At 64.5% G+C, this 51123-nt stretch carries 38 protein-coding genes (1 of these 38 cut by a window edge); 23 read left to right on the top strand and 15 right to left on the bottom strand.

Translation table 11 applies throughout. The features are described from left to right. Positions 1 to 276, bottom strand: partial view of a TetR/AcrR family transcriptional regulator gene (locus ACLBXN_RS02320; protein ID WP_447610992.1) — the start only. Its footprint begins 357 nt before the window's first position; the window shows 276 of its 633 coding nt (coding positions 1-276); the start codon lies at positions 274 to 276; its stop codon lies beyond the left edge, outside the window. 106 nt (positions 277 to 382) lie between these two features. On the opposite strand from ACLBXN_RS02320, the gene ACLBXN_RS02325 reads away from it, so the two are divergent. The 4 genes from ACLBXN_RS02325 to ACLBXN_RS02340 all read left to right on the top strand — a co-directional run bounded on the left by ACLBXN_RS02325 (position 383) and on the right by ACLBXN_RS02340 (position 7431). After that, complete coding sequence (locus tag ACLBXN_RS02325) at positions 383 to 1879, top strand: efflux transporter outer membrane subunit (RefSeq protein ID WP_447610993.1); 1497 nt, start codon at positions 383 to 385, stop codon at positions 1877 to 1879. 126 nt (positions 1880 to 2005) lie between these two features. Next, entirely contained in the window at positions 2006 to 3178 is a 1173-nt protein-coding gene (locus ACLBXN_RS02330; protein ID WP_447610994.1) for an HlyD family efflux transporter periplasmic adaptor subunit, read from the top strand. Between the two features lie 7 nt (positions 3179 to 3185). Further along, positions 3186 to 4766 (top strand): DHA2 family efflux MFS transporter permease subunit, encoded by a 1581-nt coding sequence (locus ACLBXN_RS02335; RefSeq protein WP_054073547.1) that lies wholly within the window; start codon positions 3186 to 3188, stop codon positions 4764 to 4766. Between the two features lie 181 nt (positions 4767 to 4947). Further along, on the top strand, positions 4948 to 7431 hold the full coding sequence (locus ACLBXN_RS02340; protein WP_447610995.1) for a UvrD-helicase domain-containing protein: 2484 nt from the start codon (positions 4948 to 4950) through the stop codon (positions 7429 to 7431). A gap of 83 nt (positions 7432 to 7514) precedes the next feature. Here the strand turns inward: ACLBXN_RS02340 and ACLBXN_RS02345 are convergent, their stop codons facing one another. From ACLBXN_RS02345 to ACLBXN_RS02360, 4 genes are all read right to left on the bottom strand, one after another. Further along, on the bottom strand, positions 7515 to 9521 hold the full coding sequence (locus ACLBXN_RS02345; protein ID WP_003058179.1) for a PhoX family protein: 2007 nt from the start codon (positions 9519 to 9521) through the stop codon (positions 7515 to 7517). 247 nt (positions 9522 to 9768) lie between these two features. Further along, positions 9769 to 10587, bottom strand: coding sequence for a BPSS1780 family membrane protein (locus tag ACLBXN_RS02350; RefSeq protein ID WP_167005897.1), 819 nt, complete (start codon positions 10585 to 10587; stop codon positions 9769 to 9771). 121 nt (positions 10588 to 10708) lie between these two features. Then, positions 10709 to 11665 (bottom strand): homoserine kinase, encoded by a 957-nt coding sequence (locus tag ACLBXN_RS02355; RefSeq protein WP_447610996.1) that lies wholly within the window; start codon positions 11663 to 11665, stop codon positions 10709 to 10711. Between the two features lie 118 nt (positions 11666 to 11783). After that, positions 11784 to 12146: a hypothetical protein gene (locus ACLBXN_RS02360; RefSeq protein ID WP_043006431.1), complete on the bottom strand. Its 363-nt coding sequence runs from the start codon at positions 12144 to 12146 to the stop codon at positions 11784 to 11786. A gap of 98 nt (positions 12147 to 12244) precedes the next feature. Here ACLBXN_RS02360 and polA point away from each other — a divergent pair, with 98 nt between their 5' ends. From polA to ACLBXN_RS02385, 5 genes are all read left to right on the top strand, one after another. Continuing rightward, entirely contained in the window at positions 12245 to 15058 is a 2814-nt protein-coding gene (gene polA / locus ACLBXN_RS02365; protein WP_447610997.1) for a DNA polymerase I, read from the top strand. A gap of 183 nt (positions 15059 to 15241) precedes the next feature. Next, on the top strand, positions 15242 to 15904 hold the full coding sequence (locus ACLBXN_RS02370) for an AzlC family ABC transporter permease (RefSeq protein ID WP_167005884.1): 663 nt from the start codon (positions 15242 to 15244) through the stop codon (positions 15902 to 15904). After that, positions 15901 to 16212, top strand: coding sequence for an AzlD domain-containing protein (locus ACLBXN_RS02375; RefSeq protein WP_003076747.1), 312 nt, complete (start codon positions 15901 to 15903; stop codon positions 16210 to 16212). The genes ACLBXN_RS02370 and ACLBXN_RS02375 overlap by 4 nt, the downstream gene beginning before the upstream one ends. A gap of 92 nt (positions 16213 to 16304) precedes the next feature. Next, positions 16305 to 17210: a dienelactone hydrolase family protein gene (locus ACLBXN_RS02380; protein ID WP_407715222.1), complete on the top strand. Its 906-nt coding sequence runs from the start codon at positions 16305 to 16307 to the stop codon at positions 17208 to 17210. A 200-nt stretch (positions 17211 to 17410) separates the two neighbouring features. Beyond that, positions 17411 to 18370: a ZIP family metal transporter gene (locus ACLBXN_RS02385; RefSeq protein ID WP_447610998.1), complete on the top strand. Its 960-nt coding sequence runs from the start codon at positions 17411 to 17413 to the stop codon at positions 18368 to 18370. Between the two features lie 48 nt (positions 18371 to 18418). Here the strand turns inward: ACLBXN_RS02385 and ACLBXN_RS02390 are convergent, their stop codons facing one another. From ACLBXN_RS02390 to ACLBXN_RS02400, 3 genes are all read right to left on the bottom strand, one after another. Next, the gene (locus tag ACLBXN_RS02390) at positions 18419 to 19156 is read right to left on the bottom strand and encodes a LytTR family DNA-binding domain-containing protein (RefSeq protein ID WP_343676192.1); all 738 of its coding nucleotides are present in this window, start codon (positions 19154 to 19156) and stop codon (positions 18419 to 18421) included. After that, a complete protein-coding gene (locus ACLBXN_RS02395) occupies positions 19137 to 20207 on the bottom strand; it encodes a sensor histidine kinase (protein WP_211457611.1) in 1071 nt (356 codons plus the stop codon). Before ACLBXN_RS02395 ends, ACLBXN_RS02390 begins: the two co-directional genes overlap by 20 nt. Positions 20208 to 20399: 192 nt before the next feature. Continuing rightward, entirely contained in the window at positions 20400 to 21365 is a 966-nt protein-coding gene (locus ACLBXN_RS02400) for a DMT family transporter (protein ID WP_447610999.1), read from the bottom strand. Between the two features lie 340 nt (positions 21366 to 21705). Here ACLBXN_RS02400 and argH point away from each other — a divergent pair, with 340 nt between their 5' ends. From argH to pbpC, 11 genes are all read left to right on the top strand, one after another. After that, the gene (gene argH / locus ACLBXN_RS02405) at positions 21706 to 23154 is read left to right on the top strand and encodes an argininosuccinate lyase (RefSeq protein WP_087084859.1); all 1449 of its coding nucleotides are present in this window, start codon (positions 21706 to 21708) and stop codon (positions 23152 to 23154) included. A gap of 97 nt (positions 23155 to 23251) precedes the next feature. Further along, positions 23252 to 24232, top strand: a complete 981-nt coding sequence (locus ACLBXN_RS02410; protein WP_003058151.1) for a Bug family tripartite tricarboxylate transporter substrate binding protein — start codon at positions 23252 to 23254, stop codon at positions 24230 to 24232. A 155-nt stretch (positions 24233 to 24387) separates the two neighbouring features. Then, positions 24388 to 30399: an alpha-2-macroglobulin family protein gene (locus ACLBXN_RS02415; protein WP_447611000.1), complete on the top strand. Its 6012-nt coding sequence runs from the start codon at positions 24388 to 24390 to the stop codon at positions 30397 to 30399. Between the two features lie 225 nt (positions 30400 to 30624). Next, positions 30625 to 31746, top strand: a complete 1122-nt coding sequence (locus ACLBXN_RS02420) for an ABC transporter ATP-binding protein (RefSeq protein ID WP_447611001.1) — start codon at positions 30625 to 30627, stop codon at positions 31744 to 31746. Positions 31747 to 31792: 46 nt separating this feature from the next. Beyond that, positions 31793 to 33082, top strand: coding sequence for an ABC transporter substrate-binding protein (locus ACLBXN_RS02425; protein ID WP_447611002.1), 1290 nt, complete (start codon positions 31793 to 31795; stop codon positions 33080 to 33082). Between the two features lie 35 nt (positions 33083 to 33117). Next, positions 33118 to 34038, top strand: a complete 921-nt coding sequence (locus tag ACLBXN_RS02430) for a carbohydrate ABC transporter permease (protein ID WP_447611003.1) — start codon at positions 33118 to 33120, stop codon at positions 34036 to 34038. Next, positions 34035 to 34901, top strand: a complete 867-nt coding sequence (locus ACLBXN_RS02435; RefSeq protein WP_447611004.1) for a carbohydrate ABC transporter permease — start codon at positions 34035 to 34037, stop codon at positions 34899 to 34901. Before ACLBXN_RS02430 ends, ACLBXN_RS02435 begins: the two co-directional genes overlap by 4 nt. Positions 34902 to 34935: 34 nt before the next feature. Then, entirely contained in the window at positions 34936 to 35322 is a 387-nt protein-coding gene (locus ACLBXN_RS02440) for a VOC family protein (protein ID WP_447611005.1), read from the top strand. An 81-nt stretch (positions 35323 to 35403) separates the two neighbouring features. Then, positions 35404 to 36279, top strand: a complete 876-nt coding sequence (locus ACLBXN_RS02445; protein WP_447611007.1) for an endonuclease/exonuclease/phosphatase family protein — start codon at positions 35404 to 35406, stop codon at positions 36277 to 36279. 87 nt (positions 36280 to 36366) lie between these two features. Next, on the top strand, positions 36367 to 36924 hold the full coding sequence (locus tag ACLBXN_RS02450; RefSeq protein ID WP_447611008.1) for an HdeD family acid-resistance protein: 558 nt from the start codon (positions 36367 to 36369) through the stop codon (positions 36922 to 36924). A 156-nt stretch (positions 36925 to 37080) separates the two neighbouring features. Further along, positions 37081 to 39498, top strand: coding sequence for a penicillin-binding protein 1C (gene pbpC / locus ACLBXN_RS02455; RefSeq protein WP_447611009.1), 2418 nt, complete (start codon positions 37081 to 37083; stop codon positions 39496 to 39498). Positions 39499 to 39525: 27 nt separating this feature from the next. Here the strand turns inward: pbpC and ACLBXN_RS02460 are convergent, their stop codons facing one another. After that, a complete protein-coding gene (locus ACLBXN_RS02460) occupies positions 39526 to 40419 on the bottom strand; it encodes a LysR family transcriptional regulator (RefSeq protein ID WP_202787567.1) in 894 nt (297 codons plus the stop codon). Positions 40420 to 40499: 80 nt separating this feature from the next. Between ACLBXN_RS02460 and ACLBXN_RS02465 the strand changes: the two genes are divergently transcribed. Together ACLBXN_RS02465 and ACLBXN_RS02470 are read left to right on the top strand one after the other, a co-directional pair. Then, entirely contained in the window at positions 40500 to 41084 is a 585-nt protein-coding gene (locus ACLBXN_RS02465; RefSeq protein WP_447611010.1) for a nitroreductase family protein, read from the top strand. Then, positions 41081 to 41962, top strand: coding sequence for an EamA family transporter (locus tag ACLBXN_RS02470; RefSeq protein WP_447611011.1), 882 nt, complete (start codon positions 41081 to 41083; stop codon positions 41960 to 41962). The genes ACLBXN_RS02465 and ACLBXN_RS02470 overlap by 4 nt, the downstream gene beginning before the upstream one ends. 40 nt (positions 41963 to 42002) lie before the next feature. On the opposite strand, the gene lldD is transcribed toward ACLBXN_RS02470, so the two are convergent. From lldD to ACLBXN_RS02490, 4 genes are all read right to left on the bottom strand, one after another. Further along, positions 42003 to 43139 (bottom strand): FMN-dependent L-lactate dehydrogenase LldD, encoded by a 1137-nt coding sequence (gene lldD / locus ACLBXN_RS02475; RefSeq protein WP_447611012.1) that lies wholly within the window; start codon positions 43137 to 43139, stop codon positions 42003 to 42005. Then, a complete protein-coding gene (gene lldR, locus ACLBXN_RS02480; RefSeq protein ID WP_003058121.1) occupies positions 43136 to 43906 on the bottom strand; it encodes a transcriptional regulator LldR in 771 nt (256 codons plus the stop codon). The genes lldD and lldR overlap by 4 nt, the downstream gene beginning before the upstream one ends. A gap of 17 nt (positions 43907 to 43923) precedes the next feature. Further along, positions 43924 to 45588, bottom strand: a complete 1665-nt coding sequence (lldP, locus tag ACLBXN_RS02485; RefSeq protein ID WP_202787571.1) for an L-lactate permease — start codon at positions 45586 to 45588, stop codon at positions 43924 to 43926. 462 nt (positions 45589 to 46050) lie between these two features. Beyond that, the gene (locus ACLBXN_RS02490) at positions 46051 to 47709 is read right to left on the bottom strand and encodes an L-lactate permease (RefSeq protein ID WP_043006410.1); all 1659 of its coding nucleotides are present in this window, start codon (positions 47707 to 47709) and stop codon (positions 46051 to 46053) included. A gap of 198 nt (positions 47710 to 47907) precedes the next feature. Here ACLBXN_RS02490 and ACLBXN_RS02495 point away from each other — a divergent pair, with 198 nt between their 5' ends. After that, complete coding sequence (locus ACLBXN_RS02495) at positions 47908 to 49086, top strand: alpha-hydroxy acid oxidase (RefSeq protein WP_447611013.1); 1179 nt, start codon at positions 47908 to 47910, stop codon at positions 49084 to 49086. A gap of 55 nt (positions 49087 to 49141) precedes the next feature. Here the strand turns inward: ACLBXN_RS02495 and ACLBXN_RS02500 are convergent, their stop codons facing one another. Together ACLBXN_RS02500 and ACLBXN_RS02505 are read right to left on the bottom strand one after the other, a co-directional pair. Continuing rightward, positions 49142 to 49843, bottom strand: coding sequence for a tetratricopeptide repeat protein (locus tag ACLBXN_RS02500; protein WP_447611015.1), 702 nt, complete (start codon positions 49841 to 49843; stop codon positions 49142 to 49144). A 100-nt stretch (positions 49844 to 49943) separates the two neighbouring features. Continuing rightward, positions 49944 to 50810: a tetratricopeptide repeat protein gene (locus tag ACLBXN_RS02505; protein WP_447611016.1), complete on the bottom strand. Its 867-nt coding sequence runs from the start codon at positions 50808 to 50810 to the stop codon at positions 49944 to 49946. Between the last annotated feature and the right edge of the window lie 313 nt (positions 50811 to 51123).

Below are 51123 nucleotides of genomic sequence, written 5' to 3' on the forward strand. Positions count from 1 at the left end.
GAAACGCTGGCCAAAGTTGCGCAGCGTCTGCGCCGCATCGTCATTGCTGGCCTGCAGCGCCAGCATGGTGTTCTGGAAGTCGGCCTCGGAGGCCTGGAACATCACCTCCAGAAACAGCGCTTCCTTGGACGGAAAGTAGTTGTAGAGCGTGGCCTTGGAGCCGCCCAGCCGCGTGCAGATCTCGGACATGGAAGTGCGCTCGAAGCCCAGTTCGCCAAAGGTGGCCGCTGCAACGTCAATGATGGCTTGTCGCTTTTCTTCCGTTTTGGTGCGCATGGGGCGAAATGTCCTGGGGCGGTTGTGATGTCTTTCAGTGTAGCGCTTGCGATCTCGAATCCTGAAAATATATACTGTACCGTACAGTTCATTATTAAAGTATTTCATGACTCAATGCATAGCCGCCGCGCCGCTGAGGACTCGGCGTGGGCGCCATGGCTGGTGGGTTCTGGGGTTGCCTGCGCTACTGGCAGCCTGCGCCCAGGTTCCGGAATGGGAGGGCAAGGCCGTATTGGCGCAGCCCGTGCCCGAGACTCTGCAGGCTGCAAACCATGCCCCGCCCATGGACTGGCCCACCCGGCAATGGTGGCAGCGCTATGGTGATGCACAGCTCGATCAGCTGATCGCCGAGGCTCTGGAGGGCGCTCCCGATATGGCTGCCGCCGCAGCCCGCGTGCAGCAGGCCAGGGCCATGCTGGGTGTGAGCGAAGCAGCTTCGGCGCCGCAGCTTTCTGCCCGCGCCTCGGTCAGCGAGGACAAGCTCAGCTACAACCATCTGACGCCAGAGGCCTTCGCGCCGCGCGGCATGAATGACTATGGCCGCGCCACGCTGGACCTGAGCTGGTCGCTGGATTTGTGGGGCAGGCAGCGCGCCGCAGTGGCCGCCGCTGCCGGCGAGCTGGCAGCGCGCGAGGCCGATGCAGCCCAGGCGCGTCTCTTGCTGTCCAGCAATGTGGCCCTGGCCTACGCACAGTTGCTGCGCCTGGCCGCCAATGTGCAGACGCTTGAGCAATCGGTGCAGGTGCGCCGGACCACGGCCGAGTTGTTTGAGCAGCGCTATGCCAACGGGCTTGAAAACCAGGGCAGCGTGTACAGCGCCAGGGCGCGTCTGGCCGCTGCGCAGGCCGAACTGGCACAGATGCAGGAACAGGTCGCCTTGCAGCGCAACAGCATTGCTGCGCTGATGGGAGCCGCTCCCGATCGTGGTGCGGCCATCGTGCTCGATGCCGGGCGCCTGCAATCACCGTGGAAGCAGCAATGGGCCTTGCCGCAGCAGTTGCCGGCGCATCTGCTGGGACGTCGCCCCGATGTGGTGGCCGCCCGTCTGCAGGCACAGGCGCTGGAGTCGCGCGTGGCGTCGCAGCAGGCCGAGTTCTATCCCGATGTGAATCTCAGCGCCTTTGTCGGCGTGCAGTCGCTGGGCCTGGACATGCTGACCCGAAGCGGCTCCGGCATTGCCAGCGTGGGCCCGGCCGTCAGCCTGCCGATCTTCAATGGCGGACGCTTGCGCTCGCAACTGGGGGCAGCGCGTGCCCGTTATGACGAGGCCGTGGCCCAATACCGCAGCACGCTGAATCGGGCCTTGCAGGAGGTGGCGGACAACGCCGTCAGCCAGCGGGCGCTGCAGCAGCAGCTGACGGCCATGCAGCAGGCCGTGACGGCCGCGACCGAGGCGCATCGTGTGGCGCGCAACCGCTATGAGGGCGGGCTGGCACGCTATCTCGATGTGCTGTCGGCGGAAGACCAGCTGCTTGCCAGCGTGCGCCAGCTGGTCGACGTGCAGTCGCGTGCCCTGACGCTCGATATCGGTCTGCACCGCGCACTGGGCGGCGGCTGGAGCGAGTCCGCCGGCGCCCCCGATGCGACCGTGCCAGAGGCCTGAGCCACTTTCCAGAACTGAATCACGACTTGCGCAAAAACAGGTTCGGGCAAGACGACTGCCTCAGCAGGCAGGCCGTGATTGCAGTCTTGTTTGCGTGACTCCCATGAATATTTCCGAGGTTTTTGTATGACTGAAAACGCTTCTTCCGTGAGCGCGAACCCTGCCGTGCGCGAACAGCGCCGCAACCGGCTGCTGGCCGGGCTGGCAGGCGTGGTGCTGCTTGCCGGTGCGGCCGCCGGCGCTTACTGGTGGCTGCATGCCTCCCACTTCGTCTCCACCGACAACGCCTATGCGGCGGCCGAGGTGGCACAGGTCACGCCGTCCATAGGCGGCACGGTGCTGGAGGTGCTGGTCAGGGACACCCAGGCCGTGAAGCAATGCGATGTGCTGGTGCGCATCGATCCCACGGACGCCAGGCTGGCACTGGCCCAGGCCGAGGCCGAGCTGGCCCGCGCCATGCGCCGCGTCAAGGGCTATGTGGCCAATGATGGCGGCCTCAAGGCTCAGGTGACGGCCCGCGAGGCCGATGAAAAGCGCGCGGCCGCGCAGCTGCTGGCGGCCGAGGCCGATATGGAGCGTGCCACCATCGATTTGCAGCGCCGCCAGGCCCTGGCCAAGAGCGGTTCGGTCTCGGGCGAGGAGCTGACGCAGGCGCAGAACGCTTTTGCCGCAGCCAAGGCACAGCTCGCATCGGCCGTGGCCGCGCAGGCACAGGCCAGGGCCAACCGCGAAGCCGCCATTGGTGCCAAGCAGGTCAACGCCACCTTGATCGAGGGTGCAGATGCAGAGACCAATCCCGAGGTGCAGCTGGCGCAGGCGCGTCGCGATCAGGCTCAGGTCGATCTGGATCGCAGCACGGTGCGCGCTCCCGTCGATGGCGTGGTGGCCAAGCGCAGCGTGCAGATCGGTCAGCGCGTGCAGGCCGGTGCGCCCTTGATGACGGTGGTGCCGGTGCAGCGGATCTATGTGGATGCCAACTTCAAGGAGGGCCAGCTGGGCAAGGTGCGTGTGGGCCAGCGCGTGCAGCTGCAGTCCGATCTGTACGGCAGCGATGTGAAGTACAGCGGCACTGTGGTGGGCTTCAGCGGCGGCTCCGGCTCGGCGTTTGCGGCCATTCCCGCGCAGAACGCCACGGGCAACTGGATCAAGGTGGTGCAGCGCCTGCCCGTGCGCATTCAGCTGGATGCCGCCGAGTTGGTCAGGAACCCGCTGCGCGTGGGCCTGTCCATGCAGGTGACGGTGGACACCCGCAGCGGCCCTGCCGACGCAGCCGGCGTGGCGACCACAGCCGCGCAGTGAGTGCCTCATGAGCGATCACAACGCAAGTGCGGCCGCAGCGGCCGATGCGCCTGCCGTGCCCATGGCCGCCGGCATGGTGCCGCTGACGGGAGGCACGCTGTGGCTGGCGGCCCTGGTGCTGGCTGCGGCCAATTTCATGGCCGTGCTGGACATGACGGTGGCCAATGTCTCCGTGCCCAGCATAGCCGGCAATCTGGGCGCGACCACCAGCCAGGGCACCTGGGTCATCACCAGCTACGCGGTGGCCGAGGCCATCACCGTGCCGCTGACCGGCTGGCTGGCAGCGCGCTTTGGCGCGGTGCGCGTGTTTGCCACGGCCATGGGCTTGTTCGGCCTGGCATCGCTGCTGTGCGGCCTGGCCAATTCGCTGGGCATGCTGGTGTTTGCGCGTATCTTGCAGGGTCTGGCCGGTGGCCCGCTGATGCCGCTGTCCCAGTCGCTGCTGTTGCGCATCTTCCCGCCGCGCATGGCGCCTGCGGCCATCGGCCTGTGGTCCATGACCACGCTGATCGCGCCCGTGCTGGGCCCCATCGTGGGCGGCTGGATCTGCGACGAGTACACCTGGCACTGGATCTTTCTGATCAACATCCCGGTGGCCCTGGTCTGCGCGTTTGCGGTCTGGCATCTGGTCAGGCGCTACGAGCAGCCGCTGCTCAAGAACCCGATAGACACCGTGGGCCTGATTCTGCTCATCGTCTGGGTGGGCTCGCTGCAGCTGATGCTGGACGAAGGCAAGAACCTGGACTGGTTTGCCTCGCCCATGATCGTGGCGCTGGCTGCGGTGGCCGTGGTGGGCTTTGCGGCCTTCATGATCTGGGAGCTGCATGCCGAGCACCCGATCGTGGATTTGCGCGTTTTCAGACACCGCGGCTTTTCCATGGCCGTGCTGACCATCAGTCTGGCATTTGCGGCCTTCTTTGCCGTCAATGTACTCACGCCGCTGTGGCTGCAGAGCTTCATGGGCTACACGGCCACGCTGGCGGGTCTGGTCACGGCCTGGACGGGGCTGTTCGCGCTGTTCGTGGCGCCGGCCGCTGCGGGGCTGGCGGCCCGGGTGGATCCGCGTCGGCTGATCTTTGGCGGCGTGTTCTGGATGGGGGTGATCACCTGCTGGCGTGCGTTTGCGACCACGGACATGGGCTATTGGGACATCGCCCTGCCGCTGATGTTCATGGGGCTGGGTCTGCCGTTCTTCTTCATACCGACCACCGGGCTGGCGCTGGCCAGCGTGGAGCCGCAGGAGATGGACAACGCCGCCGGCCTGATGAACTTTCTGCGCACCCTGTCGGGCGCGGCCGCGGTCTCCGTGGTCAACACGGCCTGGGAGAACGGCACGACGCGCAAGCATGCGGATCTGGTGGGTTTGAGCGATGCCAGCGGCGAGGTGCTGCACGGGCTGCAGCAGTCGGGCATGAGTGCCGATGCGGCGCTGTCGGCGCTCGATCAGCTCATCACCAGCCAGAGCGTGATGCTGGCCACCAACCAGATCATGTTCATCATCGCGGGCGGCTTTGTGCTCGCGGCCTGCGCGATCTGGCTGGCACCGAGGCCGAGCCGCACGGTCGAGCCCGGCGCGGGCGGGCACTGAGTGTGAGTGCCGTGGTTTGAATGAATTGATAGCTGCTTGCGCTTGATATTTATGCGTTTCAGATATGAAAGTATCTGAGAACCATATTTATCAAGCGCAAGCAGCTTTTCTTTCAGGAGCATGAAGCCACGAAAGCAGCAGCAAGTCGAAGGGAGTCGCCAGCATTTCTACAATGGGGGCTATGTTCCCGATCGACCTGCTTGACTCCGCGCCAGACGGTGCAAATTCCGGCGCCAATCCCGCCTCTCACTCGCCCCTGCTGACCGGCCTCAACGATGAGCAGCTGGCCGCGGTGACCCTGCCCGCGGGCCATGCGCTGATTCTGGCGGGTGCCGGCTCGGGCAAGACGCGTGTGCTGACCACGCGCATCGCCTGGCTGTTGCAGACCGGGCAGGCCACGCCCGGCTCCATCATGGCCGTGACCTTCACCAACAAGGCCGCCAAGGAGATGCTCACGCGTCTGTCGGCCATGCTGCCCTACAACGTGCGCGGCATGTGGATCGGCACGTTCCACGGCTTGTGCAACCGACTGCTGCGCGCCCACTATCAGGCGGCCAAGCTGCCGCAGGCGTTCCAGATTCTGGATACGCAGGACCAGCTCTCGGCCATCAAGCGCCTGTGCAAACAGTTCAATGTGGATGACGAGCGCTTTCCGCCCAAGCAGCTGATGTACTTCATTGCGGGCTGCAAGGAAGAGGGCATGCGCCCTGGCGATGTGGTGGCGACCGACCCCGACACTCGCAAGAAAGTGGAGCTGTACCAGCTCTACGAAGAGCAGTGCCAGCGCGAAGGCGTGGTCGATTTTGGCGAGCTGATGCTGCGCAGCTACGAGCTGCTGCGTGACGATGCCCATCTGCGCCACCACTATCAGCGCCGCTTTCAGCACATCCTGGTGGACGAGTTCCAGGACACCAACAAGCTGCAGTACCAGTGGCTCAAGCAGCTGGCGGGCGACGATGTGGGCGGGCGCTACGAGTCGGCCGCCAGCGTGATTGCCGTGGGTGACGACGACCAGAGCATCTATGCCTTTCGCGGAGCGCGCGTGGGCAATATGGCCGACTTCATCCGCGAGTTCGACGTCAAAAACCAGATCAAGCTGGAGCAGAACTACCGCAGCTACAGCAACATCCTCGACTGCGCCAACGCCCTCATCAGCCACAACAGCAACCGACTTGGCAAGAACCTGCGCACCAGCCAGGGTCCGGGCGAGCCGGTGCGTATCTACGAAGCGCCCAGCGATCTGGCCGAGGCTGCGTGGATGGTCGACGAGATCAAGCAGCTGGTCAGAAACGACGGCTTCACGCGTCAGGAAATTGCCGTGCTCTACCGCAGCAATGCGCAAAGCCGGGTGATCGAGTCGGCGCTGTTTAATTCCAAAATTCCCTACCGTGTGTACGGCGGCCTGCGCTTTTTCGAGCGCGCCGAAATCAAGCACGCCCTGGCCTATCTGCGCCTGCTGGAGAATCCGCACGACGACACCAGTTTCCTGCGCGTGGTGAACTTCCCCGCACGCGGTATCGGCGCGCGCACGATCGAAGTCCTGCAGGACACGGCGCGCAGCAGCGGCACTTCGCTGAGCGACGCCGTCACCGCCGTGGGCGGCGCGGCAGGCACCAAGCTGCAGGGCTTTGTGGCACAGATCGATGTGCTGCGTGAGCAGACGCAAGGGCGCACGCTGCGTGAAATCATCGAGACCGTGGAAGAGCAAAGCGGCCTGATCGAGCATTACCGCAACGAGAAGGAAGGCGCGGACCGCATCGAGAACTTGCAGGAACTGGTCACGGCTGCCGAGAGCTTTGTGACCCAGGAAGGCTTTGGCCGCGATGCCGTGGCCATGCCGCTGGACGAGCAGCAGAATGCGCCACAGCTGAGCCAGTCGCCCGTCAGCCAGGGGCTGGACCCGAATCAGCCGCTGCTGGACGAGGCGCTCAGGGCGCCGGCCGGTACGGCGGCCTCCATGGTCAATGCCGATACCGGCGAGACACTGTCGCCGCTGCAGGCCTTTCTGGTGCATGCGGCGCTGGAGGCGGGCGACAACCAGGCCCAGGCCGGCCAGGATGCCGTGCAGCTGATGACCGTGCATGCCTCCAAGGGCCTGGAGTTCGATGCCGTGTTCATCGGCGGTGTGGAGGAAGGCCTGTTCCCGCACGAGAACGCCATGATGGATCGTGGCGGTCTGGAGGAGGAACGGCGCCTGGCCTATGTGGCCATCACGCGTGCGCGCAAGCGCCTGTATCTGAGCCATTCGCAGACGCGCATGCTGCATGGCCAGACGCGCTACAACGTCAAGAGTCGCTTCTTTGACGAGCTGCCTGAGGAAGCGCTCAAGTGGATCACGCCCAGGCAGAGCGGCTTTGGCAGCTTCGCCCCTTCATCGGGCGCTGGCGGCGCCTGGGGATCCAGGGGCGCAGGACAGTTCGGCTCCGGCTCGGGCTGGGGCGGCAAGCAGACCGAAGTCTTTGCCAGCCCGCCCGTGCCGCAGCAAAAGGCCGAGCCCGCGCACGGCATCAAGGCCGGTATCGCGGTGTTCCACAACAAGTTCGGCGAAGGCAAGGTGCTGGCGGTGGAAGGCTCGGGGGACGATGCACGTGCCCAGGTCAGCTTCGGCCGCCATGGCACCAAGTGGCTGGCGCTGGCGATTGCCAAGCTGACGATCGTGGACTGAGTTGCCCGAGGTCCCTGGCCCATGAAAAAAAGCCGCGGCCTTTTGCAAGGCGCGGCTTTTTTTTCGAGGCCCGGGTGCGGCGCTTACTTGGCGCTGAGCTTCATCTGGGCGGGCGAGGCCGTGATGTAGCCCACGGCGGAGCCGAACTTGTCCTTGTAGTTGGCCTTGATCAGCGGATCCAGCTGGGTCTTGACGTTGGCGTGGATGCCGCCCCAGTCACCGGCGTGCTGGAAGTTGCTCATGATGTAGGTCCAGCCGTTGATTTCGTCCACGGCATGCAGGCCCGTGGATTCGCCGCCGGCGGGCACGGACAGCACGCGCGACAGCTGCTTGGTGTCCACGTTGTAGGCCCACATGAAGTTGTTGACGTGCTGGCTGCTGTCCTCGCCGATGAACAGGGTGCGCATTTTTTCCGAGAACTTGAGGTTGTCGGGGTTGGCGATCTTGTTGGGGTTGGCGGTGTTGCCCAGGGCGTCGCCCTTGAGGGTCTTGCCGTCGGTGTCCAGCAGATCCTCGCCAGCCAGCAGGGCAGCTGTGTCCACGGGCATCCATTCGCTGTTGATGGCGGTGCCGGTCGTGTCCTTCTGACCGCCCTTGAGGTTCAGCGCCATCACGACGCCGGCCACCAGCTGTTTGGGCACCGAGACGCCGTTGCCTGCCACGTTGGCGGCATTGCCGGCCACCATGGAGGACTGCACGTTCTGCAGTGCGGAGTAGGCGATCTTGTCCTTGGCGTTGACGGTCGTGCCTTCCATCTTGGTGAAGCCCAGGCTGGCACCCTTGAAGGCGGCATAGCGATGGGTTTCGAGGAAGGCAGCGGCCTTGTCCATGCCGGCGTTGATCTTGATCCACTCGGTCTTGCCGTTGGCCACGATCTTGGTGTAGCTGGAGTCGCTGGGGTCGGTCTTGGACACGGTCATGATGTCCGTGGGCTTGAGCGTGTTGGCCAGGTTTTCGATTTCGGCGCTGGTGGCCGAGCCCAGCTTGATCCAGGTCAGCGGCGCGGCGCTCTTGGCGGCGGGGTCGATGGAGAAGCCCGCGCCGACCTTGGCGGCGTACAGCGTGCCCGAGGACAGGTCTTTTTCCTTGTCGGCGACGAAGACGAAGTAGCCGCTGTTGGTGGCGTCGTCACCCATGAGCGCGGTGCGCTGGTCGGGCATGACCTGCACCAGCTCGTGCGAGATGCGGCCCATGCAGAAGTGCTTCTTGATGGTGGCCGTGCCGTCGACATTGACGATCACTTCGGGCATGTGGCCGTAGTGGTAGGGGTTGGCCTTGCTGGAGTCGCCGTAGAGGTTCTGGCTATAGGCCTGGAACATGGTGTTGCTGGCGATGCTGAAGGCATCGGGCTCGTACTCTTCCGAGGACAGATGGGTGCCCCAGGGCGACAGGCTGGCGCCGCAGGTGATCCACAGGCCGTGGACCTTGGAGGTGTCCACATTGTGGTACTTGACCAGGCTCAGCTTGCCTGTGGTCTGGTCCTGGTCCAGCGTCAGCACGGCGATGGGCGAGGGCAGCTTGCCGTACATGTCGGTCGTGCCGTCCTGAGCCCAGGTGGTGTATTCGAACTGCACCACGGCAAACACGGGCTGGCCCTTGACGCCGTCGACCTTGGCATTGGGCACGGTCAGCAGCGAGGTGCCGTCGGGCGAGTCGGAGAAGAAGTGGCGCTCCTTGCCGGAGACGGTCTTGTCGATGATCTTGTTGTTGTAGATGTCGTAGTAGCCGCCCGCCAGCAGCTGGCCGCCCTTGCCGTCGGAGACCATGTCGCCGGTCACGAAGAAGGGCTGGTAGCCCAGGTCGTAGACCTGCTCGCTCTTGTCGTCGAATGCGACCTTGAGCTGGGAGGCCACATACATGGTGGCCATATTGGCGGGCGTGGTCAGCGAAGGCGCAGCCATGGCAGTGAAGCTGGCCGAGACATAGTTCTTGGTGACGGGAGGCGTCGTAGGCGTTGTCGGGGTGTCGTCATCGCCACCACCACATGCGGCCAGCAGGCTGGATGCGGACACGACCGAACCCAGGGGGAGCAGGGGAGCGCCGGAAAAGAGTTGCAGGGCCTTACGACGGCTGAGCAGATTTTGTGCCATGAGAGTTTCGCAGTGTGGGGTGAAGCGCAGACTTGGGGCCGCGCTGAATTGGATGAATGCCAGGACATGAGATGCATGTCCTGTTCAGTCCTGCGAATCCTAGGAAACGAATATGACAGCGGCGTGGCTGCTTGATGACACCGGCATGAATGATGGTTTGCGCTGCTGTCGGGCGCGGACCGGCGTGCGGCCCATAAAAAAAGCCCCGACCTGGGAGGGCGGGGCTGCTGCGGTCTGCCGCTGGCGCTTACAAATCCGGTGCGGGCGGTGCGTTGTCGATCAGCGTCTGCTCGGCGTCGGGAGGGCTGAAGCTGTCACGGAAGGTAAACACGATGGAGGTAAAAAAGATGGCAGCCAGCATCAAGGCCGTTGCCACCATCAGACCCCCGGCAATGCTGCCGATGAGCATGGCCAGAATGCCGGTGACGATGGCCAGTGCCATGCCGGAGACGATGAACACGCCGATCCAGCAGACACCGAACACCAGATAGGCACCGATATTGCGAATGCAGCCGACAAAGCTGAAGAACAGCGATTTGACGGGGCTGATGCCATGCCAGTGAATGAGCGCCGGTGCATGCCAGAAGGCCAGCGACAGCGGCAGGTAGAGAAACATGCTCAGCCACATGGCGGACTGGAACTCGGGCTCCTCGGCGAGTTCGCGGGTCATGGGGGTCTGGCCCAGGTAGACACTGGCGAACGTGCCGCCATCGACCAGGCTGGAGGCACCGATGATGAGCAGAAAGCCGGCGGCATAGAGGCCGCCCAGGATCAGCATGGAGTGCAGGTGCTGGCTGCCTGAGCGAAAAGACACCAGCAGCAGCGCCGGTGTGGGCTTGCGGCCGTGGGCGGCTTCGGAGGCCGCGACCATCATGCTCAGCGAAATGCAGGGCAGCAGTGCCAGCGCGATGACGGGGCCGATCAGCGGCAGGGCCGAGATCAGCGACATGCTGGCCATGCCCAGAAAGAACAGGGCGGCCAGGGCCAGGGGCTGGCTTCTGAAAGTGCGCAGGCCCTGCAGCACCCATTGCAGACCGGTGCCGGGTGGAACGATTTGAAGTTTCATGGAAGAGGCTGAAATACTTTTGCGAGAGCGTGCAAAAGTCGCTCTTGCACTGTACCCGAGACGGCTGGGCGGGGCCATCAAAAGCCCCGGGGCACCCAACTTCTTGGCGCCGGGCTGGCGCTCAGTCCAGCGTCAACGGATGGGCGATGCGCTGGCTCAGCACGCGCTCGAAGTGGGTGGGGTCGTGGGGCTGCAGCAGAGCGGCCTCACGCGGCAGATGGAAGTCCCAGAGGCGGGAGATCCAGAAACGCAGGGCGCCGGCACGCAGCTGGGCGTTGAGCAGTTCGCGCTCGGCTGCGGCCAGAGGGCGCACGGCCTGGTAGGCCGCAAGCATGGCCTTGGCGCGCTCGGCATCATGGGCACCTGTTGCGTGATCGATACACCAATCGTTGAGGCAGACCGCCAGATCGAAGAGCCAGGTGTCCACGCCCGCGAAATAGAAGTCGAAGAAACCGGTGAGCCGGTCGCCGTCGAACATCACGTTGTCGCGGAACAGATCGGCATGGACGGGGCCGCGTGGCAGGGCCGCATAGCTGGCCGAGGCGGCGACATGGTTCTGGTAGGCCAGCTCGCTGCGCAACATGGCGGCGGTTTCCTCGTCCAGATGCGGCAGGACCACGGGCACGGTTTCATTCCACCAGGGCAGGCCGCGCAGATTGGGCTGCTGGCGGTCGTAGTCCTGACCGGCCAGATGCATGCGCGCCAGCATGTCGCCCACGGCCGCGCAGTGCACGGCAGCCGGGGCCAGCTGGCTCTTGCCGGCCAGGCGGTTGACGATGGACGCAGGCTTGCCGCAGACCTTGAGCAGAATGTCGCCGCTGCGAGTCTCGCTTTGCGGGTCCGGCACGGGAATGCCGGCCCGTGCCAGATGCTTCATCAGGTACAGATAGAACGGCAGCTGTTCGGCGCTCAGGCGCTCGAACAGTGTAAGCACCCACTCACCCTGGTCGGTCGTCAGAAAGTAGTTGGTGTTTTCGATGCCGCCTTGAATGCCGCGCAATTCCTTGAACGAGCCTAGGGACATGCGGCGCAGCAGGTCGCGCGCATCTTTATCGGAAACTTCGGTGAAAACAGCCATGGTGAATACGCCGGTCTGGGGCGACCGACCGAACTAGCAGGGAGAAGGTGTCTATATGCAACAGGGCAGTGCTTTGAAGCACTGCCCTGTCATGAATGGGGGAAAAGCGCGCCGCGCTTCAGAACTTGAGGAAATTCCAGACGCGGGTGCCTGTGGTGTCGCCGCTGTTGCTGTCGCGGTTGCGGGCTGCGCGGGCGCCGTCGTTGGACTGCACCTCGTACTCGGGCATGGAGCCTACCTTGGGTTGCACGGTGATGCTCTGGGTCTGGCCGCCCACGCGGGTTTCATCGACACGGCTGCCGGCGTCCTCCACGCGGATATGTTCGATCCGCTGGTTGTGCTTGCCGGTCGCCGCCGCATTGTCCTGCTGGCCCTGGGGCGCAGGAGCGACTGCGGCATCGGCCGGCGCAGGGGTGGGGGACTGGGCCAGAACGGATCCGGCGGCCAGGCTCAGGATGATGAAAAGTGGTGCAGCGCGCATAGTGTGGATTGTAGGGCGACTTCGAATTGTCCCACCAGGCGCTATCCGTCTCGGGTCTGCGGACCGGCGGAGCCGGGCTCGCGTGCACAATCCGGGGTATGAGCAATTCCAAGACCCTGGTGCTGGTGGACGGCTCCAGCTACCTCTACCGCGCCTACCATGCCATGCCCGATCTGAGGGCGATTCCCGGCGACCCGGCCAGCCCGGCCACGGGTGCCATCCGCGGCATGGTGAACATGATGCAGGCGCTGAGGAAGGACGTGCAGGCCGATTACGCCGTCTGCGTGTTCGATGCCTCGGGGCCGACCTTCCGCGACGAGATGTACACCGAGTACAAGGCCACGCGCTCGCCCATGCCCGACGATCTGCGCAGCCAGATCGAGCCCATCCACGAGGTGGTGGCCATGCTGGGCTGGAAGGTGGTTGCCGTGCCCGGCGTGGAAGCCGACGACGTGATCGCGACGCTGGCGCAGACCGCCGCGGCTCAGGGCATACAGGTCATCGTCTCCAGCGGCGACAAGGACTTGAGCCAGTTGGTCAACGAGCATGTGACCATCATCGACACCATGAACGGCAAGAAGCGCGACGTGGCCGGCGTGACGGCCGAGTTCGGCGTGCCGCCGGCGCTGATGATCGACTACCAGGCCCTGGTGGGCGACACCGTGGACAACGTGCCCGGCGTGACCAAGGTCGGACCCAAGACCGCCGCCAAATGGCTGGAGGAGTTCGGCACGCTGGACAATCTGATTGCCAACGCGGCAGGCATCAAGGGCGTCGCAGGCCAGAACCTGCGCGATGCGATTGCCAGCGGCCAGCTGGCGCTGAGCCGCCAGCTGGTGACCATGAAGACCGACTGCGATCTGTCCGCCTACATCGGCGGTCTGCCCCAGCTCGATGCCGTCACGCTGGCCGAGCCCGATAGCGCCGCACTCGCGCCGTTCTACGAGAAATACGGCTTCAAGGGCCTGGTGCGCACCCTGGGCGCTGCAGCGGCCGACACCAAGGCGGCCAAGCCAGGCAAGGCCGCCAAGGTCGACAGTGCCCAGGGCGGCCTGTTCGATGCCGATGACGCAGCGGCCACCGAGGTGGCCGTTGTGGCCCAGCAGCGCGATGTGCTCTACACCACCATTCTGAGCGAGGCGCAGCTCGATGAATGGCTGGCCAAGATCGAGGCCGCCGAGCTGACGGCGCTGGATACCGAGACCGATTCGCTGGACGAGATGGTGGCCCGCATCGTCGGCATCTCCTTCAGCGTGGCGGTGGGCGAGGCCGCCTATATTCCGCTGCGTCACGAAGGCATGGACGTGCCCGAGCAGCTCGATCTGGACAAGGTGCTGGCCAGGCTCAAGCCCTGGCTCGAGGATGCGTCCAGAAAGAAGCTGGGCCAGCATGTCAAATACGACCAGCATGTGTTTGCCAACCACGGCATCACCGTGCGCGGCTATGCGCACGACACCATGCTGCAGTCCTATGTGCTCGAAGCCGACCGCCCGCACAACCTGACCAGCCTGGCGCTGCGCCATGTGAATCGCAGCGGCATCAGCTACGAAGACCTGTGCGGCAAGGGCAAGAGCCAGATTCCGTTTGCCCAGGTGCCCGTGGACAAGGCCGCAGCGTACAGCTGCGAGGACTCCGACCAGACGCTGGACGTGCACAACACCTTGTGGCCGCGCATCCAGGCACATGCCGGGCTGCTGCATATCTACGAGCTGGAAATGCAGACCAGCGAAGCGCTGTTTCGCATCGAGCGCAATGGCGTGAGCATCGACGCGGGTGAGCTGGCACGTCAGAGCAATGATCTGGGCGCACGCATCTTGAAGCTCGAGGAAGAGGCTTACGAGATTGCGGGCCAGCCCTTCAATCTGTCCTCGCCCAAGCAGTTGGGCGAGATCTTCTTCGACAAGCTGGGCATGCCCGTCGTGAAGAAGACCGCCACCGGCGCGCGCAGCACGGACGAGGAAGTGCTGGAAAAGCTGGCCGAGGACTATCCGCTGCCCGCCAAGCTGCTCGAGCACCGCTCGCTGTCCAAGCTCAAGGGAACCTACACCGACAAGCTGGCGCAGATGGCCTTGCCCAGCGACGGCCGCGTGCACACCCACTACGCCCAGGCTGTGGCAGTGACGGGGCGTCTGTCCAGCAACGACCCCAATCTGCAGAACATTCCCGTGCGCACGCCCGAAGGCCGCCGCGTGCGCGAAGCCTTTGTGGCCCCCGAAGGCAAGCTGATTGCCAGCGCCGACTATTCGCAGATCGAACTGCGCATCATGGCCCATCTGTCGGGCGACGAAGCCTTGCTGAGCGCCTTCAAGAACGGCCTGGACGTGCACCGCGCCACGGCCGCCGAAGTCTTCGGTGTGAGTGTGGACGAGGTCAGCAGCGAGCAGCGCCGCTATGCCAAGGTGATCAACTTCGGCCTGATCTACGGCATGAGCAGCTTCGGCCTGGCCAAGAACCTGGGCATCGAAACCAAGGCTGCGGCCGCCTATATCGACAAATACTTCCAGCGCTATCCCGGCGTGAAGCGCTATATGGACCAGACCGTGGAGCTGGCCCACGCCCAGGGCTATGTGGAGACCGTGTTCGGTCGCCGCCTGGTGCTGCCCGAGATCAATGGCGGCAACGGCCCGCGCAAGAAAGCGGCCGAACGCGCGGCCATCAATGCCCCCATGCAGGGCACGGCGGCCGATCTGATCAAGAAGGCCATGGTGGCCGTGCAGGCCAGGCTGGATGCCGAAAAGCCTGAGGTGCTGGTCATCATGCAGGTGCACGACGAACTGGTGTTCGAGCTGCCCGAAGCCGCCAGGGAATGGGTGCAGGCCGAGATCCCTGCCATCATGGCTGGCGTGGCCGATCTGTCCGTGCCGCTGCTGGCCGAGATCGGCTTTGGCAGCAGCTGGGAAAAGGCGCATTGATACGCTTTCGTCCCGGGGGCGCCCAGGTCTTGTCGGGGTGGCTCCTTAAAAAAGAGAGCTGCTTGCGCTTTCTGAAAAAGCACTTCAGGTTGTTTTCGACCTGAAGTGCTTTGTTTACAAGCGCTGCCAGCTCCTGAATTGTTCTAGGTTGTTGCGGGAAATATCTTGTTCAAAGGCTTTGCAATGACGCCCGCCGTACGCATGGGGTTGTCGATTTCGGTGGCGACGGGGCTGTACGGCATCTCCTTCGGCGCGCTGTCCGTGGCGGCCGGCCTCAACCTCTGGCAGACCATGGCGCTGAGCGCGCTGATGTTCACGGGCGGTTCGCAGTTCGCCTTCATCGGCGTGGTGGCGGGCGGTGGCAGCGGCATGGCGGCCGTGAGCGCGGCCTCGCTGCTGGGCGTGCGCAATGCCATCTACGGCATGCAGATGAGTCGTCTGCTGGGCGTCCAGGGGCTGCAGCGCTGGCTGGCGGCGCATTGGACGATCGACGAATCTGCGGCCACGGCCTCGGGCCAGGAGGAACTGGCCGAGCAGCGGCGCGGTTTCTGGGTCGCCGGGGCGGGCGTGTTCCTGCTCTGGAATCTGTTCACCTTGCTGGGCGCGCTGATGGGCAACGCGCTGGGCGACACGCGCCGCTTCGGTCTCGACGGGGCTGCCGTGGCGGCCTTTCTCGGTCTGCTCTGGCCGCGCCTGAATGCGCGCGAGCCTGTGGCGTTGGCGCTGGGCTGCGGGCTGGTCACGGCCCTGGCCATACCCTGGGTGCCCGCAGGCGTGCCGATTCTGCTGGCCGCAGCCCTGGGCGCTTTCTGGGGCTGGGTGCGCCCTTCGGAGGCCGAGCAATGACGCTGTCCCTGTGGCAATGGATTTTGCTGGCCTGCGCGCTGGCTTTTGTGACCAAGCTGCTGGGCTACAGCCTGCCCGAGCGCTGGATGCGCAGCCCGCGCATGGCCCAGATCGCGGCCTGTCTGACGGTGGCGTTGCTGGCTTCGCTGACGGTGATGAACACCCTGGCCAGCGGTACGCGCATCAGCCTGGATGCGCGCCTGGGCGCCTTGCTGGTGGCGGCGCTGGCCCTATGGCTGCGGGCACCATTCTTGCTGGTGGTGATTCTGGGGGCCGTGGCTGCGGCGCTGCTGCGCTGGCTGGCCTGAGGTGCCTGCAACGCACTGGCCTTAGACTGCATGGCTAGCCAGGCTCGAGATCGTCAACACGTTCTGAAATTCCATCAACCCAAGGAGGATCCATGAAGTACGAAGACATCGCTCAGGATATGCAGGGGCTGCTCGGCGCGCGCGCCGATGCGCAGCCCAGCCGCCGCACGGCCTTGCGCGCAGCCCTTGGGGCCGGCCTGGGCGTGGGCTATGCCTGCGCCGCGGGCCCGGTCATGGCTCAGACGGCCATCAAGACCCCGGTCGACGGCCTGACGGCAGGCGAGGTCAGCATCGATGTCAAAGGCTTCAAGCTGCCGGCCTACCGGGCCATGCCTGCGGGCAAACAGAATCTGCCCGTGGTGCTGGTGATCTCCGAAATCTTCGGCGTGCATGAATACATTGCCGATACCTGCCGCCGCCTCGCTCGTGCCGGCTATCTGGCGATAGCGCCCGACCTGTTCGTGCGCCAGGGCGATCCCATGGCCTATGCCGAGATGGCCAAGCTCATGAGCGAGGTGATCGCCAAGGTGCCCGATGCCCAGGCCATGGGCGATCTGGACGCTGCCGTGCAATGGGCAGGCACTCAGGGCGGCGACGTCAAGAAGCTGGCCATCACCGGCTTTTGCTGGGGCGGGCGCATCACCTGGCTGTATGCAGCACATGCCCCGCTCAAGGCCGGCGTGGCCTGGTACGGGCGTCTGCAGGGCAACAAGAACGATTTGCAGCCCAGCTATCCGCTGGATCTGGTGGGGCAGCTCAAGGCGCCGGTGCTGGGCCTGTACGGCGGCAAGGACACGGGCATTCCGCTGGAGTCGGTCGAAGCCATGAAGGCCGCGCTCAAGACCGGCTCTGCGGCGGCCAGGGCCTCGGAGTTCGTGATCTTCCCCGAGGCGCCCCATGCCTTTCATGCCGACTACCGCCCCAGCTACCGCGAGCAGGCCGCGCAGGACGGCTGGACCCGCATGCTGACCTGGTTCAACCAGCATGGCGTGGCTTGATGTCTCATACGCTGAAATTTTCGGCCCGGGGGGCTTGACAGCTTTGCTAAGGTGAAAGAAGTCCCGGTGTGCCATGCATGTCATGCGCATCCGGGGCTGACGGTATGGGGATAGTCGCAGGCGGGCCGCGTCGGGCGGCGCATTCTGCGAAAATCCTCAAGATTCGCCTGTAAAAGGTTGCGGTTAAGCCATATAAAGCTATGACATTGGTAGCAATTATTCTGGCCACCCTGGCTGCTGGTATCGGCAGTGTCTGGGTGGCCGCGTTGTTGATGAGTCTGGGAGGGGGACGCACGCCAGGGCTGATGCCCCAGCGTCTGCTGAGCCTGGCTGCGGGAGCCTTGCTCGCCACAGCCTTCATGCATTTGCTGCCCGAAGCGTTCGAGAGCCACGGCAAGTCCCATGATCTGTTCGTGGTGCTGCTGATCGGGCTGGTGTTTTTCTTTCTGCTGTCCAAGGCCGAACTCTGGCACCACGGCCATGAGCATTCGCATGGCGACTCCCACCAGCCTGTTGCCGTGCACCATGCTCACAGTCATGGCCACGACCATCAGCATGGTCACGCCCACCATGACCATGGCGAGCACGCGCATGGTCACAGCCATGGCAAGGGCGGCTGGGCGATTCTGACGGGCGACAGCGTGCATTGCTTTGGCGATGGCGTGCTGATTGCATCGGCCTTCATGGCCGATATCCGCCTGGGCCTGATTGCTGCACTGTCGGTGCTGGCGCACGAGGTGCCTCACCACATGGGCGATATCGTGGTGCTGCGCCAGTCCAGCAGCAATCGCCGCGTGGCGCTGATCAAGGTGTCCATGGCGGGAGCCGTGACCACGCTGGGTGGGGTGGCCGGCTATTTCCTGATCGGTCAGCTGCACGAGCTGCTGCCGTATTTCCTGGTCGTTGCGTCGAGCAGCTTCATCTATGTGGCGCTGGCCGACCTGATTCCCCAGCTGCAAAAGCGCCTGAGCGCCAAGGAAACCGCAGCCCAGGTCTTCTGGCTGCTGCTGGGCATCGTCATCGTGACGGTGATGAGCGGTGCGGCGCACAACCATGGACACGAGCATGAGCACGATCATGGCGCCGAGGTCGGGCATTCGCACGAGCCCGCCCCCGCGCCAGCGGCTGCCCATGAAGCGGCGCACAAGCACGAACATTGATTGCAACTGCAGTCGACAAAAAAACCGGCTTTCAGCCGGTTTTTTCATTCAGGAAATATCTTTCAGTTCGGTCTTGACCGCCGCCAGCTGGCGGCGCGAGACCGGCAGCAGCTCGCTCACGCCCTGCAGGCGCAGGCCCCAGCCTTCGCCTTCCTGCGGGTCGTCATATTTTTCGAGGCCGCGCAAGGCCGCACGCAGCACCAGGGCGTTGCGGTGTATGCGCAGCAGATGCTCGCCATGGCGGGTTTCGAGATCGGCCAGCGCTCCGTCGAGGATGTAGTTGCGCTGCACGGTGCGCACGGTGATGTATTTCTGCTCGGCCTTGAGAAAACGCACTTCGGACAGCGGCAGCCGCAGCGTGCCGCCGCGCTCCTGAATCAGCAGCACGGGGCCGCTGTCCACGACGCTGCGCGTGCTCAGCGCACGTTCTGCCTTCTGCAGCGATTGCTGCAGGCGTTCCAGGCGTACGGGCTTGGTCAGATAGTCCACGGCATCCAGCTCGAAAGCCTGTACCGCATGGCTGGCGTGCGCCGTCACGAACACGATGGCGGGCGGGTTGGCCAATTCCGCCAGGGACGCTGCCAGCTGCAGCCCGTTGTGGCCGGGCATGTGGATGTCCAGCAGCACCAGCTGGACGGGGGCGGGCTGTGCGGCCTGCAGCATCAGCAGGGCCTGGTCGGCATCGGCGGCTTCCTGAATATGGTGGGGGCCATGTGCGCAGTCGCCGAGCAGAGTGCGCAGTCTGGCGCGAGCCAGAGCTTCGTCATCAACGATCAGAATGTGCATGACGGGATTCTCCCGGTTTTGGTGCGCTCTGCTGCAAAGGCACGCTCAGGCGCACCACATACAGCCCGTCGCGCACCTTGGCGCTGAAACTGCCTTGCAGGTCATGCAGCAGCGACAGCCTGGCCCTGACGTTGTCCAGGGCCATGCCATGGCCGGTGCTTTGATGCTCGGCACTGGCCGGCGGCAAGGTGTTGATGATCTGGATCAGCGCTTCGTTGCCGCGCCTTTCGGTGCGTACCTGCAGCTTGCCGCCGCGCGCATTGGGCTCCACCCCATGGCGGATGGCGTTCTCCACCAGCGGCTGCAGCAGCAGCGGCGGCAGCAGCGCTCCATGCACGCTTTCATCGAGCTGCCACTGCATCTGCAGGCGCTCGCCAAAGCGTACCTGCTCTATGGACAGATAGCGCTGGGCCAGCTCTATCTCCTGTGCCAGCGTGGTGGTCAGATGGGGTTCGGCCAACGCATAGCGAAACAGATCGCTGAGATCCTCAAGCAAGGCTTCGGCCTTGGCCGGCTCGGCGCGCACCAGCGCAATCGCGCTGTTGAGGGTGTTGAACAGAAAGTGCGGTCTGATGCGTGACTGCAGCTCGGTGAGACGGGCCTGAGTCTGCGCAGGCGTGTTGCCGCGCGCGCGCAGCACCAGCGCCGTCACGAGCAGCGCGGCCAGCAGGCCTCCCGTGACGGCACTGGCCAGCCAGGGGGCTTTGTCGATGCCGATGAAGAACAGCATGCCGCAGGCATAAAGCCCTGCGAGCGCGCCCAGCAGCACGCCGGCCAGATATTGGCCGCGCGTGTCCAGACGCTGCAACTGGTGCTTGAGGCTGCAGGCGGCGATCAGCCAGACCAGGGTGCCTGGCAGGCAGGCACCGGTGAGCAGAGCAGCGCTGGTAAACCACTCCCAGAGCGAGTCCGCACCATAGATGGCCGCTGTGCCCACCACCACCTGTACAAACAGCACGGCGCGCAGCACCACGCCGGCATTGCAGGCGTCGAACACCAGGACCGGGCGGGCCGAGGCTGGTGTGGCAGCGATGAGCGGTGAGATGGGCACGGGCGGTCTGGAGCAGGACGGTGTTTGGGATGCAGACTGGAGCGAGCTGAAAATGCACCAAGGGCATTCCTGCCGACAGGGCTGCATGCCCGGTCCGAATTGGTGCGAGTCCTGCGATTATTGGCCAGCAGCTGCGCTGCGGCGGCAATTCGCGCGGCATCTGTCGGTTCGATGCATCAGCTTTGTGCTGACTCAAACCGAGGCCGCCGCCCGGCTGGCGGCCTGATAGCGTCTGAGCGACCAGACCAAGCCCGCCAGAATCAGCAGCATGGGGGCCAGTTCCGCGAGCAGGGGCAGGCGCTGTTCATAGAGGAAGTGGTAGGCCAGGGCAAACAGGGTCTCGAACACCAGCAACTGGCCCACGAAGGTGATGGGCAGGCGCTGGCTGGCGGCATTCCACATCCAGTTGCCCAGCCAGGACGAGAGGATGGCCACGGCCAGATTCAACAGCCAGAACAGCTGCCAGCGCTGGGCCGGAATGTCGGGGCTGCCGGCGCCGCTGGCCTCAGGCGATATCAGCCACAGCAGCACCCAGAGCAAGGCGCTGATCAGCCCGACGACCAGACCCCAGAGCGTGGACCACTCCGTGCCGTTGAAGCGGCTTTGTGCCAGGTAACGGGTGTTGTCCAGCGCATAGCGGCTCCAGCAGAGCATCGCCAGCACGGCCATCAGCACGCCCAGCAGATAGCGACCCTGGTTGCCTGCGGGCCCCGTGGTCAGCGCATGGGCGTTGACAAGCACGATGCCGGCCAGAATCAGCACCAAGGGTGCCAGCATGCGGCGCAGTGGAAGTGCACCGCTGGTGTTGCGGCCCAGCAGCGGCACGGTGACGGGAACCAGGCCCACGATCAGCGAGGTCACGGCCATGCCTATCCATTGCACGGCGGTGGCGACCAGGGCGAAATACACCACATTGCCCGTCAGGGCCAGCCAGACCAGATGCCGGATATCGGCCGCTTGCAGCCTGGGCAGCAGCCTGGTGGCCCGGGGCAGAAAAACGCATAAGGCCACCACGCCATAGAGCACGAAGCGGCCAAAGGTGATCTGCAGCGGCGAGAACTCCGGCAGCATGGCCGGCACGAGAAAAATTGCGCCCCAGAGCGCGCAGGCGGCCAGCGCGAAACCGAGGCCGGAAATCAGGGAAGAGCGGGAATGCATGCCGGGCGGCGCATCGGCCGCCTGGGCAGCGGCCGTGAAGGGAAGGTGAGCGAAGACGGCATGATTGTCCGCGAAGGCCAGAAACCGGGTGGCTGCAGCCGGATTTGCCAGTTTGGCAGGGTAAGGCTTGCAGGCCTTATCTATCAATCGCAGGGTGCTATTGAATCGTGAGTGTGTGAGGTGCGAGCAGCGCTTTGTCGCAGTGGCCGGCAATGGCTCTGGGACGCTGTGGCGCCCAAGCCGGGTCAGGCCGATAAAATCCCTGTTTCTGCTTTGCACAGCCGTCACGCCAAACTTCTGCATTGGGCGGCCTGTGGTTTTACGGGATTGTTGCCCTCACATGTCTACATCTGCTCCTTCGCACAACCAGCTCGATTCCAAGGCCGAAGCCTGGTCTGCCCTGTTCTCCGAACCCATGAGCGACCTGGTCAAGCGCTACACCTCCAGCGTGTTCTTTGACAAGCGCATGTGGCAGGCCGACATCCAGGGTTCTCTGGCGCATGCCGAAATGCTGTCGGCCCAGAAGATCATTGCGGCCGAAGATTTCGCCTCCATCCAGAAGGGCATGGCGCAGATCACGGCCGAAATCGAGGCCGGCACCTTCGAGTGGAAGCTGGATCTGGAAGACGTGCACCTGAATATCGAAGCGCGCCTGACCCAGCTGGTCGGCGATGCCGGCAAGCGCCTGCACACCGGCCGCAGCCGCAACGACCAGGTGGCCACCGACGTGCGTCTGTGGCTGCGCAGCGAGATCGACCTGATCGAAGGCCTGCTCAAGGAGCTGCAGCGCTCGCTGGTCGACGTGGCCGCCAAGAACGTGGACGTGATCCTGCCCGGCTTTACCCATCTGCAGGTGGCCCAGCCCGTGAGCTTCGGCCACCATATGCTGGCCTATGTGGAAATGTTCAAGCGCGACGCCGAGCGCATGCTGGACGTGCGCAAGCGCGTCAACGTGCTGCCCCTGGGCTCTGCCGCCCTGGCCGGCACCACCTACCCGCTGGACCGCGAGCGCGTGGCCAAGACCCTGGGCATGGAAGGCGTGAGCCAGAACTCGCTGGACGGCGTGTCCGACCGCGACTTCGCCATCGAGTTCACCGCAGCGGCCTCGCTGTGCATGGTGCACGTGAGCCGTCTGTCGGAAGAGCTGATCATCTGGATGAGCCAGAACTTCGGCTTCATCAAGATCGCCGACCGCTTCACCACCGGCTCGTCCATCATGCCCCAGAAGAAGAACCCCGATGTGCCCGAGCTGGCACGCGGCAAGACCGGCCGCGTGGTCGGGCATCTGATGGGTCTGATCACGCTGATGAAGGGCCAGCCCCTGGCCTACAACAAGGACAACCAGGAAGACAAGGAGCCGCTGTTCGACACGGTGGACACCCTCAAGGACACACTGCGCATCTTCGCCGAGATGATCGGCGGCCAGCTCAACCCCGCCAGCGGCGTCAAGGAAGGCGGCATCACCGTGAATGCCGAGAACATGCGCGCTGCTGCCCTGAAGGGCTATGCCACGGCCACCGACCTGGCCGACTATCTGGTCAAGAAGGGTCTGCCCTTCCGCGACGCCCACGAAACCGTGGCTCACGCCGTGAAGCTGGCCACCATGAAGGGTGTGGACCTGACCGAGCTGCCTCTGGCCGAGCTGCAGGCCTTCAATCCCAACATCGAGGCTGATGTGTTTGAGGCCCTGAGTCTGGAAGGCTCGCTCAACGCCCGCAACACGCTGGGCGGTACGGCCCCGGCTCAGGTGCGTGCGCAACTGGCCAAGCACCAGGCTCGCCTGGCCTGATGGGCCCCGGCACTGTGGCGTAACGTTGACGCCTTGAAAGCGCCCTTTGCCGGGCGCTTTTGTTTTGGTTAGTCTGCAAAAGATAAGGAGAAAACACATGACGCAATCTCGTCGTCAATTGCTGAAAGCCGGTGCGGGAGCGGTTGCAGCATCGGCTCTGGGGCCGCTGGCCTGGGCCTCGTCGGGCCAGCCCATCCGCATTCTGGTCGGCTTTCCGCCCGGTGGTGGCTCGGACGCGATTGCGCGCCTGCTGGCCGACAAGCTCAAGGACGAGCTGGGCGGCGTGACGGTGCTGGTGGAGAACCGCCCTGGAGCCGGCGGCCAGATTGCAGCGCAGCTGCTCAAGGCCTCGCCTGCCGATGGCCATACGCTGTTTCTCACGCATGACCACACCATCTCCATCCTGCCCAAGGTCGTGAAAAAGCCGGGCTTTGATCCGCAGCAGGACTTCATCCCCGTGGCCGGGGTCGCCACTTTCGTGAATGCGCTGGCCGTCTCCAGCAACACGCCGGCCAGGAATCTGGCCGAGTACGCAGCCTGGGCCAGAGGCAGTGCCAAGAACGGCACCATCGGCATTCCGGCGCCGGCATCGACCCCCGAATTTCTGGTCAAGATCCTGGCCGATCACTACCAGCTCGATCTGGTGGCCGCTCCGTATCGCGGCAGCGCCCCGCTGCTGGCCGATATGCTGGGCAATCAGATTCCGGCCGGCATTGCTTCGGTGCCCGACTTCATGGAGAACCAGAAGGCGGGCAAGCTGCGCGTGATCGGCGTGCTTGGCGCCAAGCGCCAGGCCTCCATGCCCGAGGTTCCGACCTTGCTGGAGCAGGGCATCAAGGGCTTTGAAGACATGCCTTACTACGGCATTTTTGCGCCCCGGGGCGTGCCCCAGGCCTTTGTCGAGCGCTTCTCCGCAGCGGTGGGCAATGTGCTCAAGCAGCGTGACGTCTACGCGCAGCTGACGGCACTGGGTCTTACAGTTGGATACATGAATCCCCGCCAGTTGGGGGAGCGCGAGGCCGCTTATTCCAAGGTCTGGGCCGGTATCATTCAGCGCAGCGGTTTCCAGCCGCAGTAGTTTCGCGCGTGCAGCACATGCTCAAGGCCCTGCTTCACCTGTGAGGCAGGGCTTTTTTGCACTCTGCCGCCCCGCACTGCTGCGTCGCTGATTCCAGACTTCAGATTCAAACAGCCAGGGCCGGCTGCATGCCTGCCCCAAAAGGAAGTGACTGTATGACTGTGCCTTATGCAGAGGGAAGGAAGAGGGAGCAGGTCGCGCCGCTATGGCGCGGGCTGCTGAAGGCAGGCCTGTTATGGGGTCTGGCGGCCACGGCGGCGCACGCCGTCGGGGTGCGCCAGTTCAGCCCGCAAGGCGATGTGAGCAAGGTGGGGCAGGTGGTGGTGCAGTTCGATGCGCCTGCCGTGCGCTTTGGCGACCCCAAGGCCGAGGCGCCGGTCAATCTGCAGTGCAGCAATGCCCAGGCCGCCAAGGGCACAGGGCGCTGGAACAGCGAAAAGGAATGGGTCTTCGACTTTGCCCAGAACCTGCCCGCAGGCGTGCGCTGCACGGCCCAGCTCAACCCGCAGTTCAAGAGTGTCTCGGGCGGGGCTTTGACAGGTGCTGCCAGCTATCAGTTCCAGACCGGCGGCCCGCAGGTGGCCCGCATCGCGCCCGACACCTATGAAGAGGTGGACGAGCAGCAGTATTTCGCGCTGCGTCTGACGGGCGCAGCATCCGTCGACAGCCTCAAGCAGCGTGTCTGGTGTACCTCCGAAGGAGTGGGCGAGCGCATTCCCGTGCAGCTGATCGAGGGCAAGGACCGCGAGGCCGTGCTCAAGCAGCGCCACTGGGACAAGGATGCGGCCCAGAATCCGCAGAACTATGCGGTGCTGGCCTGTAACCGCCGCCTGACCTCGGGCAGCAAGATGACCCTGGTCTATGGCAAGGGCGTGGCCATGGCCAACGGCCTGGCCAGCAAGGACGAGCAGCGCTACGAGTATCAGGTGCGCCAGCCGTTCAGCGCCGACTTCAGCTGCGAGCGCGAGAACGCCAATGCCGCCTGTCTGCCGATCCGCCCCATGCGGCTGTCCTTTAGCGCGCCGGTGCCGCGAAAGCTGATCGAGGGCATACGCCTCAAGAGCGGTGCCTCGGCCGTGGCACCGATCATCGAGCAGAACGGCGACAAGCTGGCCGAGGATTCGCTGGTGGATAGCGTGACCTTCCCCGCCACCATGCAGCCGAACTCCAAATATGTGGTGGAGCTGCCGCCGCAGTTCAAGGATGCCGCGGGCCGCACGCTGAGCAATGCCAATATGTTCCCGCTGGCCACGGCCACGGGCAATATGCCGCCGCTGGTGAAGTTTGCTGCCGCGCCCTTCGGCATCGTCGAGCGTTTTGCCGAAGGCCCCAAGGGCCCGGCGCTGCTGCCCGTGACGCTGCGCAATGTGGAGCCGCAGCTTCTGGGCAAGTCGCTGGACGCCAGCGTGGTGCGGACCAAGAAAGGCGGCTCGGATGCCGACATCATCGCCTGGCTCAAAAAGGTCGAGCGCTATGACAGCTATAGCGTGGAGCGCAAGCGCGCTGCGCGTGATGTGAAGGTGCTGCCACCGGTCATCAACGACGACAAGCACTGGGTGCAGACCCGCATGCTGTCGCTGCTGGACGGCCAGAGCCAGACCCAGACGCTGGAGCTGCCCAAGGCTGCCAGGAACGATCCGCGTCCCTTCGAGGTCGTCGGCATCCCGCTGAACCCGGGCTTCCAGGTGGTGGAGATTGCCTCGCCCATGCTGGGCCAGTCGCTGCTCGACGAGGGCTATGGTGCGGGCCGCACCATGTATGTGCGCACCTCGGTGCTGGTGACCAATCTGGCCGTGCACTTCAAGCTGGGCCGCGAAAACTCCGTGGCCTGGGTGACGACGCTGGACAAGGGCAAGGTGGTGCCGGGCGCCACGGTGCAGGTCTCGGACTGCAACGGCCAGGCCATTGCATCGGCCGTGAGCGACGCGCAAGGCATTGTGACCTTCAACGGCCTCAACCCCAATCCGCCCTCCTGCAGCAACGAAGACGGCTACTACCGCAGCAGTTCCTATTTCGTGAGTGCGCGGGCCAAGACCGATGCCGGTGAAGAGCTGGCCTTCGTCTGGAGCAACTGGAACAAGGGCATAGAGTCCTGGCGCTTCAATGTGCCGACCAGCTCCAGCAGCAAGCGCGACGAAGTCGCGCATACGGTATTTGACCGCATGCTGTTCCGTGCCGGCGAAACCGTGTCCATGAAGCACTTTCTGCGTGCCCTGACCGGGCCCGGCAAGAACTCCACGGGCTTTGAACAGACCCAGGACAAGCCCGACCGCCTGACCATCACCCATCTGGGCAGCGGCCAGCGCTTCACCCAGGCCCTGAGCTGGAATGCCAACGGCAGCGCGACCAGCGAGTTTCCCATCTCCAAGGCCGCCAAGCTGGGCGAATATGCGGTGGAGCTGGGCTATACCAATGGCAGCGGCCGCCGCTCCAGCTTCAGCACCGGCATCTTCCGTGTCGAGGAGTTCCGACTGCCCGTGATGGAAGGTCGCGTGGGGCCGGCCGGCAAGGAGCAGCTCTATGCGGTCAGCAGCGTGCCTGCCGAGGTGCAGATCAACTATGTCTCCGGCGGTGCCGCCGCCAACCTGCCGGTCAAGGTTTCGGCGCTGCTGCGTTCCAAGTCGCTCAATTTCGCGGACTGGGATGGATTCAGCTTCAACCCGCCACGCAGCGCCCAGGACATGGGCAGCAGTGACGACGAGGAAAGCACGGCGGCCGACGAGACCAAGGTGGTGGCCGACAAGCTGCCCGTGACGCTGGACAAGAACGGTCTGGGCAAGGTCAGCATCGACAAGCTGCCCAAGTCCGGCGAGCCGCGCGAGCTGCTGATGGAAGCGACCTACGCCGACCCGAACGGCGAGGTGCAGACCCTGCGCAGCACGCGCACCATCTGGCCTGCCGCCGTGGTGGCGGGCGTGCGCTCCGAGAACTGGATCTCGGTGGATCGCAAGCTGCGCTTCCAGGCGCTGACACTGGATACGGCGGGCAAGGCCCAGGCCGGCGTGCCGGTCAAGGTCGAGGCCGTGGCGCGCATCACCACCTCCAGCCGCAAGCGACTGGTGGGCGGCTTCTACAGCTATGACAACCAGACCACGCTCAAGAATCTGGGCACCGTGTGCTCGGGCACCAGCGACAGCCATGGCCTGGTGCAATGCGAGGCCCAGCTGTCCCAGCCCGGCGAGGTGGAGCTGATCGTCAAGGCTGCCGACAAGGATGGCCGCAGCAGCCAGGCCGCGACCTCGGTGTGGGTCACGGGCCAGGGCGAGCTCTGGTTCGGTGGCGAAGACCATGACCGCATGGACGTGCTGTCCGAGCGCAAGAGCTATGAGCCCGGCGAGACCGCGCGCTTCCAGGTGCGCATGCCTTTCCGCCGCGCCACGGCGTTGGTGGCCGTGGAGCGCGAAGGCGTCGTCAGCACCCAGGTGGTAGAACTGACGGGCGAGAACCCCACGGTGGACGTCAAGGTCGAAGACAACTGGGGTCCCAACGCCTACGTCAGCGTGCTGGCGCTGCGCGGCCGCTTGATGGAAGTGCCCTGGTACAGCTTCTTCACCTGGGGCTTCAAGTCGCCGCTGGAATGGTGGCGTGCCTTCTGGAATGACGGCAAGGAATTCATCGCACCGACCTCCATGGTGGATCTCTCCAAGCCTGCCTTCCGTTTCGGCATGTCCGAAATTCGCGTGGGCCTGAAGAGCAATACGCTGGACGTCAAGGTATCCTCGGACAAGTCCAGCTACAAGGTGCGTGGCACGGCCAAGGTCACCATCAAGGCCACGCTGCCCGATGGCAAGCCCGCTGCAGGTGCCCATGTGGCACTGGCGGCCGTGGACCAGGCCTTGCTGGAGCTGATGCCCAACAGCAGCTGGAATCTGCTCGATGCCATGCTGACACGCCGCGAATGGGGCGTGCAGACGGCCACTGCCCAGATGGAGGTGATCGGCCGACGCCACTATGGCAAGAAGGCCGTGCCTGCGGGCGGTGGCGGTGGCCGCAGCCCCACGCGCGAGCTGCTCGACACCTTGCTGCTGTGGAAGCCCGATGTGGTGCTGGACGGCAACGGCATGGCCCTGATCGAGGTGCCGCTCAACGATGCCCTGACCACCTTCCAGGTGGTGGCCGTGGCCGATGCGGGCGTGAGCCTGTTCGGCACCGGCCAGGCGGCGATTCGCACCACGCAGGATCTGCAGATCATCAGCGGCCTGCCGCCGCTGGTGCGCGAGGACGACCAGTTCCGCGCCCAGGTCACGCTGCGCAACACTTCGGCCAAGGCCATGAAGGTGGAGGTCACGCCGCGCGCCACCATGCTGGAGCTCAAGGCCCAGACCGTGGAAATTCCCGCCGGCGAGGCGCGTGAAGTGGCCTGGGACGTGAAGGCTCCGGCCCAGCACTCCGGCACGCGTGCCGAAGTGCTGATCTGGGAGATTTCCGCGCGCGATACCGCTGGCGGTGCCGACGCGGCGCAGGATGCGCTCAAGATCAGCCAGCGTATCGTTCCCGCCGTGCCGCTGTCGGTGCAGCAGGCCACCCTGGTGCAGGTCAACGGCAGCTACAGCGTGCCCGTGAATCCGCCCGCCGACGCGCTACCCGGCCGCGGCGGTCTGCAGATGTCGCTGGTGCCCAAGCTGACCGAAGGTCTGCCCGGCGTGCGCGACTGGTGGGCCCGCTACCCCTACTCCTGCCTGGAGCAGACCACCAGCAAGGCCGTTGGCATGAACAACGCGGAGCTGTGGGGCAGCACCATGGCCCAGCTGCCCAACTATCTGGACGGTGACGGCCTGGCCAACTACTTCCCGCCGCAGGACGGCTCTGCCAGCCGCGGCAGCGACACGCTGACTGCGCATCTGCTCAATATGTCGGCCCTGGCACAGGGCGTTGACAAGCGCTTCGTGATCCCGGCCGCAGAGCGCGCACGCATGGAGGACGGTCTGATCGCGTTCGTGGAAGGCCGCATCCAGCGCAACTTCTGGAGCCCGCGCAAGGATCTGGAAATGCGCAAGCTGGCCGCCATCAGCGCGCTGGCACTGTCGGGCAAGGCCACGCCGCGCATGCTGGACAGCATCAATGCCACACCCAACCAGTGGCCTACGCACACGGTCATCGACTGGGTGATGCTGCTGCAACGCATGAGCGATGCGCCCCAGCGCGACGAGCGCCTGGCCCAGGCCATGCAGATTCTGCGTGCCCGCCTGACCTACAACGGCACGCGTGCCGGCTTCTCGACCGACCAGGACGATGGCTGGTGGTGGCTGATGCAGGGCCCGGACGTGAATCTGGCGCGCCTGATTCTGGCGACCATCAACGATCCGACCTGGACCGAAGACATGCCGCGTCTGGTCAGCGGCTTTATCGCGCGCCAGCAGGCCGGTGCCTGGAGCACGACCACGGCCAACCTCTGGGGTGCTCTGGCGCTGCGCCGCTTCTCGCAGAAGTTCGAGTCCGAGCCCGTGGCCGGCAGCACCGTGGCCAGCATGAACGGCAACGAGGCCAAGGTGAACTGGGCCGAGGTCAGGCGTGCCACGTCCGAGGATGCGCAGGGCACCGCCCACTCCAACAGCGTCTTCGGCGAGCCCGTGCGCGCCGGCGGCCTGATGAACAACACCATGTTCATGCCCTGGGCCAAGGCCGGCAAGGGTCAGCTCAGCGTGACGCAGCAAGGCACGGGCAAGCCCTGGCTGACCGTGCAGTCCGTGGCGGCCGTGGCCCTCAAGGCGCCGTTCAGCGCCGGCTACACCATCAAGAAGACCGTCACGCCCGTGGAGCAGGCCGATAAGGGGCTGTTTGGTGGCGGCCAGTACACGCGCGGCGATGTGCTGCGCGTGACGCTGGAAGTGCAGGCCAAGACCGATATGACCTGGGTGGCGATCACCGATCCCGTACCCACGGGGGCGACCATTCTGGGCGGCGGCCTGGGCCGTGATTCGGAGATCGCGTCCAAGGGCGAGAAGCAGGAGGGTGCCGGCTGGCTGGCCTACGAAGAGCGAAGCTTCGAGTCCTACCGTGCCTACTACCAGTACCTGCCCGCAGGGACGACCAAGGTCGAATACACCGTGCGCCTGAACAATGCCGGTGAGTTTGCACTGCCACCCACGCGTGCCGAAGCGCTGTATGCGCCCGAGATGTTTGGCGAGATTCCCAATGCCAAGCTCAAGGTGGTGATGCCCAAGTAAGCCCTCTGCGGTTTCTCGGCTCTACGCCAAGCCCCGGTCTGCGCCAGCAGCCGGGGCTTTTTCATGCACTGGTGCTATCGATGCAGAAGCTGCTATCGCCTTTGAAAAGGATGATTCAAAGGCATTTCTATCTGAAATCAATGAATGGAAAGCGATAGCAGCTCCTGTTTTTGACAATACCCGGGATGACACGCGGCTGTCATCCAGTCTTTCTAGACTGGCGCGATGTCTTTGATCGAGCTGGAGAACGTCGCCAAATCCTGGGGTGACGCCACGGCCCTGCATGCCGTGAATCTGCGCATTGAACCAGGCTCGTTCTGCGTCCTGCTCGGTCCTTCGGGCTGCGGCAAATCCACCACCTTGCGCATGATTGCCGGGCTGGACATTCCCACCTCGGGGACGGTGCGCATCGATGGTCGCGACGTCACCCATCTGCCGCCTGCGCAGCGCGGCATTGCCATGGTGTTCCAGAACTATGCGCTGTTCCCGCATCTGAGCGTGGCCGACAACATCCAGTTCGGTCTGCAGGTGCGCAAGGTTGGCAAGGCCGAGCGCAGGCAGCGTCTTGAGCAAACGGCCGAGCTGCTGGGGCTGACGCCATTGCTGGACCGTCGGCCAGCCCAGCTCTCGGGCGGCCAGCAGCAGCGCGTGGCACTGGGGCGTGCGCTGGTGGCGCAGGCCAGGGTCTGCCTGATGGACGAGCCGCTGTCCAATCTCGATGCCCAGTTGCGCCAGGAAATGCGCGCCGAGCTGCGCGAGCTGCAGCAGCGTCTGGGGCTGACAGTGGTCTATGTGACCCACGATCAGGCCGAGGCCATGAGCATGGCCGATCAGGTGGTGCTGCTCAACAAGGGCCTGGTGGAGCAGGCCGCCGGGCCGCGTGAAATCTATGCCCGGCCTGCAACCACGTTTGCCGCGCGCTTTATCGGCACACCCGCCATGAACATCGTGGCCCTGCAAGGCAACCGGATTGCCGGCAGCGATGTGGTCGTGGCCCCCGATCTGGTGGCGGGCGGCGCTTATCCGCAGGCACTGGGCGTGCGGCCCGAGGTGATTGCCGTGGCACGCGATGCCGATGGCGCCGTCGAGGGCGATGGCAAGCGCATTCCGGCCACCATGCAGGGCTTTGAATATCTGGGCGCCGATCTGGTGCTGCGCTGCCGGGTGGGCAGCGAGCTGCTGACGGCGCGTGTGCCCGGCCATGCCCATTCCGACCTGCGGCCCGGGCAGGCCGTGTTCCTGTGCTGGCCGCAGCAGGCTGCGCACTGGTTCGATGCGCAGGGCGGGCGCATTCATGTGTGCGGGCAGGCGGTGGAATCCGCCCGCTCCTTGCTGGCCGCAGCCTGAGCCGCCAGCGTTTTCCATTGTCTGCAAATCCCGAGGAGAGATTCCCATGCGTCGTCAAACCTTTGTTCACGGCCTGTTCGCCGCTGCCGCCGGCCTTGGCCTGGCGGGCACTGCTCTTGCGCAGTCCCCGCTGGAAGTGCCTTTCTATTACCCCGTAGCCGTGGGAGGCCCCATCACCAAGGTGATCGATGGCTATGCGGCGGACTTCAACAAGGCGCATCCGCAGTACAAGCTCACGCCCATCTATGCGGGCACGTATCAGGAAACCATCGTCAAGGCGCTGACGGCGCACAAGGCGGGCAAGGCGCCTGCGACCTCGGTGCTGCTGTCGACCGATATGTTCACGCTGATGGACGAGGGCGCCATCGTGCCCATCGACGACTTCGTGAAGACCGATGCAGACAAGGCCTGGCTCAAGGGCTTCTACCCGGCCTTCATGGCCAACAGCCAGACCGGTGGCAAGACCTGGGGCGTGCCCTTTCAGCGCTCCACCGTGGTGATGTACTACAACAAGCAGGCCTTCAAGGAGGCTGGCCTGAACCCCGACAAGGCACCCCAGAACTGGAAGGAGCTCAGGGAGGCCGCCCACAAGCTGACCAGGAAGGACGCCAGCGGCAAGGTCGTGCAATACGGCATCCAGATTCCGTCCACGGGCTTTGGCTACTGGATGCTGCAGACCCTGACCACGCCCAATGATGTGCTGCTGGCCAACGAGTCCGGCACCCGCGTCACGCTCAACAACCCCAAGGTGGTGGAAGCGCTGAACTTCTGGGTGAGTCTGGTCAAGGACGGCGTGCATCCGGCCGGCGTGGTGGAGTGGGGCACGACGCCCAGGGACTTCATGGAAAAGAAGGCCGCCATCATCGTGACGACCACGGGCAATCTCACCAATATTCGCGCCAATGCCAAGTTCGACTTCGGCGTGGGCCAGATCGCCGGCAATGTCCGCAAGGGCTCGCCCACAGGCGGTGGCAATTTCTACATCTTCAAGAACGTGCCCAGGGAGCAGCAGCAGGCTGCATTCGAGTTTGCCAAATGGGTGACCCAGCCCGAGCGTGCCGCGCAGTGGAGCATGGACAGCGGCTATGTGGCGGTCTCGCCCGCGGCTTACGAGACGCCTGCGCTCAAGAAGTACGGCCAGGAATTTCCCCAGGCCCTGGTGGCGCGCGATCAACTGCCCGTGTCGGTGGCCGAGTATTCCACCCATGAGAACCAGCGCGTGACCAAGGTGCTCAACGATGCGATCCAGGCGGCCCTGAACGGCACCAAGACCGCAGCCCAGGCCATGGACGATGCACAGAAGGAATCCGACCGCATTCTGCGTCGCTACCAGTGATGAGCAGTCCGGCGCTTGACACCGGCAGGGGCGCCATGGCGGCGCCCCTGTCATCCAGGGCCGCCCGCAGGCTGGCGCAGGCCGCGGCACGCCGGCAGGCCGTGCATGCCTGGCTGCTGCTCATGCCGGCGCTGGTGCTGCTGCTGGGCTTTACGCACTGGCCGGCCTTGTCCACGCTGATCGACAGCCTGCACGCCACGGCGCGTGGCGGCCAGTCTGGCGCATGGGTGGGACTGGAAAACTATGCGCTCATGGTCGACGACCCCGTGTTCTGGCAGGCTGTGCGCAACAACCTCTGGTTTGCCGCAGCCACCATTCCGCTGTCCATGGGACTGGCCTTGCTGATGGCGCTGTGGGTCAACGAGAAGCTCGCGGGGCGGGCCTGGCTGCGCATGGCGTATTTCACGCCCACGGTGCTGCCCATGATTGCCGTGGCCAATATCTGGCTGTTCTTCTACACGCCGCAGTACGGACTGCTGGAGCAGGTGCGCGGCGCACTGGGCCTGGACGCGCACAACTGGCTGGGAGATCCCTCCACGGCACTGGCCTGCATCACGCTGGTGGCCGTGTGGAAGGAGGCCGGCTTTTTCATGATCTTCTATCTGGCCGCGCTGCAGACGCTCAATCCCAGCCTCAAGGAGGCGGCGGCCATCGAAGGCGCATCGCGCTGGTACTTCCTGCGCCGCGTGCAGTGGCCACTGCTCATGCCGACCACGCTTTTCATTCTGGTCAACGCCGTGATCAATGCCTTCCGGCTGGTGGATCATGTGTTCATTCTCACGCGCGGCGGGCCGGACAATGCCTCCACGCTGCTGCTCTATCACCTCTACGAAGTGGGCTTCAAATTCTGGGATACCGGCTATGCCGCAGCCATCACCGTGGTGCTGGTCGTGGTGCTGGCTGCCGTGGCGCTGTTCCAGTTCTTCGTGCTCGACAAAAAGGTGCACTATCAATGACCGCTGCTGCCTTTCCATCAACGCGCAGCAGCACCGGGACGGACCGGGGCCTGAGCTTTTATGGCACTTCATGGCTGGACACCCTGGCCGCCTGGACGCTGGCCCTGCTGTGGCTGCTGCCGCTTGCCTATGCGGTCTGGACGGCGTTTCACTCGTCCGATGCGTCAACGCGCCTGGATCTGTCCGCACCGTGGACGCTGCAGAACTTCCGCCATGCCTGGGAAGCCGCGCCGTTTGCGCGTTATTTCCTCAACACCATCTTGCTGGTGGCCATGATTCTGGCGGTGCAGCTGCTGCTGTCCACGCTGGCTGCGTTTGCCTTTGCGCGCTTGCGCTTTCGCGGCAGCAATGTGGCGTTTGCGCTGGTGCTGGTGCAGCTGATGATCATGCCGGACATTCTGCTGGTGGCGAACTATCAGACCATGTCCAGGCTGGGCGCGGTCGATACCCTGGTGGGCATGGGGCTGCCGTATTTCGCCTCGGCCTTTGCCATCTTCCTGCTGCGCCAGACCTTTATGGGCATACCCCGCGAACTGGACGAGGCCGCGCGCGTGGAAGGTGCGAGCACGCTGCAGATTCTCTGGCGTGTCTACGTCCCGCTGGCCAGGCCGGTCTACACCGCGTTTGCGCTGGTTTCGGTGAGCTTTCACTGGAACAATTTCCTCTGGCCGCTGATCATCACCAACAGCGTGCAGGCGCGTCCGCTCACCGTGGGCCTGCAGGTTTTCTCCAGCGTGGAGTCGGGCGTGGAATGGTCGACCATCTGCGCTGCCACGCTGATGACTTCAGGGCCGCTGCTGCTTGCCTTCCTGATCTTCCAGCGCCAGTTCGTGCAGAGCTTCATGCGCGCGGGAATCAAGTGAACGGGATACAGTCAGACTCTTTGAGGAGCTGACGATGCCCGGTCCCGCTGCTGCTGGTGTGCTGATCTATGCCAAGGACTTCCAGGCCCTGGCGCGCTTTTACGAACAGGTGCTGGACATGCAGCGGCTGCATGAGGATGAGCACATCATCGTGCTGGAGTCCGCCGCCCTGCAGCTGCTGATTCACGCCCTGCCTGCCGAGATCGCGGCGCGGGTCCAGGTCGGCAAGCCGCCGCAGCGCCGTGCCGATGTGGCGCTCAAGTTCTTCGTCACCGTACCCGCGATCGCCGAGGCCGCAAGCGTCGCGCAGGCGCTGGGCGGCCAGGTGTTCGACGAGCGCTGGCAAGGCCTCGGCTTTGCGGTCTGCAATGCCATGGACAGCGAAGGCAATGTGTTTCAGCTGCGCGAGACCCTGGCCTGATCGGCTGCTCTGAAAATAGCCGCTGCCAGCGCTGCGCAGGCAGGCGCAGCAGTCTTTTTCGATGTGGAAAGAAGCGACAAGATGAATATCCTAAGCTGGAATGTGCAATGGTGCTGTGGCATGGATGGACAGGTCAGTGTGGAGCGCATCGTGCGCCACGCGCTGCAAATGGGCGAGCAGTCCGGCGGACTGGATGTGCTGTGCCTGCAGGAGATCGCCGTCAACTACCCCGATCTGCAGGGCCGGCCCGGCGACCAGCCGGCCGAGTTGAAGGCGCTGTTGCCGGGCTGGCAGATGGTCTTTGGTGCCTCGGTCGACGAGTTCACGCCCCGGGGACATCAGCGCTTTGGCAATCTGGTCGCCACGCGCCTGCCACTGCTGCAACTGCAGCACCATCCGCTGCCCATGCCGGCCGATGCCGATGTGCGCTGCATGCAGCGCATGTGCTCGGTGGTCACGGTCGCTGACGCGGCATTGGGGCCGGTACGCATCATGACCACGCACCTCGAGTATTTTTCGAAGCGTCAGCGCATGGCCCAGGCCGGCGCCCTGCGCGACCTGCAGATGCAGGCCTGTGCACTGGCCGATGCCCCGCCGCAGCCGGCCAGCGACGGCTCGCCCTACCAGACCAAGCCGCATACCCGCCATGCCGTGCTTTGCGGGGACTTCAACTTCGAGCCGCACGAGCCCGAATATGCCGTCCTGTCCGCCCCGTGGGCGGCCGGTGAACAGGGCTGTCTGCAGGCCGGCCAGTGGCGCAATAGCTGGGATCTGCTGCACCCCGGCCAGCCGCAGCCGCCCACCTTCAGGCTGGTGGACCGGACCTGGGGCGCCGAGCCCGGAGCCTGCGATCTGCTGTGGGTGAGCGACAGCCTGTGCCAGCATGTGCAGGCCTGGCGTGTGGACAGCACCACAGAGGCGTCCGATCACCAGCCGGTGATGTTGACGCTGGGTTGAACTTATTGTTAGGGTCGGAGCTGGATTCGAGAGACCTGCTGCTGCGCAAGTCGCAGTGATGTGGAACCCTGAAAGAGAGGAGTCTTCATGCCTGTAGAAATTCCGTCCATGTCCATCATGTTGCACCGTAGCTGGTGGGTGCTGTTGTTGCGCGGTGCCGCCGCCATCATCTTCGGCGTGCTGACCTGGATGCAGCCCGCAGCATCCGCGGCCGCACTGGTGCTGGTGTTCGGTGCCTATGTGTTTGTCGATGGCTTGCTGGGCATCTACACCGCCATCAAGAGCCGCCAGCAGTCGCGTCACTGGTGGCTGATTCTGCTGTGGGGGCTGACGGGGGTGGTGGTGGGGGTGCTCACGGTCATCAACCCGGCGATCACCGCATTGGTGTTGACCATCTATATCGGTGTCTGGGCTCTGATGACCGGTGTGCTGCAGATCGTCGCGGCGCTGCGTTTGCGCAAGGAAATTCAGGGCGAATGGCTGCTGGTGCTCGGCGGGCTGCTGTCGGTGCTCTTCGGCATCTTCGTGCTGATGCAGCCCGGCGCGGGCATGATGGCCATGCTGTGGGTGCTGGCGACCTATGCCGTGATCTTCGGCGTGCTGATGGTGATACTGGCGTTCAAGATCAAGAAGTTCACGGCCTGAGAACTTAAGTTTGTTCCGAGAGGCAGTGACTTCGGAAAAAAGCGGCTCGCAGAAGCCGCTTTTTTGTTGCCGCTTGTCTGAGCAGTCTGTTTGCCGGGCCATCTTTGGGACAATGCCTGCTGACTTCCAACAGCGCACAACGACATGGAACAAGGCATGCAGCGGTATTTCCAGCCCCCGAGAGTGAAACAGTCCTGGCGGGCCGTCGGCATGACGGCCGCCTTGTGGCTGGGTCTTGCCTCCAGCAGCCATGCCGTGCCCAGCTACGACGAGGTGCGCAGCGAGCATCGCTCCTCGGAGACCCTGCTGCTGTCGCGAGAGGGCGAGCTGCTGCAGCGCCTGCGCACCGACAGCACGGTGCGCCGCGGGCCCTGGGTGGCATTGGCCGATGTATCGCCGGCGCTGCGCACGGCCCTGGTGCTCAGCGAGGACAGGCGTTTCTACGAGCACAGCGGCGTGGACTGGGCTGCCGTCACCGCCGCCGCCTGGGGCAATCTCTGGAACACGCGCACGCGCGGCGCGAGCACCATCACCATGCAGCTCGCAGGTCTGCTCGACGGCGACTGGCGTCAGGGACCGGGTGGGCGCAGCGTGGTGCAGAAGGTGGGGCAGGCCGTGGCGGCCCAGGTGCTGGACAGGCGCTGGCGCAAGGACCAGATTCTCGAGGCCTATCTGAACATGGTGCCGTTCCGCGGCGAGATCGTGGGCATCGACGCGCTGTCGCAAAGCCTGTACGGCAAGGCAGCCCATGGGCTGGATGCGCGCGAGGCGGCCATTGCCGCGGCCCTGGTGCGTGCGCCCAATGCGTCGGTGGAGCGCGTCGCACAGCGTGCCTGTGGCGTGCTGCAGGTGATGGTGCCCGACGATGTGGCGGCCAAGGATTGCTCGGCCATGCAGCTCTATACCTCCAGCGTGCTGCAGCGGCGCCAATGGCTGGCCAGCGAGGGTGTGGCTCCGCATTTTGCGCGGCGCTGGCTGGCGCTGCCGCAGAACCGGGGGCACGAGCAGGTGCGCTCGACCTTGAACGCTGCCTTGCAGCGCTTTGCCGTGGCCAGCCTGCAGCAGCATCTGCGTGAGCTGCAGGGCCGCAATGTGGAAGATGGTGCGGCCGTGGTGCTGGACAACCGTAGCGGCGAGATTCTGGCCTGGGTGGGCTCCTCGGGCACGCTGAGCCAGGCATCCGAGGTCGATGGCGTCACCGCTTTGCGCCAGCCCGGCTCCACGCTCAAGCCCTTTCTCTATGCCCAGGCGGTGGCCGAAAAGCGCATCACGGCCGCCTCGCTGATCGAGGATTCGTCGGCCCATATCCCCACGCAGAACGGCCTCTACATTCCGCAGAACTACGACCGGCGCTTCAAGGGCTGGGTGTCGGCGCGCACGGCGCTGGCATCCTCGCTCAATGTGCCGGCAGTGCGCACGCTGGTCATGGTCACGCCCGATGCGTTTTTCGAGCAACTCAAGAAGCTGGGCCTGCCGCTGCGTGAAAGCGGCGGCTACTATGGCTTCAGCCTGGCGCTGGGCAGCAGCGAGGTCGCGCTGCTCAATCTGACCAATGCCTACAGGGCACTGGGAAATGGCGGTCAATACCGCCCCGTGAGCTGGGCCCTGCCCCGGACAGACGGCCGCAGATCCGGCGATGCAGCGCCGGGCAGCGAGGCGCCGCTGCAGGCACTGGATGCGCGCGCCGCCTTCATCGTCGGCGACATTCTTTCCGACAATATGGCGCGGGCCCCGACCTTCGGCACCGACAGCGTGCTGGCCACGCGCTTCTGGACGGCCGTGAAAACCGGCACCAGCAAGGATATGCGCGACAACTGGGCCGTAGGCTGGTCCGAGCGTTACACCGTGGGCGTCTGGGTCGGCAATGCCGGTGGCGAAGCCATGCATTCCGTGAGCGGCACCAGCGGCGCAGCGCCCATCTGGGCCGAGATCATGGGCTTCCTGCATCGCAATGTGTCCAGTCATGCCCCCCGGCCACCCGCTGGCGTGCTGCAGCAACAAGTACAGTTTGGCGCGCTGGCCAGTGGCGGCACGCCCATCGAAAGCGCGCGCGGCGAATGGTTTGTGGAAGGCACGCAGCAGTCGCTGTTTGCCATGGATCACGTGGCGGGCAGTGCAGAGCAAAAAAGCCTGGCCAGGCAAAAAGGCAGCAAGTCCGGCAGCGCTGCGGCTGCGGCCGCTGTGCGTATCTCGCGTCCGGCCAATGGCACGATTCTGGCGCTGGACCCCGATATTCCACCCGACAGCCAGCGCGTGCAACTGGTGGCGCGTCAAGCCGGTATGGCGGCCGAGCAGGACTGGCGTGACGGCAGCTTGCGCTGGCGGCTGGTAACCCGGCAGTACGGCCCGCCTGCGGCTGCCGACAAGAATGCGCAACCCGTGATGCGGGAAGTGCAGCGCGAGCTGGGGCGTGGCAGTCAGCTGGGCTGGCTGCCCTGGCCGGGGCGCCACAAGCTGGAGCTGCTCGATGCCTCCGGCAAGGTGCTGGACAGCATCGCGCTGGAAGTGCGCGGCGCCGGAGCCCTGGTGGCCGGGCCGGAGCAGATCCCGATCCAGGGCCAGCGCCGGCGCTGAATGCCGGCCGGTCAGCCGGCCAGGCGCTCAGTTGCCAGAATCGAACTGCGCTACCAGAAAGTCCAGCAGCGCCCGCAGCTTGGGCGTCATATGCTGGCGCGACGGATAAATGGCATAGAGCGCGGTCTTTACCGTGCTCCAGTCTTCCAGGGCGGCCTGCAACCGGCCCGTGCGCAGGTCTTCCTCGACATAGGGCAGCGGGATCAGGCTGACGCCAAAGCCCGCGCGCAATGCATCGCGCACTGCAAGGCTAGAGGACACCGAGTAGCGCGCATTGACCGCCACGCGCTCCATGCGCCCGCCTTGCTCAAATTCCCAGACATCTGCATGGCCCGAGAGGCTGAAGCGTATGTGCTCGAGGCCGTTGAGGTCGGCAGGCGTGTGCGGGCGACCGCGCTTCTCGAAATAGCCGGGCGCGGCGCACAGCACATGCGACATCGAGGTCAGTGGTCGCGCAATCAGCGAGGAATCCTCGAGCCGGTCACTGCCGCGTATGGCCAGATCGAAACCTTCGCGCACGATATCGACGCGTCTGTCGTCCAGGTGCAGGTCCAGCTGCAGCCCGGGGTGGCGCTCCAGGAAGGCGGGTAGGGCGCAAGAAATCTGCGTCAGCGTGAATGTCATGGGCGCGCTGACCTTGAGCAGGCCGCTGGGCGCAGCCTTGAACGGGCATAGTGCCGAGTCTGCATCGGCCAGCGCATCGAGCGCCCGCGTGACATGCTCGAGATACAGGCGGCCTTCTTCCGTCAGCGCCATGCGCCGCGTGGTGCGCTGAATGAGGCGTGTGCCCACATGGGCCTCCAGCTCGGCGATGTTCTTGCTGATCGCAGCCGGCGACAGGCCCAGGCTGCGGCCCGCCTCGGCAAAGCTGCCGCACTGCGCGATGCGATGAAAGACTTGCAAGGCGGTCAGTCGGTCCATGTGATTCTTCTCTGCTGGTGAATGGTTTATTTTGATAATTGCCAATTATCAATTAGAAGTGAATTATCTACAGTCGTGCCATGACGACACTTCATCCCACGCTCACCCTCATCGAGCAGCGCATCTCGGCCAACCGCTTCGATACCTCCCACCATCTGGCGGATGCCGACATATCAAGGCTGGTGCAGCTGGCTACGCGCGCACCCACGGCCTACAACCTTCAGAACTGGCGCTTCATCGCCGTGCGCACGCCTGGGGCCAAGGTGCAGGAAGCGGCCGTCTGCTTCATCGTCTGCGGCGTGCTGGCCGACCCCGAGGCGCTTGCCGAACGGCTGCAGCCCTCTGTGGACGCTGGCTTCATGCCTGCCGCCATGGCGCGGGGATGGCTGCAGGCCGCGCAGCAGCAGTACGCCAGCGCGCAGGCGGTGCGCGACGAGGCCCTGCGTTCGGCCAGCTTCGGCGCCATGACGCTGATGCACGCGGCGCAGGCGCTGGGTCTGGCGTCCTGTGCGATGACCGGCTTCGACGCCGAAGGCGTGGCGGCCAGCTTCGGTCTGGCGAGCGAGGAGGTGCCGGTCATGCTCGTCACCGTGGGCCGTGCTGCGCCCGGAAACTGGCCGCAGAAGCCACGCCGGCCGCTGGATCAGGTGCTGGAGTTCGCATGAGCGCCGGCCAATCTGCGCTTGCGTTCAGGCGGACCCAGGCACGCGATCTGCTGCTGACGGCGCTGGCACCCGCCATCTGGGGCAGCAGCTACATCGTCACCACGCAGCTGCTGCCGCAGGTGCCCGCGATGACTGTGGCCTTGCTGCGCGCGCTGCCCGCAGGCCTGTTGTTGCTGGCATTTGCACGGCGCCTGCCGCAGGGCGTGTGGTGGCTGCGAGTGTTCATTCTGGGAGCGCTCAATTTCTCGGTGTTCTGGAGCATGCTGTTCGTCTCGGCCTACCGCCTGCCGGGAGGGGCGGCCGCCACCGTCGGGGCCGTGCAGCCGCTGGTGGTGGTGTTTCTTGCGTCCTGGGTGCTGGGCAGCGCGCTGCGGCCGGCCTCGGTGCTGGGAGCCCTGGCCGGTCTGGTGGGGGTGGCCTTGCTGGTGCTCACGCCTGGTGTGAGGCTGGATGCGACGGGGATTGCGGCGGGCTTGGCCGGAGCGGTTTCCATGGCCTGCGGCACGGTGCTCACGCGCAAGTGGCGTCCTCCCGTACCGCTGCTGACCTTCACCGCTTGGCAGCTCACGGCCGGCGGAGTGTTGCTGCTGCCGGTGGCGCTGTGGGCCGGACCGGATTTTCCGGCGCCCACACCGGGCCATCTGATCGGACTGGCCTGGCTGGGTCTGGTGGGCGCGGCGTTGACCTATGTGCTGTGGTTTCGCGGCATTGCCCGGCTGGAGCCGAACATGGTGGCGCCGCTGGGTTTTCTGAGTCCGCTGACGGCGATTTTGCTGGGCTGGGCATTCCTGGACCAGACGCTGACGGCCGTGCAGATGGCTGGCGTGGCCCTGGTCATGGGCGGGATCTGGCTGGGGCAGCGGGGCGCGGCGCGCTGATCCCCGCAAGGCCCGGCCCAGGGCCGAAGCCTGTGCGGGATCAGTCCCGAACCAGCAGATCGCCAGTGATCTCAGAGACGTTCTTGACGCTGGTCAGCGTCATGGCCACGCGCATTTCCTTTTCGAGCAGGTTCAGCAGGTTGGTCACACCGGCTTCGCCTTCTGCAGCCAGCGCATAGACGAAGGCGCGGCCTATCATGGTGCAGTCTGCGCCAAGGGCCAGCAGGCGCACGATGTCCAGGCCGTTGCGCACGCCCGAGTCGGCCAGGATCTTGATCTGGCCCTTGACGGCATCGGCAATGGCAGGCAGGGCGCGTGCCGACGAGAGCACGCCGTCGAGCTGGCGCCCGCCGTGGTTGGAGACGATGATGCCGTCGGCCCCGAAACGCACGGCATCCCTGGCGTCCTCGGGATCGAGAATGCCCTTGATCAGCATGGGACCCTTCCAGAAGTCACGGATCCACTCCAGGTCCGACCACGAGATTGAGGGATCGAAGTTCGCGCCCAGATAGCCCATATAGTCTTCGAGCGAGACGTTCTGACCCTTGTAAGTGGAGATATTGCCCAGCGTGTGCGGGCGGCCCATCAGGCCCACGTCCAGGGCCCAGTGCGGATGGGTCACGGCCTGCAGGTAGCGGCGCATGGCGGCGTTGGGGCCGCTCATGCCCGAGTGCGCATCGCGGTAGCGGGCGCCGGGTACGGGCATGTCCACGGTGAAGACCAGGGTGGAGACGCCAGCAGCCTGGGCACGCTCCAGCGCGTTCTTCATGAAGCCCCGGTCCTTGAGCACATAGAGCTGGAACCACATCGGGCGGGCCAGCCTGGGCGCGACTTCCTCGATGGGACAGACCGAGACGCTGGACATGGTGAAGGGAATCCCCTTCTTGTCGGCAGCCATGGCGGCCTGCACTTCGCCGCGGCGGGCGAACATGCCGGTCAGCCCCACGGGAGCCAGCGCCACGGGAATCGAGAACTTCTCGCCGAACAGCTCGATGCTGGTGTCCAGCTGGCTCATGTCCTTGAGCACGCGCTGGCGCAGGGCCACGTCGGCCAGGTCGTCGACATTGCGGGCCAGCGTCTTCTCGGCATAGGCGCCGCCGTCAAGGTAGTGGAACAGAAAGGGCGGCAGGCGCTTTTGCGCAGCCGCGCGGTAGTCGGTGGTGGAGGAGATGATCATGAAAAAATGGCGGAGGAAGAGGAGAAACGATCCAGCCGCTTGCGTCGGGCCGCCTCGGCATCCGACTCGGACAGCTTTTCGTGAACATAGGCCAGGTGCTGGCCGATAGCGCTTCTGGCCTGCTCTGGCTCGCCGTCGACAATGGCCTGCATGAGATTGCGGTGCTGCGCAGTCAGATGCTCCAGCGTCGAGGGATCATCATGCACGAACATCAGGCGCCGATTCTGGGCCACGGTACCCAGCACCAGCTCGAACAGGCTGCCCATGAGCTGTACCAGCACGGCATTGTGCGAGGCTTCGGCAATCGCCAGATGGAACTGCGCATCGGAGCGGGCCGCACTGGCGGCATCGCGCGCCTGCTGGTGGTGAAGCATGTCGTCGAAGCAGTGGCGGATGCGGTCCCTGTCCTTGTCGGTGGCACGCTGGGCCGCATACCAGGCGGTGCTGAGCTCCAGTGCCTGCCTGGCTTCCAGCACGTCGTAGCGGTATTGGGGGTCGTCGCGCAGCAAGGACTCCAGCGGTGCGACGGCCTGCTCGTGCCACAGGGGCACGCGCGAGCCGACAAAGGTGCCGGCCCCCACGCGGCTTTCGAGCACGCCGCGGCTGGCAAGTTTCTGTATGGCCTCGCGCAGCGCCGTGCGCGAGACCCCCAGCTGCTCGGCCAGCGCCCGCTCGGTCGGCAGCTTGGCGCCGCTCTGGAGCTGGGTGCTCTGGATCAGCTCCAGCAGCTGCTGGGCAACGCGGTCGGACAGGCGGATGGCGGGCATGGGGTCTGGCAGGAGTTTCAGGTGGTGGGAATCATCCACGGAAACACATAAGCCTGCAGCGTGCAGATGATGCCGATCAGCACCAGGAAGGCCAGACTGTGCTTGACGGTGAAGCGGAACAGGTCCGATTCCTTGCCAGCCAGGCCTACGGCCGCGCAGGCAATGGCGATGGACTGGGGCGAGATCATCTTGCCGGTCACGCCGCCGGTGGTGTTGGCCGTCACGGCAAGCACCTCGGGCAGTCCCAGCTGCGCTGCCGTCGTGGCCTGCAGGGCGCCGAACAGCGCATTGGCCGAGGTGTCGGAGCCCGTGAGGAACACGCCGACCCAGCCCAGGAAGGGTGAGAAGAACGCAAAGGCCTTGCCTGTATGGGCCAGCGCCATGGCCAGCGTGGTGGACAGGCCGGAATAGTTGGCGATGAAGGCGAAGGCCAGCACCATGCCGATGGAGTAGATGGGCAGGGCCAGCTCCCTGAAGGTCTCGCCCAGGGTCCGGACTGCCACGGCTGGCTTGAGGCGCAGCAAAAGAATGGCGAGCACGGCGGCGATCAGGATCGCGGTCCCCGTGGCCGACAGCCAGTTGAAGGAGTAGACCGCGCCATAAGGCGTGGGTGTGGCAACGACGGGCGCCATTTTTTGCACCAGATTGTGCAGCATGGGCACGGGAATGCTGAAGACCGTGCCGGACAGCGCGCCACCCGAGGCGAACAGCGCCTTGAAGGGCTTGAGGCTCCAGATGGTCACCATGGCGGTGAGGATGATGAAGGGCGACCAGGCCTTGATCACCATGCCGGTCGTCAGCTTGACGGGGGCCGTCGTCTGGATCTTGGCTGCGCCCGGCTCGGTGTCGAAGCGGAAGATGCGCTTGGGTTGCCAGAACTTGAGAAAGGTGGTCAGTGTCACCAGGGCGAAGATGGCCGAAGTGATGTCCGGCAGTTCGGGGCCGATGTAGTTGGCCGTCAGAAACTGTCCGAGTGCAAAGCTGCCGCCGCCGACCAGCACCGCAGGCCAGGTTTCCTTCACGCCGCGCCAGCCGTCCATGATGGCCATGAGCCAGAACAGCACGATGATGGTCATGAACGGCAGCTGGCGGCCGGCCATCTGGCTGATGGCCATGACATCGACGCCCGAGACCTGACCGGCCACGATGACGGGAATGCCCATGGCGCCGAAGGCCACGGGAGCGGTATTGCCGATCAGGCATAGGCCCGCTGCATACAGAGGCCTGAAGCCCAGGCCCACCAGCAGTGCTGCCGTGATGGCCACGGGGGCGCCGAAACCGGCGGCTCCCTCGAGGAAGGCACCGAAGCAAAAGCCCACCAGGATCAGCTGCAGGCGCTGGTCTTCGGTGACCGACAGAATGGACGAGCGGATGATGTCGAACTGTCCGGTCTTGACCGAGACCTTGTAGAGAAAGACCGCCGCGACAATGATCCAGGCAATCGGCCACAGGCCGTAGAAGAAGCCATAGACGCCTGCGGCCAGCGCATTGGCCACCGGCATGCGATAGAACAGCAGCGCCACGGCCAGAGACAGCGCCACCGTGATGGTGCCTGCCACATAGCCCTTGAGGCGCAGCTTGGTCAGCGCGAGAAAGAAAAAGATGATGGGTATCAGCGCCACCAGCGCCGACACCCACACATTGCCTGCGGGGTCGTAGTTCTGCGACCAGATTTCTTGCATTGCCTTGATCTCCTGGATATGCGCGGGGAGGGCAACCCTCCTGAGCGTCCAGAAGCTTCCCCGTCAATTCTTTGAACAACCGTGTCACCCTGCGCCGGACGCTGACATGCAATCTGGTTCGGCTCCGTCTACTGAATTGGTATTACCAATATGCGACGGTTTCGGGTCGGATGGATTATAGAAATGAGGTTTTATTCATAAATTAGTGGTTTTCCCTTGATTTTCGGAATTAATTGGTAATACCAATGTGTGAATTGGTATTCCACCGATCCTTCTCAAAGAGCGCAAAAAAACCGCAGGCCCGAAGGCGCTGCGGCTGCTGGGGTGCCCACTTGATGGGCTGAGAAGGGGGGATGCGGGAAATCGCCTCGGCCCGGGCCGGAGATACCGAGCGGTCTGGATGGCCTGCTCGGATTCCCCCGGGATGCTCCGTCGAGGCGAGCCGCGAAGCGGCTCGGGGACTCAGTTCACCATCAGCTTGAACGGCCAGACATAGGCCTGCATGGTGACGAACAGGCCCATCAGGCAGGCCAGGGCGATCGAGTGGAAGAACACATAGCGCAGGATGTCGCCCTCGCGGTTGAACCAGCGTGTGGCGGTCGAAGCCACGACAATGGATTGCGCATCGATCATCTTGCCCATCACGCCGCCCGAGCTGTTGGCGGCACCCATGAGGTTGGGCGACAGGCCCAGCTGGTCGGCGGCGACCTTCTGCATGCCGCCAAACAGCACGTTGGACGCCGTGTCCGAGCCCGTGAGCGCCACGCCCAGCCAGCCCATCAGCGTGCCGAAGAAGGGGTAGAACACGCCGGTATTGGCAAAGGCCAGGCCCAGGGTGGTATCGGTGCCGGAGTAGCGTGTCAGCGTGCCCAGAGCCAGCATCAGCACGATGGTCAGCAGTGAGTAGCGCACCAGCCAGGTGGTCTTGAAGAAGGTGCGAACGATGGTGACCGGGTTGTACTTCATGACGAAGGCGCTGACGATGGCCGACAGCAGAATGGCGGTTCCGGTGGCCGACAGCAGGTTCAGCGTGTAGACCGCGCCTTCCTTGGTCGGCTGGGGCACCACGGGCGGCATTTTCTCGATCAGATTGTGCAGGCCCGTCATGGGGAAGGCGGGGGCAAACAGGCTGTTGAGCCAGGCCTTGACCGGCGGCAGGCCCCAGATGAAGACAAACACAGAGAGAATGATCCAGGGCGTCCAGGCGGCGATCAGCTCGCTCTTGCTGTGCTTGGCCACGGGCTGGGGCGGCTTGACTTCGGAGGCGCTGACATCCTTGCCGCGCAGCGAGGCCGAGGTCCAGATCTTCTTGGGCTGCCAGACGCGCAGGAACAGTATCAGGCTGGCCATGGAAACAATGGCCGCGATGATGTCCACCAGCTCGGGTCCGATGAAGTTGGAGACCAGATACTGAGGAATCGCAAACGACAGGCCGGTGACCAGAATCGCGGGCCAGATCTCCATCATTCCCTTGCGACCGGCAAAGGCCCAGATCAGCCAGAACGGCACCAGCACCGAGAAGAAGGGCAGCTGGCGGCCGATCATGGCGGTCACTTCCATCAGGTCGTAGCCATGAACCTTGGCCAGCGTGATGACGGGAGTGCCCAGGGCACCAAAAGCCACGGGAGCGGTATTGGCGATCAGCGAAAGACCGGATGCTGCCAGCGGCGAGAAGCCCAGGCCAATCAGGATGGCGGCCGTCACGGCCACGGGCGTGCCGAAGCCGGCAGCGCCTTCGAAAAAGGCGCCGAAGGAGAAGGCAATCAGCAGCAGCTGGATGCGGCGGTCTTCGGTGATGCCCGAAAGCGAATCCTGCAGCACCTTGAAGCTGCCGTTCTGCTCGGTCAGCTGGTGCAGGAAGATGATGTTCAGCACGATCCAGCCAATGGGCAGCAGGCCGGTGAAGCCGCCGAACAAGGCGGCACGCCCCGCCATTTCGCCGGGCATGTTGTAGACAAAGACTGCAATCAGCAGCGCGGCAATCAGGCCTGCGCCTGCGGCCAGGTGGGCCTTCATGTGCAGAAAGCCCAGGCCCACCAGCATCACCACGACCGGAATGGCCGCAAGCAATGTGGACAGCCACATATTCGATAGGGGGTCGTAGACCTGTTGCCAAACCATCTCTCTTCTCTCCTGCTTGTTGTGATGACAAGGATGGTCGCTGGACGAATAGGCTTGCACACCTAGCATTAGCCCTTGATTTGCCCTCGCTGAAGAAAATTTCAAAAGCGGCATAAATCACTTCAAACCAGAGCGCAACGCCGATAGCTGCGATGAGGGCTACCATCGGGCTCAACTCCCATTACAAGGCTAGAAGTCGTGAGCGATCTCTCCAAAATCACCTGTATCGAAGACCTGCGCGTGGTGGCCAAGCGCCGCGTGCCGCGCATGTTTTATGACTATGCCGACTCGGGCTCCTACACCCAGGGCACGTACCGGGCCAACGAAGACGAGTTCCAGACCATCAAGCTGCGTCAGCGTGTGGCCGTGAACATGGAAGGGCGCAGCACGCGCACCACCATGATCGGCGAGGAGGTCGCCATGCCGGTGGCGATTGCGCCCACGGGTCTGACCGGCATGCAGCATGCCGATGGCGAGATTCTCGGGGCCAAGGCCGCCAAGGCCTTTGGTGTGCCGTTCACGCTGTCCACCATGAGCATCTGCTCGTTGGAGGACATTGCCGAGCACACCGATCACCATCCGTTCTGGTTCCAGCTCTATGTGATGCGCGACAAGGCCTTCATGGAATGCCTGATCAACCGCGCCAAGGCGGCCAACTGCTCGGCGCTGGTGGTGACGCTGGATCTGCAGATCCTGGGCCAGCGTCACAAGGACATCAAGAACGGACTGTCCACACCGCCCAAGCCCACGCTTGCCAACCTGCTCAATCTGGCGACCAAGCCGCACTGGTGCCTGGGAATGCTGGGTACCAAGCGCCGCAGTTTCGGCAATATCGTCGGCCATGTGGACGGCGTGGGCGATGTGTCTTCGCTGTCCTCGTGGACGGCCGATCAGTTCGATCCGACGCTGAACTGGAGCGATGTGGAATGGATCAAGAAGCTCTGGGGCGGCAAGATCATTCTCAAGGGTGTGATGGATGCCGAAGACGCGCGTCTGGCGGCGCAAAGCGGTGCGGACGCGCTGGTGGTCAGCAACCATGGCGGCCGCCAGCTTGACGGTGCGCCGTCTTCGATTGCCGCCTTGCCATCGATTGCCGAGGCCGCGGGCAAGGACATCGAAGTCTGGATGGATGGCGGCATTCGCAGCGGGCAGGACGTGCTCAAGGCCCGGGCCCTGGGCGCGCAGGGCACGATGATAGGTCGCAGCTTTCTCTACGGTCTGGGGGCCTATGGGCAGGCCGGCGTGAGCAAGGCGCTGCAGATCATCCACAAGGAGCTGGATACGACCATGGCTTTCTGCGGTCACACCCATATCGACCAGGTCGGCAAGGAGATTCTGCTGCCTGGCACCTACCCCAAGCCGTTTGCAGTGATCTGATCTGCGTTGTCGGCGGCTTGCTGTACTGCGAGCCGTCGCGACCTCTGCCCGCAGGTCAGGAGTTACCGGTCTTGGGCTTCCATTCCTGAACCTGCAGCTGGATCTTGGCCCGTTGCGCCGGCTTCAATTTCTTGGCGATGATTTCCTGCTGCTTGGCCGAATCCTTCTCGCCATCCCTGGCTGCCAACAACGCCCAGAAGTAGGCCTGAGGCCAGCTTTGCTTGACACCGCGTCCCAAGGCATACATGGAGCCCACGTTGAACTGGCTGTTGGCATCCCCTTGTTCTGCCGCAGTCATGTACCACCTGAAGGCCTCCTGGCTGTCTTGCGCCACGCCACGGCCATGGTCGTACATGTATCCGAGATTGCTCTGGCTCGACACATGGTTTTGTGCCACGGCAAGGCGATACAGCCTGACGGCCTCTTCCTGGTTCTCAGCCACGCCCCGGCCGTCGTCGTACATCACCGCGAGGTTGAACAGGCCGTCGGCATCGCCTTGTTCTGCGGCCAGGCGATACCATTTGACCGCTTCCTCATCGCTTTGCGGAACGCCGCGCCCGCGGCCGTACATCAGGCCGATATTGGACTGGCTCTCGGCGTGGCCCTGCTTTGCTGCCAGCAGGAACCACCTGGCTGCTTCCTTATCGTTTTTGGGGGCTCCACGGCCTGTGAGGTAGGCGGCTGCGAGTTTGAACTGTGACTGGGCGTCGCCGCCCTGGGCTGCTTGCAGCAGGTCGGGCGATTGTGCGATGGACAAAGTGCTGCAGAGTAGCAAGGCGGCCGCGCAAAGGAGACGGCTGAAGGGCTTTTTCATGGCTTGCTTATCGATGGGGAGTTGCGGTTTCGAGCATGCAGATTCAGCGCATTTGCGGCTTGGGTTTCCAGCGGCTGATTCTTGAGTCCTGTGCAGCTCGCTCTGCGGGTTTGAGCTTGCGGGCCGCAGCATCGCGAAGCGACACGGTGTCTTCCAGGCCTTGGGCGGCCGCCAGGGCATACCAGAAATAGGCCTGAGACAGGCTGCGTCTGACGCCACGGCCTTCCTCGAACATCGTGCCGAGGTTGACCTGGGCCGTCGCATTGCCTTGTTCTGCGGCCAGGCCCAGCAGTCTGGCTGCTTCCTTTTCGTCGAGTGGCACGCCGCGACCGGCGGCATACATCACGGCGAGGTTGGCCTGGCCCGAGTCATGACCTTTTGCGGCCGTTATGCCAAACCATCTGGCGGCCTCCTGATCGCTTTGTTCCACGCCACGGCCGCTGACATACATCAGTCCCAGGTTGTACTGGGCATCGAGATGGTTTTGCGCTGCAGCGAGCCGATACCACTTGACGGCCTCCTGATCGCTTTGCTCGACGCCACGACCATCGTCATACATCACGCCCAGATTGAACTGGCCGTTGGCCTCTCCTTGCGCAGCCGAAAGGCGGTACCACTTGACGGCCTCCTGGTCGCTTTGCTTCACGCCACGGCCCCGGTCATACATCAAGCCGAGATTGCTCTGGCTCAATGCATTGCCTTGTGCTGCCGCAAGACCAAACCAATGAGCGGCTCTCTCGTCGCTTTGCGCCACACCTCGGCCTTCCACGTATATCTGGCCGAGATCCAGCTGTGCCTGTGCATCTCCCGCTTGCGCTTTGTGCAGCAGGTCCGCTGGCTGAGCCATTGCCAAGGTGCTGGCAAGCAACAATGCGGCAGTGGAGTACAGGTGAGCCAATTTTTTGTGCATTTCTTCTGATGTTCTTGCGATAGATGGGCTGTGCCCGGCCTGTAACGGCAAGGCGGCTCCTGATTTCAGACTGCCCTGATGTCTTGCCCTGAATGCCCGGGCAGACCCACGGTTCAGCAGTCGGCAGAGCGTGAGCGTGCCGCAAAGCAGCATGGCGAGAGCGCCGACCATCGGGCCATCGCTGATTCACGCCGGTTATGGGTCTGGAACATCTGGAGCATCAGTCGGCGCCCTTCATGGCACAGGCAGTCCGATGTCCGGACTATGGGTCAGGGCGAGGAGGCGTTCTAGTCACCTAACGCACTGCGGCCGC

Source organism: Comamonas sp. C24C, assembly GCF_053345995.1.

Coding starts and splice junctions, on each gene's coding strand:
- ACLBXN_RS02325 (WP_447610993.1), top strand. CDS start 383: ATGACTCAATGCATAGCCGCCGCGCCGCTGAGGACTCGGCGTGGGCGC.
- ACLBXN_RS02330 (WP_447610994.1), top strand. CDS start 2,006: ATGACTGAAAACGCTTCTTCCGTGAGCGCGAACCCTGCCGTGCGCGAA.
- ACLBXN_RS02335 (WP_054073547.1), top strand. CDS start 3,186: ATGAGCGATCACAACGCAAGTGCGGCCGCAGCGGCCGATGCGCCTGCC.
- ACLBXN_RS02340 (WP_447610995.1), top strand. CDS start 4,948: ATGTTCCCGATCGACCTGCTTGACTCCGCGCCAGACGGTGCAAATTCC.
- ACLBXN_RS02345 (WP_003058179.1), bottom strand. CDS start 9,521: ATGGCACAAAATCTGCTCAGCCGTCGTAAGGCCCTGCAACTCTTTTCC.
- ACLBXN_RS02350 (WP_167005897.1), bottom strand. CDS start 10,587: ATGAAACTTCAAATCGTTCCACCCGGCACCGGTCTGCAATGGGTGCTG.
- ACLBXN_RS02355 (WP_447610996.1), bottom strand. CDS start 11,665: ATGGCTGTTTTCACCGAAGTTTCCGATAAAGATGCGCGCGACCTGCTG.
- ACLBXN_RS02360 (WP_043006431.1), bottom strand. CDS start 12,146: ATGCGCGCTGCACCACTTTTCATCATCCTGAGCCTGGCCGCCGGATCC.
- polA (WP_447610997.1), top strand. CDS start 12,245: ATGAGCAATTCCAAGACCCTGGTGCTGGTGGACGGCTCCAGCTACCTC.
- ACLBXN_RS02370 (WP_167005884.1), top strand. CDS start 15,242: ATGACGCCCGCCGTACGCATGGGGTTGTCGATTTCGGTGGCGACGGGG.
- ACLBXN_RS02375 (WP_003076747.1), top strand. CDS start 15,901: ATGACGCTGTCCCTGTGGCAATGGATTTTGCTGGCCTGCGCGCTGGCT.
- ACLBXN_RS02380 (WP_407715222.1), top strand. CDS start 16,305: ATGAAGTACGAAGACATCGCTCAGGATATGCAGGGGCTGCTCGGCGCG.
- ACLBXN_RS02385 (WP_447610998.1), top strand. CDS start 17,411: ATGACATTGGTAGCAATTATTCTGGCCACCCTGGCTGCTGGTATCGGC.
- ACLBXN_RS02390 (WP_343676192.1), bottom strand. CDS start 19,156: ATGCACATTCTGATCGTTGATGACGAAGCTCTGGCTCGCGCCAGACTG.
- ACLBXN_RS02400 (WP_447610999.1), bottom strand. CDS start 21,365: ATGCATTCCCGCTCTTCCCTGATTTCCGGCCTCGGTTTCGCGCTGGCC.
- argH (WP_087084859.1), top strand. CDS start 21,706: ATGTCTACATCTGCTCCTTCGCACAACCAGCTCGATTCCAAGGCCGAA.
- ACLBXN_RS02410 (WP_003058151.1), top strand. CDS start 23,252: ATGACGCAATCTCGTCGTCAATTGCTGAAAGCCGGTGCGGGAGCGGTT.
- ACLBXN_RS02415 (WP_447611000.1), top strand. CDS start 24,388: ATGACTGTGCCTTATGCAGAGGGAAGGAAGAGGGAGCAGGTCGCGCCG.
- ACLBXN_RS02420 (WP_447611001.1), top strand. CDS start 30,625: ATGTCTTTGATCGAGCTGGAGAACGTCGCCAAATCCTGGGGTGACGCC.
- ACLBXN_RS02425 (WP_447611002.1), top strand. CDS start 31,793: ATGCGTCGTCAAACCTTTGTTCACGGCCTGTTCGCCGCTGCCGCCGGC.
- ACLBXN_RS02430 (WP_447611003.1), top strand. CDS start 33,118: ATGGCGGCGCCCCTGTCATCCAGGGCCGCCCGCAGGCTGGCGCAGGCC.
- ACLBXN_RS02435 (WP_447611004.1), top strand. CDS start 34,035: ATGACCGCTGCTGCCTTTCCATCAACGCGCAGCAGCACCGGGACGGAC.
- ACLBXN_RS02440 (WP_447611005.1), top strand. CDS start 34,936: ATGCCCGGTCCCGCTGCTGCTGGTGTGCTGATCTATGCCAAGGACTTC.
- ACLBXN_RS02445 (WP_447611007.1), top strand. CDS start 35,404: ATGAATATCCTAAGCTGGAATGTGCAATGGTGCTGTGGCATGGATGGA.
- ACLBXN_RS02450 (WP_447611008.1), top strand. CDS start 36,367: ATGCCTGTAGAAATTCCGTCCATGTCCATCATGTTGCACCGTAGCTGG.
- pbpC (WP_447611009.1), top strand. CDS start 37,081: ATGCAGCGGTATTTCCAGCCCCCGAGAGTGAAACAGTCCTGGCGGGCC.
- ACLBXN_RS02460 (WP_202787567.1), bottom strand. CDS start 40,419: ATGGACCGACTGACCGCCTTGCAAGTCTTTCATCGCATCGCGCAGTGC.
- ACLBXN_RS02465 (WP_447611010.1), top strand. CDS start 40,500: ATGACGACACTTCATCCCACGCTCACCCTCATCGAGCAGCGCATCTCG.
- ACLBXN_RS02470 (WP_447611011.1), top strand. CDS start 41,081: ATGAGCGCCGGCCAATCTGCGCTTGCGTTCAGGCGGACCCAGGCACGC.
- lldD (WP_447611012.1), bottom strand. CDS start 43,139: ATGATCATCTCCTCCACCACCGACTACCGCGCGGCTGCGCAAAAGCGC.
- lldR (WP_003058121.1), bottom strand. CDS start 43,906: ATGCCCGCCATCCGCCTGTCCGACCGCGTTGCCCAGCAGCTGCTGGAG.
- lldP (WP_202787571.1), bottom strand. CDS start 45,588: ATGCAAGAAATCTGGTCGCAGAACTACGACCCCGCAGGCAATGTGTGG.
- ACLBXN_RS02490 (WP_043006410.1), bottom strand. CDS start 47,709: ATGGTTTGGCAACAGGTCTACGACCCCCTATCGAATATGTGGCTGTCC.
- ACLBXN_RS02505 (WP_447611016.1), bottom strand. CDS start 50,810: ATGCACAAAAAATTGGCTCACCTGTACTCCACTGCCGCATTGTTGCTT.